The 55,803-nt window shown below is 69.1% G+C and carries 52 protein-coding genes and 1 pseudogene (1 of these 53 only partly in view); 23 read left to right on the top strand and 30 right to left on the bottom strand.

Features of this window, described 5'->3' with window-relative positions:
* Positions 1–1,531: the 5' portion of an FUSC family protein gene (locus tag ACXJKQ_RS14270; protein ID WP_457106386.1), read on the bottom strand. 509 nt of this gene lie to the left of the window's left edge; only the first 1,531 of its 2,040 coding nucleotides appear in the window; it begins with the start codon at positions 1,529–1,531; its stop codon lies off the left edge, out of view.
* 131 nt (positions 1,532–1,662) lie between these two features.
* Positions 1,663–1,959 carry a hypothetical protein gene (locus ACXJKQ_RS14265; RefSeq protein WP_457106385.1) on the bottom strand — a complete coding sequence of 99 codons (297 nt, stop codon included), beginning with the start codon at positions 1,957–1,959 and terminating at the stop codon, positions 1,663–1,665.
* 241 nt (positions 1,960–2,200) lie between these two features.
* Between ACXJKQ_RS14265 and ACXJKQ_RS14260 the strand changes: the two genes are divergently transcribed.
* The gene (locus tag ACXJKQ_RS14260; protein ID WP_457106384.1) at positions 2,201–2,836 is read left to right on the top strand and encodes a glutathione S-transferase N-terminal domain-containing protein; all 636 of its coding nucleotides are present in this window, start codon (positions 2,201–2,203) and stop codon (positions 2,834–2,836) included.
* A 7-nt stretch (positions 2,837–2,843) separates the two neighbouring features.
* Here ACXJKQ_RS14260 and ACXJKQ_RS14255 read toward each other — a convergent pair whose 3' ends face one another.
* The gene (locus ACXJKQ_RS14255; protein ID WP_457106383.1) at positions 2,844–3,308 is read right to left on the bottom strand and encodes a DUF2147 domain-containing protein; all 465 of its coding nucleotides are present in this window, start codon (positions 3,306–3,308) and stop codon (positions 2,844–2,846) included.
* A 268-nt stretch (positions 3,309–3,576) separates the two neighbouring features.
* Here ACXJKQ_RS14255 and ndk point away from each other — a divergent pair, with 268 nt between their 5' ends.
* Both ndk and ACXJKQ_RS14245 read left to right on the top strand, forming a co-directional pair.
* Complete coding sequence (gene ndk, locus ACXJKQ_RS14250) at positions 3,577–3,999, top strand: nucleoside-diphosphate kinase (protein WP_457106382.1); 423 nt, start codon at positions 3,577–3,579, stop codon at positions 3,997–3,999.
* A gap of 168 nt (positions 4,000–4,167) precedes the next feature.
* On the top strand, positions 4,168–4,533 hold the full coding sequence (locus ACXJKQ_RS14245) for a hypothetical protein (protein WP_457106381.1): 366 nt from the start codon (positions 4,168–4,170) through the stop codon (positions 4,531–4,533).
* A 139-nt stretch (positions 4,534–4,672) separates the two neighbouring features.
* Here ACXJKQ_RS14245 and purN read toward each other — a convergent pair whose 3' ends face one another.
* The gene (gene purN / locus ACXJKQ_RS14240) at positions 4,673–5,323 is read right to left on the bottom strand and encodes a phosphoribosylglycinamide formyltransferase (RefSeq protein WP_457106380.1); all 651 of its coding nucleotides are present in this window, start codon (positions 5,321–5,323) and stop codon (positions 4,673–4,675) included.
* Complete coding sequence (gene purM / locus ACXJKQ_RS14235; RefSeq protein ID WP_457106379.1) at positions 5,323–6,402, bottom strand: phosphoribosylformylglycinamidine cyclo-ligase; 1,080 nt, start codon at positions 6,400–6,402, stop codon at positions 5,323–5,325. The genes purN and purM overlap by 1 nt, the downstream gene beginning before the upstream one ends.
* A gap of 141 nt (positions 6,403–6,543) precedes the next feature.
* Between purM and ACXJKQ_RS14230 the strand changes: the two genes are divergently transcribed.
* From ACXJKQ_RS14230 to ACXJKQ_RS14210, 5 genes are all read left to right on the top strand, one after another.
* Positions 6,544–7,668, top strand: a complete 1,125-nt coding sequence (locus ACXJKQ_RS14230) for an AI-2E family transporter (protein WP_457106378.1) — start codon at positions 6,544–6,546, stop codon at positions 7,666–7,668.
* Positions 7,669–7,681: 13 nt separating this feature from the next.
* Positions 7,682–8,392 (top strand): hypothetical protein, encoded by a 711-nt coding sequence (locus ACXJKQ_RS14225; RefSeq protein ID WP_457106377.1) that lies wholly within the window; start codon positions 7,682–7,684, stop codon positions 8,390–8,392.
* Between the two features lie 105 nt (positions 8,393–8,497).
* A complete protein-coding gene (locus tag ACXJKQ_RS14220) occupies positions 8,498–10,882 on the top strand; it encodes an RNA degradosome polyphosphate kinase (RefSeq protein ID WP_457106376.1) in 2,385 nt (794 codons plus the stop codon).
* Positions 10,883–10,964: 82 nt separating this feature from the next.
* Positions 10,965–12,518 carry an exopolyphosphatase gene (ppx, locus tag ACXJKQ_RS14215; protein ID WP_457106375.1) on the top strand — a complete coding sequence of 518 codons (1,554 nt, stop codon included), beginning with the start codon at positions 10,965–10,967 and terminating at the stop codon, positions 12,516–12,518.
* Positions 12,519–12,932: 414 nt separating this feature from the next.
* Entirely contained in the window at positions 12,933–15,449 is a 2,517-nt protein-coding gene (locus tag ACXJKQ_RS14210) for a methyl-accepting chemotaxis protein (RefSeq protein WP_457106374.1), read from the top strand.
* 30 nt (positions 15,450–15,479) lie between these two features.
* On the opposite strand, the pseudogene ACXJKQ_RS14205 reads toward ACXJKQ_RS14210, so the two are convergent.
* Together ACXJKQ_RS14205 and ACXJKQ_RS14200 are read right to left on the bottom strand one after the other, a co-directional pair.
* A pseudogene (locus tag ACXJKQ_RS14205) lies at positions 15,480–16,925 on the bottom strand (acetamidase/formamidase family protein).
* An 83-nt stretch (positions 16,926–17,008) separates the two neighbouring features.
* The gene (locus ACXJKQ_RS14200) at positions 17,009–19,339 is read right to left on the bottom strand and encodes an NADP-dependent malic enzyme (protein ID WP_457106373.1); all 2,331 of its coding nucleotides are present in this window, start codon (positions 19,337–19,339) and stop codon (positions 17,009–17,011) included.
* Between the two features lie 78 nt (positions 19,340–19,417).
* On the opposite strand from ACXJKQ_RS14200, the gene ACXJKQ_RS14195 reads away from it, so the two are divergent.
* Together ACXJKQ_RS14195 and ACXJKQ_RS14190 are read left to right on the top strand one after the other, a co-directional pair.
* Entirely contained in the window at positions 19,418–20,035 is a 618-nt protein-coding gene (locus tag ACXJKQ_RS14195; protein WP_457106411.1) for a CatB-related O-acetyltransferase, read from the top strand.
* A gap of 45 nt (positions 20,036–20,080) precedes the next feature.
* Entirely contained in the window at positions 20,081–20,335 is a 255-nt protein-coding gene (locus tag ACXJKQ_RS14190) for a DUF3297 family protein (protein ID WP_457106372.1), read from the top strand.
* Between the two features lie 13 nt (positions 20,336–20,348).
* Here the strand turns inward: ACXJKQ_RS14190 and ACXJKQ_RS14185 are convergent, their stop codons facing one another.
* The 6 genes from ACXJKQ_RS14185 to aspS all read right to left on the bottom strand — a co-directional run bounded on the left by ACXJKQ_RS14185 (position 20,349) and on the right by aspS (position 26,280).
* The gene (locus ACXJKQ_RS14185; protein WP_457106371.1) at positions 20,349–21,032 is read right to left on the bottom strand and encodes a hypothetical protein; all 684 of its coding nucleotides are present in this window, start codon (positions 21,030–21,032) and stop codon (positions 20,349–20,351) included.
* A complete protein-coding gene (locus ACXJKQ_RS14180; RefSeq protein WP_457106370.1) occupies positions 21,029–22,075 on the bottom strand; it encodes a hypothetical protein in 1,047 nt (348 codons plus the stop codon). The genes ACXJKQ_RS14185 and ACXJKQ_RS14180 overlap by 4 nt, the downstream gene beginning before the upstream one ends.
* 62 nt (positions 22,076–22,137) lie before the next feature.
* A complete protein-coding gene (locus tag ACXJKQ_RS14175; RefSeq protein ID WP_457106369.1) occupies positions 22,138–22,470 on the bottom strand; it encodes a hypothetical protein in 333 nt (110 codons plus the stop codon).
* Positions 22,467–23,543, bottom strand: a complete 1,077-nt coding sequence (locus ACXJKQ_RS14170; protein ID WP_457106368.1) for an acyltransferase family protein — start codon at positions 23,541–23,543, stop codon at positions 22,467–22,469. Before ACXJKQ_RS14170 ends, ACXJKQ_RS14175 begins: the two co-directional genes overlap by 4 nt.
* Entirely contained in the window at positions 23,540–24,412 is an 873-nt protein-coding gene (locus ACXJKQ_RS14165) for a glycosyltransferase family 2 protein (protein ID WP_457106367.1), read from the bottom strand. Before ACXJKQ_RS14165 ends, ACXJKQ_RS14170 begins: the two co-directional genes overlap by 4 nt.
* Before the next feature lie 23 nt (positions 24,413–24,435).
* The gene (gene aspS / locus ACXJKQ_RS14160; protein ID WP_457106366.1) at positions 24,436–26,280 is read right to left on the bottom strand and encodes an aspartate--tRNA ligase; all 1,845 of its coding nucleotides are present in this window, start codon (positions 26,278–26,280) and stop codon (positions 24,436–24,438) included.
* A gap of 222 nt (positions 26,281–26,502) precedes the next feature.
* Between aspS and ACXJKQ_RS14155 the strand changes: the two genes are divergently transcribed.
* From ACXJKQ_RS14155 to xoxJ, 6 genes are all read left to right on the top strand, one after another.
* Positions 26,503–26,823, top strand: a complete 321-nt coding sequence (locus tag ACXJKQ_RS14155; RefSeq protein WP_457106365.1) for a hypothetical protein — start codon at positions 26,503–26,505, stop codon at positions 26,821–26,823.
* Between the two features lie 95 nt (positions 26,824–26,918).
* Positions 26,919–28,106 carry a ribonuclease D gene (rnd, locus tag ACXJKQ_RS14150; RefSeq protein ID WP_457106364.1) on the top strand — a complete coding sequence of 396 codons (1,188 nt, stop codon included), beginning with the start codon at positions 26,919–26,921 and terminating at the stop codon, positions 28,104–28,106.
* A gap of 110 nt (positions 28,107–28,216) precedes the next feature.
* The gene (locus tag ACXJKQ_RS14145; RefSeq protein ID WP_457106363.1) at positions 28,217–28,504 is read left to right on the top strand and encodes a hypothetical protein; all 288 of its coding nucleotides are present in this window, start codon (positions 28,217–28,219) and stop codon (positions 28,502–28,504) included.
* 718 nt (positions 28,505–29,222) lie between these two features.
* A complete protein-coding gene (gene xoxF1 / locus ACXJKQ_RS14140) occupies positions 29,223–31,028 on the top strand; it encodes a lanthanide-dependent methanol dehydrogenase XoxF1 (protein ID WP_457106362.1) in 1,806 nt (601 codons plus the stop codon).
* 133 nt (positions 31,029–31,161) lie between these two features.
* Complete coding sequence (locus tag ACXJKQ_RS14135; RefSeq protein ID WP_457106361.1) at positions 31,162–31,776, top strand: c-type cytochrome, methanol metabolism-related; 615 nt, start codon at positions 31,162–31,164, stop codon at positions 31,774–31,776.
* Positions 31,761–32,621, top strand: coding sequence for a rare earth element methanol dehydrogenase accessory protein XoxJ (xoxJ, locus tag ACXJKQ_RS14130; protein ID WP_457106360.1), 861 nt, complete (start codon positions 31,761–31,763; stop codon positions 32,619–32,621). The genes ACXJKQ_RS14135 and xoxJ overlap by 16 nt, the downstream gene beginning before the upstream one ends.
* 179 nt (positions 32,622–32,800) lie before the next feature.
* Here xoxJ and folK read toward each other — a convergent pair whose 3' ends face one another.
* The 16 genes from folK to ACXJKQ_RS14050 form a co-directional block, all read right to left on the bottom strand.
* Positions 32,801–33,271, bottom strand: a complete 471-nt coding sequence (gene folK / locus ACXJKQ_RS14125) for a 2-amino-4-hydroxy-6-hydroxymethyldihydropteridine diphosphokinase (protein WP_457106359.1) — start codon at positions 33,269–33,271, stop codon at positions 32,801–32,803.
* Complete coding sequence (folB, locus tag ACXJKQ_RS14120; RefSeq protein ID WP_457106358.1) at positions 33,268–33,645, bottom strand: dihydroneopterin aldolase; 378 nt, start codon at positions 33,643–33,645, stop codon at positions 33,268–33,270. The genes folK and folB overlap by 4 nt, the downstream gene beginning before the upstream one ends.
* A gap of 3 nt (positions 33,646–33,648) precedes the next feature.
* Positions 33,649–34,485: a dihydropteroate synthase gene (gene folP / locus ACXJKQ_RS14115; protein ID WP_457106357.1), complete on the bottom strand. Its 837-nt coding sequence runs from the start codon at positions 34,483–34,485 to the stop codon at positions 33,649–33,651.
* Between the two features lie 85 nt (positions 34,486–34,570).
* On the bottom strand, positions 34,571–34,933 hold the full coding sequence (locus ACXJKQ_RS14110; protein ID WP_457106356.1) for a hypothetical protein: 363 nt from the start codon (positions 34,931–34,933) through the stop codon (positions 34,571–34,573).
* The gene (locus ACXJKQ_RS14105; RefSeq protein ID WP_457106355.1) at positions 34,914–35,624 is read right to left on the bottom strand and encodes a hypothetical protein; all 711 of its coding nucleotides are present in this window, start codon (positions 35,622–35,624) and stop codon (positions 34,914–34,916) included. The genes ACXJKQ_RS14110 and ACXJKQ_RS14105 overlap by 20 nt, the downstream gene beginning before the upstream one ends.
* Complete coding sequence (gene pqqE, locus ACXJKQ_RS14100; protein ID WP_457106354.1) at positions 35,621–36,766, bottom strand: pyrroloquinoline quinone biosynthesis protein PqqE; 1,146 nt, start codon at positions 36,764–36,766, stop codon at positions 35,621–35,623. Before pqqE ends, ACXJKQ_RS14105 begins: the two co-directional genes overlap by 4 nt.
* The gene (pqqC, locus tag ACXJKQ_RS14095; protein ID WP_457106353.1) at positions 36,763–37,848 is read right to left on the bottom strand and encodes a pyrroloquinoline-quinone synthase PqqC; all 1,086 of its coding nucleotides are present in this window, start codon (positions 37,846–37,848) and stop codon (positions 36,763–36,765) included. The genes pqqE and pqqC overlap by 4 nt, the downstream gene beginning before the upstream one ends.
* A 280-nt stretch (positions 37,849–38,128) precedes the next feature.
* Positions 38,129–39,028 (bottom strand): pyrroloquinoline quinone biosynthesis protein PqqB, encoded by a 900-nt coding sequence (gene pqqB / locus ACXJKQ_RS14090; protein WP_457106352.1) that lies wholly within the window; start codon positions 39,026–39,028, stop codon positions 38,129–38,131.
* Between the two features lie 33 nt (positions 39,029–39,061).
* Positions 39,062–39,151: a pyrroloquinoline quinone precursor peptide PqqA gene (gene pqqA, locus ACXJKQ_RS14085; RefSeq protein WP_012317526.1), complete on the bottom strand. Its 90-nt coding sequence runs from the start codon at positions 39,149–39,151 to the stop codon at positions 39,062–39,064.
* A 225-nt stretch (positions 39,152–39,376) separates the two neighbouring features.
* Complete coding sequence (locus ACXJKQ_RS14080; RefSeq protein WP_457106351.1) at positions 39,377–40,081, bottom strand: response regulator transcription factor; 705 nt, start codon at positions 40,079–40,081, stop codon at positions 39,377–39,379.
* Positions 40,078–41,712, bottom strand: a complete 1,635-nt coding sequence (locus tag ACXJKQ_RS14075; RefSeq protein ID WP_457106350.1) for an ATP-binding protein — start codon at positions 41,710–41,712, stop codon at positions 40,078–40,080. The genes ACXJKQ_RS14080 and ACXJKQ_RS14075 overlap by 4 nt, the downstream gene beginning before the upstream one ends.
* A gap of 66 nt (positions 41,713–41,778) precedes the next feature.
* Positions 41,779–41,985 carry a hypothetical protein gene (locus ACXJKQ_RS14070; RefSeq protein ID WP_457106349.1) on the bottom strand — a complete coding sequence of 69 codons (207 nt, stop codon included), beginning with the start codon at positions 41,983–41,985 and terminating at the stop codon, positions 41,779–41,781.
* 84 nt (positions 41,986–42,069) lie between these two features.
* Positions 42,070–42,864: a formylmethanofuran dehydrogenase subunit C gene (locus ACXJKQ_RS14065; protein ID WP_457106348.1), complete on the bottom strand. Its 795-nt coding sequence runs from the start codon at positions 42,862–42,864 to the stop codon at positions 42,070–42,072.
* Between the two features lie 3 nt (positions 42,865–42,867).
* Positions 42,868–43,815: a formylmethanofuran--tetrahydromethanopterin N-formyltransferase gene (fhcD, locus tag ACXJKQ_RS14060; protein ID WP_457106347.1), complete on the bottom strand. Its 948-nt coding sequence runs from the start codon at positions 43,813–43,815 to the stop codon at positions 42,868–42,870.
* Positions 43,816–43,842: 27 nt separating this feature from the next.
* Positions 43,843–45,489 carry a formylmethanofuran dehydrogenase subunit A gene (locus tag ACXJKQ_RS14055; RefSeq protein WP_457106346.1) on the bottom strand — a complete coding sequence of 549 codons (1,647 nt, stop codon included), beginning with the start codon at positions 45,487–45,489 and terminating at the stop codon, positions 43,843–43,845.
* Entirely contained in the window at positions 45,483–46,553 is a 1,071-nt protein-coding gene (locus tag ACXJKQ_RS14050) for a formyltransferase (RefSeq protein WP_457106345.1), read from the bottom strand. The genes ACXJKQ_RS14055 and ACXJKQ_RS14050 overlap by 7 nt, the downstream gene beginning before the upstream one ends.
* A gap of 299 nt (positions 46,554–46,852) precedes the next feature.
* Between ACXJKQ_RS14050 and ACXJKQ_RS14045 the strand changes: the two genes are divergently transcribed.
* From ACXJKQ_RS14045 to fae, 7 genes are all read left to right on the top strand, one after another.
* The gene (locus ACXJKQ_RS14045; RefSeq protein WP_457106344.1) at positions 46,853–47,830 is read left to right on the top strand and encodes a beta-ribofuranosylaminobenzene 5'-phosphate synthase family protein; all 978 of its coding nucleotides are present in this window, start codon (positions 46,853–46,855) and stop codon (positions 47,828–47,830) included.
* A gap of 85 nt (positions 47,831–47,915) precedes the next feature.
* A complete protein-coding gene (locus tag ACXJKQ_RS14040) occupies positions 47,916–48,809 on the top strand; it encodes an NAD(P)-dependent methylenetetrahydromethanopterin dehydrogenase (protein WP_457106343.1) in 894 nt (297 codons plus the stop codon).
* A 21-nt stretch (positions 48,810–48,830) separates the two neighbouring features.
* The gene (locus ACXJKQ_RS14035) at positions 48,831–49,979 is read left to right on the top strand and encodes an ATP-grasp domain-containing protein (RefSeq protein WP_457106342.1); all 1,149 of its coding nucleotides are present in this window, start codon (positions 48,831–48,833) and stop codon (positions 49,977–49,979) included.
* Positions 49,979–50,953 carry a methenyltetrahydromethanopterin cyclohydrolase gene (gene mch / locus ACXJKQ_RS14030; RefSeq protein WP_457106341.1) on the top strand — a complete coding sequence of 325 codons (975 nt, stop codon included), beginning with the start codon at positions 49,979–49,981 and terminating at the stop codon, positions 50,951–50,953. Before ACXJKQ_RS14035 ends, mch begins: the two co-directional genes overlap by 1 nt.
* 242 nt (positions 50,954–51,195) lie before the next feature.
* Entirely contained in the window at positions 51,196–52,104 is a 909-nt protein-coding gene (locus ACXJKQ_RS14025) for an ATP-grasp domain-containing protein (RefSeq protein ID WP_457106410.1), read from the top strand.
* Positions 52,101–52,934: a triphosphoribosyl-dephospho-CoA synthase gene (locus ACXJKQ_RS14020; protein ID WP_457106340.1), complete on the top strand. Its 834-nt coding sequence runs from the start codon at positions 52,101–52,103 to the stop codon at positions 52,932–52,934. Before ACXJKQ_RS14025 ends, ACXJKQ_RS14020 begins: the two co-directional genes overlap by 4 nt.
* A 237-nt stretch (positions 52,935–53,171) precedes the next feature.
* Positions 53,172–53,684 (top strand): 5,6,7,8-tetrahydromethanopterin hydro-lyase, encoded by a 513-nt coding sequence (gene fae, locus ACXJKQ_RS14015; RefSeq protein WP_091713492.1) that lies wholly within the window; start codon positions 53,172–53,174, stop codon positions 53,682–53,684.
* Between the two features lie 910 nt (positions 53,685–54,594).
* On the opposite strand, the gene groL is transcribed toward fae, so the two are convergent.
* A partial coding sequence (gene groL, locus ACXJKQ_RS14010; protein WP_457106339.1) for a chaperonin GroEL occupies positions 54,595–55,803 on the bottom strand: 1,209 nt, incomplete at its 5' end.

The following is a 55,803-nucleotide window of genomic DNA, read 5'->3' as shown; positions in this document are numbered from 1 at the left end:
CGGCGGCCACGACCACCAGGAAGGCGTTCAGCAGGAAGGTGAGGGCATCGTAGCTCTGCGGGTTGGACGGCCCGAGCAGCACCGGAAAGAACACGATCACGATGAAGCCGATGCCGAAGGTCTTAGGGTTGAGCGACAGGAAGCAGCCGAAGGCGATCACCGGCGCCATTACGATCGCCAGCATCGGGAATCCCTGAACGCCGTTGAGGAACACGAACCGGGCGATGCCCGCGAAGGTCGCCGCGAGGATCATCCCGATCACCACGCCGTTCGCGAATTTCCGCGGATCCGGCGTCGAAGATGACAGGGCCGCGGTTGACGCCACTTGGACCAGCGCGAAGGACGCCTGCGGCAGGCCGAGGGCGACGAAGGCGGCCGCCGTGACGGCGAAGCCGATGGCCACCCGCAGGGCGCCGCGCAGGGCGACCGGGAAGTCGCGGTGCGTCGGAAGCGCGGCATCGCGCAGGGGGCGATGTCCGTCCGCCACCGCACGGATCCCATCCTGCGCGAAGGTCGCGGCGCAGACGAAATCCAGGGCGCGCTGGAGGACCACAACCTCGTCGAGGGGGCGATCCCCGGCACGGACCGCGGCGTCGACGAGGTCGCGCAGCCGTTCGTCGTCGCGGTCGAGGGCCTCGGGATCGGGCGCGTCGGCCACCCGCCGGCAGATCGCCATGGCCTCTGCGACGGCCGGGCTCGGATTGCGCAGGCAGGCAGCCGCGGCCGCCACGCTGCGGATCGACGCGGCCATCCCGTAGAGTGCGGCGATGCAGCTCCGCGCACCGGCGGCGCGGAAGCGACCGTCGTCGAGTTCCCCCGCGATCGCGCTGGCATCGGCGCGCATCGGCGCGATGGTGCGGATCAGCGCGGCGGTTTGGGTGGCGCCGAGATCCCCCGCCGCCAGCGTCTCGCGGGCATAGCTCCGCGTTTCGTCCCAGGCCGTGCGGAGCTGCGGCAGCAGTGCCCGCCACGTGCTCGGCGACGCCAGGGCATCGTTGATGAAGGTGATCACGACGATGCCGAGGACGATCACGGCGACGCGGGACACCGCGGCGTCGAAGGCGCCCTGCGGGTCGTCGATCTGGCCCAGGGCGATGATCGCCACGGTGTAGCCGGAGAGCATCGCTCCGTAGGCCCTCGTATCCTGCAGGTACTGCGCGACGAAGACGCAGAGGCCGAGCCACACCGTGAATCCGAGGAGAAGCAGCACCCGGTCCTGTCCGAACAGGCCTACGAGGGCGAGGGACACCACCGCTCCGATCAGGGTGCCGAGGAGGCGATAGACCGCCTTCGAGATCGCCTGCCCGCGCTTGGGCTGCGCGAGGATCGCCACGCAGGTGGCGGCGGACGAGGCGCTGTCGAGCTGAAGCCAGAAGGCGGCGGCCAGGGCCAGCATCATGGCGATCCAGATCCGCAGCGCGAACGCCCAGGCGGCCGGCTTGGGCACCCAGGCATCGAGGAACGCCACCGCACGGTCGAAGACCGATGCGGCACGCGCCCCCCCGGCGGGGGTGACCGCGGCCTCAGCCACGCCGGTCCCGGCGCAGCGTGCCGTCCGCCTTCACCTGGAACGGAACCTCGTCCGTCATGGCTTCGCGCCTCCCGACGTCGCCCATGGGCGGATGTCTGAACACACGAGAAGCTCTGCGGTTCGCGAGCGCCTCAGGCCTTGTCGCCGCCTTTGAGGCGCTTGTTGCACTTGCTCCAGTACTGCGGCCATTTCGGCCCCTGCGCCGCCTTCTGCACGTCGGTCAGCGCACGCCACTCGGCGCCGCAGGTCTTCTGACGGTCGCGGGCGGCGGCCTGGCCGGAACTGGGCTGCTTGGCGGTCGCCCCGCCCGGTGCCGCCGGCGCCTCGGAGGCCGGAGGGGCCTTGGCGGGCGCCTCCTTGGAAAGGCCCGGCTGAGCAGCCAGCAGCGGCGCGGACAGGATCGCGATCCTGACGAGTCGATCGATCATTCGTTTAGTCCCCCTCGGACGTCGTGCCGACGCCCGAGACGCAGTCTCGCCGCGCGCGCGCCGGGCCGGCAAGCCCGGCACCGCATCTGCCAACAGCTTCGGCGACGACGGCCCGAATCGTCAGCCGAGATTCCGCCTCGCCCTTGAGCGCGGCCGGGAAATCGTCTTCACTGTTGGTGTTGTCCGAAAACGGCGGAGGACCACCGCGCCGCCGATGATTCGGTCGAGGAGCAGGCAGAGCATGGCAGCGGTGTCCGGGCGGCCGATCGACGTCCATACGTGGAGTACGCCGAACGGCTGGAAGATCCCGATCATGCTCGAAGAGTGCGGACTGCCCTATCGGATCGTCCCGGTGGACATCGCCAAGAACGAGCAGTTCGGCCCGGACTTCCTCGCGATCTCGCCCAACAACAAGATCCCGGCGATCGTCGATCCGGACGGGCCGGGTGGACAGCCGATCTCCGTTTTCGAATCCGGCGCGATTCTGCAATATCTCGGCCGGAAGACCGGGCAGTTTTACCCTTCGGACGAGCGAGCCCGCGTCGCGGTCGATGAATGGCTATTCTGGCAGGTGGCGGGGTTCGGGCCGATGCTCGGGCAGACCCACCACTTCAAGATCTACGCGCCCGAGAAGGTCCCGTACGCGATCGAGCGGTTCACCGCCGAGGCGAAACGCCTGTACGGAGTCCTGGAGCGGCGCCTCGAAGGCCGGGCGTATCTCGCCGACGCCTATTCAATCGCCGACATCGCGACGTTCACCTGGGCGAAGCTCAATTTCAAACAGGGCGTCGATATCAACGCCCTGCCGAACGTGGCCCGCTGGTTGGACAGCATCCTGGCGAGGCCGGCAGTGCAGCGCGGCCTCGCGTCGATCTGACAAACGGTCAGTTCTTGTTGGCGGCCTGCTGGTTCACGTCCGGGACGCGGGTCCAGGTCTGTGAGCCGCACAGCACCTTGAGCATGCAGCCGGACACGCTGAGTTCGGCCTCGCTCTCGCGCTCCAGGCTGACCGTGTAGATCTTGCCTTCCTCGATATTGTAGAGTTCCCCAGTGTACTTCTCCTCATCGGGCTTGAGGCCTTCGATGAGCTGGAGACCGATCACAGGACGGGCGCGCTTCTTCGGATCGGGATTCTTGAGGTCGGTGCGCGGCGCGCCGCTGTCGGTGGTGGGCATCTTCAGCCAGACGACCTTGCCGCAGACGAGCTTCTGCCCCGGGCCGCAGCGGTCGATCCGGATCTTGGCGCGGCCATCCCCGGTGAGCCAGGTGCCGGACGGATCCTTGGCGGTGTCGGCGGCAGCGGCGGAGAGGCCGGCGAGCAGCAGGCCGGCGCTGAGAGCGAGTCGCATGGTTCGTCTCCGGTATTGGGGCATCGCGGACGCCCGAGGGGTGGACGAAGTCGGTTGGTGCGTGAGAGAGCCGCCGCAATCCGGCGATTTTTCGGCGGTGTTGCGGCAGAGCCACGGCCGTGCTTGATCCAGGCCGTCCCGGCGCGCAGCTTGAGGCCTCGGGGAGCGCCCGCTATAAGCCCGGCACCGAAGCGAAATTCTCGCTTTCGAGGCGCTGCCGGACGCCCGGCGCGCCGCACGATTTATCCACAGACAGACCGGACGCACCATGGCCACCGAGCGCACCTTCTCGATCCTGAAGCCCGACGCGACGCGGCGGAACCTGACCGGCGCGGTCAACGCGGTTATCGAGGAGGCGGGCCTGCGCATCGTCGGCCAGCGACGCATCCGCATGACCAAGGCGCAGGCCGAGAAGTTCTACGAGGTGCACAAGGAGCGTCCGTTCTTCGGGGAACTCGTGACGTTCATGACCTCCGGCCCGGTTGTGGTTCAGGTTCTCGAGGGCGAGAACGCGGTTGCCAAGTACCGTGAGGTGATGGGCGCCACGAACCCGGCCCAGGCGGCCGAGGGCACGATCCGCAAGAAGTTCGCCGAGTCCGTCGGCGAGAACACGGTCCACGGTTCGGACAGCACCGAGAACGCCAAGCTCGAGATCGCGCAGTTCTTCCAGGATTCCGATATCGCCGCGTGAGGCGACGCGCGGTGGCGGTCCGGGCACACCGGGCCGCCATCGTCCCATGCCGCACCCGGCCGCGCGGTGAATGCCGCCGGGTGTGTCCGGGCCGCCATTGACGGCATACGGGCCTGAAGCGTCCAACGGCTGAGCTTAACCAACCTCAGCCCCTGGACCGCCACGACCATGACGATGCGCCGCCTGCCCCTGATGATCGCGACCGGCCTGTTCGCCCTCGGTGCGACCGCCGCCCTCGCCGGCGGATCCTCGGCCCCGTTCCAGCAATACGAGCCGGATCCGGCGCTCAAGACCGCCACCAAGGCCAGTCTGGAGGGCCGCGTGCGGCACGCCTGCACGGTCGTCCAGGCCCGCATGACCAGCGCCACCGAGGCCGCCCTGGAGCGTCCCTGCGGCTGCTATGCCCGCCAGACCCTGCGCAGCCTGGACCAGTCCGAGATCGAGGCCTACCGCACCACCGGCTACTTCAACGATTCCGCCCGCGCAAAGGCGCTCTCGGCCCTCGACAGCTGCAAGCTGCAGCGTCCGGTCTGAGGCATCCCGACAGCTTGCCGGTCTGCGCGCCGCCGTCGCGGGCGCAGCGGAGCGGCCCAGGCGCGCGGACCATCGATGAGCGTGGCGCTGCGAACCGGCTTCGCCGCGCTCGGAACGGTCAGGTCGCCGCAGCAGGCCGCTAGAGACTGAACAGCGCGCCCTCGGGCGCCTCTTCGGCAATGACGACGCGTTCGCCTTCAAGGCGTGCGCGTCCGCCCGCCACCAGGGCCAGCACCGCTGGGTAGAGCCGGCGCTCCTGCACGATCACGCGATCCGCGAGGCTGTCGGGATCGTCGTCCTGGCGGACCGGGATCGCCGCTTGCGCCACGATCGGACCGGCATCCAGTTCCGGTACCACGAAGTGGACGGTGCAGCCGTGCAAGCGCACGCCGGCGTCGAGGGCCTGCCGGTGGGTGTGGGTCCCCTTGAACAGGGGCAGGAGCGACGGATGGATGTTGAGCATCCGTCCCGCCCAGGACGCCACGAAGTCTGGCGTCAGGATCCGCATGAAGCCCGCCAGACACACGAGGTCGATATCGGCCGCCCGCAGGGCCGCGTCGAGCACGGCATCGAAACCGGCCCGGTCCGGGAAGGCTCTGTGATCGATCGCCTGCGTCGGGATGCCGGCCTCGGCCGCCCGCGCGAGGCCGGCCGCGTCCGGACGGTTCGATACCACCAGTACGATCTCCGCCGGATAGGCGGGATCCCGGGCCGCCTCCAACAAGGCGACCATGTTGGAGCCGCGCCCCGAGATCAGGATGGCGACGCGGGTCTTGCGGGCGGGTGCCATCAGAGGGCGAGGCGTCCGCTGAAGGTCACGGGTTCGGATCCGCGCGCCGTGATCCGTCCCAGACGCACCGGCGTCTCGCCGGCCCGGGTGAGGGCCTCGTCGACGTCGTCCACGGCCTCGGCGGCGGCGATCACCACCATGCCGATCCCGCAATTGAAGGTGCGCAGCATCTCGGCCTCGGCGACGCCGCCCTCTCGGGCGAGCCATCCGAACACGGCCGGCGGCGTGACCGCATCGAGATCGATGGCGATGCCGACATCGTCGGGAAGAACGCGGGGCAGGTTGTCGGGGAAGCCGCCGCCCGTGATGTGGGCAAGCGCCCGGATGCCGTCCGTCGCGCCCAGGGCGGCTAGAAGCGGCTTCACGTAGATCCGGGTGGGCTCCAGCAGCGCATCGCCGAGACTGCGCTCGGGGGCGAAGGGTGCCGGCGCATCCCAGCCGAGGCCGGTTTGAGCAACTATCCGGCGGACCAGGGAAAACCCGTTTGAGTGCACGCCGGACGACGGCAGGCCGAGCACGACGTCACCGGCACGGATGCCCGGGCGGGGCAGCAGGCTGCCGCGCTCGGCGGCCCCCACGGAGAATCCCGCGAGGTCGTAGTCGGACCCGTCATAGAGGCCCGGCATCTCGGCGGTCTCGCCGCCGATCAGCGCGCAACCGGCCTGACGGCACCCCTCGGCGATGCCGCGCACGATGTCGGCGCCGACACCCGGGACCAGCTTGCCGGTGGCATAATAGTCGAGGAAGAACAGGGGCTCTGCGCCCTGGACGATGATGTCGTTGACGCACATGGCCACGAGGTCGATGCCGATCGTGTCGTGGCGCCCGGTCTCGATGGCGATCTTGACCTTGGTTCCGACGCCGTCATTGGCCGCGACCAGGATCGGGTCGCGGAAGCCCGCGGCCTTCAGGTCGAACAGGCCGCCGAACCCGCCGATCTCGGCATCGGCGCCCGGGCGCCGGGTGGAGCGCACCAGCGGCTTGATCGTCTCGACCATGGCGTTGCCGGCATCGATGTCGACGCCCGCCTCCGCGTAGGTCAGCCCCGTATTCGGCTCCTTGCCGTCCCTGGCCGTCATGCCCGCGCCACCTCGTTCAATACTGGCTCCGCTCTAAAGGCTTACCGCGCGCGGCGCGAGTCGGCGCAGCGGCGCCTTGATCGGCGCACACCGCATACCCACTCTGCCGACGGGCGCGGCGTGCTGCGGGGGAGCGTCATCGTGCGTGCACGGGCTGTGATCGGGCTGGCCGCTGTCGTCGCCCTGGGACTCGTCGTCTACCTGCTCCGGGAGGTGATGCTGCCCTTCGTAGCCGGCATCACCCTGGCCTACCTGCTCGATCCTCTGGCCGATCGACTGGAGCGCCTCGGCCTCGGGCGGCTGGCGGCCAGCCTGCTGATCCTCGCCCTGTTCGTTGTCGTCCTCGTGGTGACGCTGCTGATCCTGATCCCGCTGACGGCCAATCAGGTCGTGGCGCTCGTGAACGCCCTGCCGGGCATGGTGTCCCGTCTCCAGGCCATCATCGCCGAGCGATCCGGGACCCTGCTCGAACGGGTCGGCGGTGCGAATGTCCTCACGGAGCTGCAATCCTCGGTGGGGACGCTGGCCACCCAGGCGGGCGCGTGGCTCCTGGCCTTCCTGAAATCCCTCTGGTCGGGCAGCCAGGCGCTGATCTCGATCGCCTCGCTGCTCGTCGTGACTCCGGTGGTCGCGTTCTACATCCTCGTCGACTGGGACCGGATGGTCGCGGCGATCGATGGCTGGGTGCCGCCGCGGCACCGGGCGACGGTGCGCGAGCTCGCGCGCCAGATCGACGGGGCGGTGACCGGCTACGTCCGGGGCCAGACCCTGGTCTGCCTCATCCTGGGAAGCTTCTACGCGGTGGGCCTCTGGCTGATCGGCCTCAACTTCGGGGTCCTGATCGGATTGATTGCGGGATTCCTGACCTTCATCCCGTATGTCGGGACGCTGACGGGATTCCTGCTCTCCGTGGGCGTCGCCCTCGTCCAGTTCTGGCCTTCTGGAGACTGGCTGTATCTCGGCCTCACGGTGGCCGTGTTCCTCGTCGGGCAGTTCCTGGAAGGGAACGTCATCTCGCCGAAGCTGGTGGGCGATTCCACCGGGCTTCACCCGGTCTGGCTGATGTTCGCGCTCCTGGCGTTCGGGACGCTGTTCGGCTTCGTCGGGCTGCTGCTGGCGGTGCCGATCGCGGCCTCGATCGGCGTGCTCGTGCGCTTCGCCCTGGCCCGATACCTGGAGAGCCGCCTTTATCACGCGGGGCAGCCGATCCTGATCGAGCACGACGGCAAGGACGCTTCGGCCTTGACCTCGGCGCGCGCGGGATGATCCTGGACGCAGCATGCGCGAGAACGCACCTCCCCGGCAGCTCGCCTTCGACCTGCCCCTCGATCCCCGGTACGGGCGCGAGGATTTCCTCGTCGGGCCGGCCAACGAGGCCGCCTACACGCTGATCGAGGCTTGGCCGGACTGGCCCGACAGCGTCCTGATCCTCACCGGCCCCTCCGGCAGCGGCAAGAGCCATCTGGCGGCGATCTGGGCGGAGCGTGCCCATGCCTGGACCGTCCCGGCCTCCGACTTGGGGGCCGACGCGGTCCAGCATCTGGTCTCGAACGGGGCGCTGGTCATCGAGGACCTCGATCGGGCGGAGCGACTCGACGAGGCGGCGCTGTTCCACCTGTTGAACCGGGCGCGGGAGCGCGCCTGCCCGGTCCTGCTGACGAGCGCCAGCGGGATCGACGCCCTCGGCCTTGCCACGCCGGACCTGCGCTCGCGGCTGCGGCTGGCGCCCCGCATCGCCATCGAGGCGCCCGACGACGCACTCCTGCGCGCGGTTCTGGTCAAGCTGTTCGTGGACCGGCAACTGGTCGTCGACCTGGGCGTGATCGATTCGCTGGCCCTGCGGATCGACCGTTCGCTGGGACGCGCCCGCGATGTCGTGGCCGAACTGGACCGCGACGCCCTCGGGCGCGGACGCCGCATCAGCCGGCCCCTCGCTCTGGCGGTGCTGCGGCGCATGGGGCTCGACGATGAGCCCGACCCGAGCGGCTGAGCGCCGAAAGCTGCGGCCGTCACGGAACTGTCGTGAAGGCCGCCGGTCTGGGATGATACAGGCTGCGCCGCCGCGAGGGGCGAGGCGCAGAGACAGGGATCGGGGATGGAATCGACGCAGAAGCCCGTGGACCGCGACGCCGCCGACGAGGCCGTCGAGCCCCGTCGGCGCGCGGCGGCCAATCCGACGGCCCGGCGTGCCCCTGCGGCCAAGCGTGTGCCGGTCGATCCCGCCTCCGGCACGGCCGCTCCGGCCGCGGTCCCGCCCGCCGACGCCAATGATGAATGGCCGGCGGCCGCCACCCCGGCGGAGCCGCCCGTCGGCGCGGCCCGTGAGCCGGTCGTCGAGGCGGGGCGGTCCCTGCGGCACTCGCCGGAGCGGTACGTGAACCGCGAGCTGTCCTGGCTGCAGTTCAACCGGCGCGTCCTGGAGGAGGCGTCGAACCCGAACCATCCGCTGCTGGAGCGTCTGCGCTTCCTGTCCATCTCGGCGAACAATCTCGACGAGTTCTTCATGGTCCGCGTGGCGGGCCTGATCGATCAGGTCCGGGCCGGTCTCACGGTGCCGTCCCAGGACGGCCTGTCCCCCTCCGAGCAGCTGGTTCGGATCGGCACCGAGGTCTCGCGACTTGCCGCCGACCAGCAGGCCCGCTGGCGTCAGCTTCGCGAGGAGTTGCACGCGTCCGACGTCGACATCGTCGAGCCGGCCTCGCTCACGGCCGAGCAGGCGGCGTGGCTGGAGGAGTACTTCCTCAACCACGTCTTCCCGGTTCTGACGCCGCTGGCGATCGATCCGGCCCATCCGTTTCCGTTCATCCCGAATCTCGGCACCACCATCGCGCTGATGCTGGTGCGGCCGAAGGACGGCCGGCTGCTCCGCGCCCTGATCCGCCTGCCCGGCGTCATCGACCGGTTCGTGCGCCTGCCGGTGAGCGACAGTGAGACGTCGGCGCGACTGATCCCGATCGAGCAGGTGATCGGGATGTTCACCGGGCGGCTCTTCCCCGGCTACCTCGTCAAGGGCAGCGGCGCGTTCCGCGTGGTCCGCGATTCGGACCTCGAGATCGAGGAGGAGGCGGAGGACCTCGTCCTTCACTTCGAGACCGCCCTGAAGCAGCGCCGCCGCGGCGTCGTGATCCGCCTCGAGGTCGATGCCGGCATGTCCGAGGATTTGCGCAGCTTCGTGGCGGACGAGCTGGAGATCTCGCCGGACGCGATCTTCCTCGTCGAGGGCATGCTGGCGCTCAACGAGCTGTCTCAGGTCGTGGGGATCGATCGCCCGGACCTCAAGTTCAAGACCTACAATCCGCGCTTCCCCGAGCGCATCCGCGAGAGCGGCGGCGACGTCTTCGCGGCGATCCGGCAGAAGGATTTCATCGTCCACCACCCCTACGAATCGTTCGATTCGGTGGTGCAGTTCCTTGCCCAGGCCGCCCGCGACCCGAACGTCGTGGCGATCAAGCAGACGCTCTATCGCACCTCGTCGAACTCGCCGATCGTGGCGGCCCTCGCGGAGGCCGCCGAACTCGGCAAGTCCGTCACCGCCCTCGTGGAGCTGAAGGCGCGCTTCGACGAGGAGGCGAATATCCGCTGGGCGCGCAATCTGGAGAAGGCCGGCGCGCAGGTGGTCTTCGGCTTCGTGGAGCTGAAGACCCACGCCAAGCTGTCGCTGGTGGTCCGGCGGGAGGGCGACAAGCTCGTCACCTACTGCCACGTCGGCACCGGCAACTATCACCCGATCACCGCGCGCATCTATACGGACCTGTCGTTCTTCACCGCGGACCCGGCGATCGCCCGCGACGTGTCGCGGATCTTCAACTTCATCACCGGCTACGCCGAGCCGGCCGAGCTGGAGCGGATGGCGGTGTCGCCGCTGACGCTCAAGAACCGGCTCCTGGAGCACATCGAGGCGGAGGTGGTCCACGCAAAGGCCGGACGTCCGGCGGCGATCTGGATCAAGTGCAACTCGCTGGTCGACAGCCAGATCATCGACGCGCTCTACGACGCCTCGGAGGCCGGCGTTCAGATCGACTGCGTGGTGCGCGGCATCTGCTGCCTGCGTCCGGGGATCCCCGGCCTGTCGGAGACGATCCGCGTGAAGTCGATCGTCGGGCGCTTCCTCGAGCACGGGCGCATCTACGCCTTCGGCAACGGCGTCGGGCTGCCCCATCCCAAGGCCACGGTCTACATCTCCTCGGCGGACCTGATGAGCCGGAACCTCGACCGGCGGGTCGAGGCGCTCCTGCCGATCACCAATCCCACCGTGCACCAGCAGGTGCTCGATCAGATCATGCTGGCCAACCTGCTCGACAACCGCCAGAGCTGGCGCCTGCTCGCCTCCGGCGGCTGCGAACGGATCCAACCCGCCGACGGCGAGGAGCCCTTCAACGCGCACAAGTATTTCATGACGAACCCGAGTCTCTCGGGGCGCGGCAAGGCGTCGAAGAAGTCGAGCCCGCGGGCTCTGAGCCGCCGTGCGCAGCGCAGCTGAGTTTCGCCGCGCGGCGAGGCTGGGCTAAACCTCCCGCACGGCGCGCCGGCAGGTGCGTCGGGCTGATGAAGGACTCGGACGTTTGGGCAGCCCTCGTGCCAACCTCACCCTCGCGCACGCCGCGGAGACGTATCCCGGTGATCTGCGCCATCCCGTGGCGATCATCGATATCGGCTCCAACTCCGTACGGCTCGTGGCCTATGACGGCCTGAGCCGGGCTCCGACCCCCCTCTACAACGAGAAGGTGCTCTGCGGCCTGGGCCGCAACGTGCTGACCACGGGTCGCCTGAACGAGGATGCGGTGGTCCGGGCGCTCGCCGCCCTGAATCGGTTCCGGGTGCTCTGCGAGACGATGCGCGTCGGGCGCGTCTTCGTCCTCGCCACGGCGGCGGCGCGGGACGCCGAGAACGGCCCGGATTTCCTGCGCGCCGCGGAAGCGGCCTGCGGCCAGGAGATCCAGCTTCTGTCGGGACGGCGCGAAGCGGAACTCTCCGCGCTCGGCGTCGTCTCGGGCTTCCACGCACCGAACGGGGTCGTGGGCGACCTGGGCGGCGGATCCCTCGAACTGGTGGACGTCCGCGGGACGGTGGTCGGCCAGGGGGTGACCATGCCCCTCGGCGGCCTCGCCCTTCAGGATCTCTCCGGCGGCTCGGTCAAGAAGGCCGCCAAGATCGTCCGCGAGTACATGCGCAAGGCTGCGCCGCAACTCGAGACCTTGCGCGGGCGGACCTTCTACGCGGTCGGTGGAACGTGGCGGGCCATCGCGCGGCTCCATCAGGCGGCCCGCGGCTATCCCGTCCACGTGATGCACGGCTACACCGTGGAGCCCTCCGACGAGCTGAGCTTCCTCCAGGTCGTCGAACAGACCGACGTGGCGCTGCTTCAGGACGTCGATGCGATCTCGGAGGCCCGCCGCCCCCTGCTCGCCTACGGGGCCGTGGTACTGGAGGAGATCATCCGCGTCGGCCGCCCGCTGGAGGTGGCGATCTCGGCCTCGGGCGTGCGCGAGGGCCTGCTGTTCGAGCAGCTCGACCGCGACACCCGGTTGATCGATCCACTCCTGGCCTCGGCTTCGGAGTTCAATGTCCTGCGCGCGCGCTCGCCTCGCCACGGAGAGGAGCTGATCGCCTGGACGGACCAATTCGTCGCGAGCCTGGACGGTCACGAAACCGCCGACGAGCGGCGTCTCCGCCACGCCGGGTGCCTGCTCTCGGATGTGGGCTGGCGGGCGCATCCCGATTACCGCGACGAGCAGAGCATTGCGGCGATCCAGAATGCGGCCTTCGTCGGCGTCGACCACCCGGGCCGAGCCTATCTCGCCCTCTCGGTTTCGCTTCGGCACACGGGTCTCGCCCCCGAGAAGGCGAACCCGATCCTCCGGAATGTGGCCGGTCCGCGCCTGTTCGAACGGGCGCGCCTTCTGGGCGCGTTGCTCCGAGTCGCCTTCCCGATCTCGGCCGGTATGGACGGTGCGCTCGATCGGGCGCCCCTGATCGTCGAGGACGGCCGTGTGGTCCTGCGTCTGCCCAAGGCATGGGAAGCCTTGAGCGGCGATCGCCTATTGAACCGCGTGCGCGGCCTCGGGCGGGTCGTCGGCCTCGATGGGCGGGTCGAGATCCTGGGCGATCCCGTCTGATCCAGGCAGCGCCGCCGCCCGGGGCCTCGGTCCCGATGCAGGCGACACGCATCACGGCGCGCGCCTGGGCCCCGTCACCACGCATCGTGCGCCCACGAAAGCCGGTCCCTCGTCAGGAACGCTCAGGCACCGATCCGAGCGCCGACGGCTCATACACGTGGCCTCGAAATGCCTCGCCGACAGGTCGCAGCAAAGTGCGAGATTGAGAATTAAGAATTCAAATTTAACCAGCAAACATGTCGTTCAATCAAATTATGGCCACGCGTGATTGATACTATCTCACCGAGGCTGATTTTTCTCATTTTTTGATTGAAGAGAGCATTTCGGCCGCAAATCTGGACGTGCAATCCAAAGATCATTTGATATCATGCGGGCGTTGCATCGAGCGTTCGTCGACAATGGGAATTCTTTACAATGTATTGGTTTGGTAGAGCGTCAATTCGAGCAGTCATGTCTGCTGCAATATTTTCAATGGCAGCGATGTTATTGGCCTACACGGCAGATGCTCTGATCGATGCGCGCTCACAAACCCGGCAGGCGCAGGAGGCCGTCACATTGAGCCGGGCCAGCCGACAATTGCTCAAGACGATCCTGCCAGTGCGCCTGGAGCGGGGCGCGTCGCTCGTCCTCGGCGGCGAGGCGGCCGCCGATACGGACAGCCTGGCGGCCCTCGCGACCAACCGGGAGGCGATGATCGCCGGCTTCAACGCCGTTCAGGACCTGCTGAGGGGTCAGGACGTGCCCGCCGTCTCGGCCACGCTGGGTCGCCTGAATGCGGCGCAGGACGCCACGAACGCGCTGCGGCCCCGCGTGGATGCCGCCCTGCGCGTCCCGAAGGCGCAGCGGGACCCGACGCTGTTTCCCGCGGTTCTCAAGGCCTTCCAAGAGCTCCTCGACGCGCTGACCGCGACGACGGACGCCGTGGATTCCGCGATCCCGCGCGCCGACGCCGACCTGCAGCGCGACCTCGTCCTCAAGCGCTCCGCCTGGACGACCCGCGTCGCGATCGGGAACGTCGCTCTGCGCGTGCACACGTCACTGGCGGTCGGAACGGGGTGGTCGCTCCCGGAGACCGTCGCGGCGGCCGAGGAGCGGGCCAAGGTGCAGATGGCCTGGATGAGCACGAGCGAGGCCGCGGCCGGTGTCGCCGACACCACGCGCGCGGCGTTCGAGAAGGCCAAGCGCAACAATTTCGAGGGCGAGGCCGCCGCCTCGGCCAAGGCGGTCTTCGATGCCTTGAGCCAGCACACGCCGTCGCCCTACACGTTCCAGGAACTCCGGCGCCGCAACACGGTCGAACAGGCGACCATCGTCGATCTCGCCGATTCGGCACTCGACGAGATGGTGGCCCGCGCCGAGACTCTTGCCGGGGCGGCGGACCGGGTTCTCCTCCGCAACGCTGCGGCGCTGGTCGCCGCATTGCTGCTCGTCGCCTTGGGTCTCGTCGCCGTGTCGCGGGGCGTGCTCCATCCGATCCGGGTGATCGCCGCTGCGATGCGGTCCCTGACCAGCGGCGACACCTCCGTCGATATCCCGGTGCGGGCGTATCGGAACGAATTCGCGCCGATCATGGCGGCCGTCGAGGCGTTCAGGGACAATCTGATCCGCACCCGTCAACTGGAGGCTGGGGCCGAGCAGGCCCGGCTCGACGCCGACGACCAACGCCGGGACAGCTTGCGGCAGATGGCCGAACGCTTCGAGCAGGCGGTCGGCGGCATGATCGGTCAGGTCGCGGCCTCGGCCTCGGCCCTCCAGATCACGGCGCAGACCATGACCGACACCGCCGCGCGGACCGCAGGCCAGTCCATGACCGTCGCGGCGGCCGCCGAGCGGGCTTCCAGGAACGTGAACACCGTGGCTGTGGCCGCCGAGGAACTCGGCGCCTCCGTGCAGGAGATCGGGCGGCAGGTCGACGGCTCGACGGATCTCGCCCGGCTGGCCGCGTCCGAGGCCGACCGGACCGGCACGCTGGTCCAGGCGTTGAGCAGCGCCGTGGGCAAGATCGGCGATGTCGTGGGGCTGATCTCGGCGATCGCCGGGCAGACCAACCTTCTGGCGCTCAACGCGACCATCGAGGCCGCCCGCGCCGGGGAGGCCGGCCGCGGCTTCGCGGTGGTCGCCGCCGAGGTGAAGGCGCTCGCCGACCAGACGGCGAAGGCGACCGAGGAGATCGCCGGGCAGATCACGCGGGTGCAGGCCTCCACGGGCCAAGCGGTCGAGGCGATCGGGGCGATCACCGCGCGGATCCGCGAGATCAACAGCGTGGCGACCTCGATCGCGGCCGCGGTGGAGGAGCAGGGCGCGGCAACCCAGGAGATCGTCCGAAACGTCGGGCAGGCCGCGGCCGGGACCGGTGAGGTCACCGGCAACATCACGGGCGTCGCGGAAGCGGCGGAGAATACCGGATCGGCTGCCAGCGAAGTGCTCGGCGCGGCCTCCGAACTGTCCCATCAATCCGAGCATCTCACCGCCGAGGTCGGTCAGTTCCTGGCCAGCATCCGGGTCTCGTATGCGGTCTCGGCCGCCCAGGTCGCCCTGGTGCAGGGGAGCTTCGCGAAGGTGCAGCCGATCGGCGACACCGCGGCCGACCTGTTCTACGGGCGCCTGTTCGAGATCGCGCCCCAGGTCCGCGCGCTGTTCCCGGAGGACATGACCGCGCAGAAGCGGAAGCTGATGGCCATGCTGGCGCTGGCGGTGGCCAACCTGGACAAGCCCGAGGCCCTGGTCTCGACCGTGCGCGACCTCGGGCACCGGCACGTGGCGTACGGAACACTGGAGACCCACTTCGCGCCGGTGGGCGCCGCGCTGCTGTGGACCCTGGAGCAGGGTCTCGGCTCGGACTTCACGCCCGAGACCCGGGAGGCGTGGTCCGAGACCTATCGGGTGATCACCGGCCTCATGGCGATGGCCGGGATCGCGAAAGTCGCGTGAGGCCGTCCGGCCTCACGCCGCAGCCCGCTCTCAGGCGACCCGGTCAGAGAAGATCGCCTTCTTGACCACGGCGTGGACGCCCCAATTGCCGTCCACGACCTGTGTGATCCCGAAATCGACCGCCACCGACATCAGGGAGATCGCCTCGTCCTCGGTCAGCCCCTTCGCGTGCATCAGGAACTGGCGCATCTTCCGGAAGGCGTCCCGCATGGCGAGATCGATTGAGGATTTCTGGAAGATCGCGCTCTGCGCATCGGGACCGAGGTCGCGCAGGTAGTTGGGATAGCTGAAGCCGGACAGGACCCAGTCCTCCCGGGTCTCGATCATCGGGAAATCGAGGGCTTCGAGCGGCGTGCCCGGCAGGTCGGCCTTCTTGTGCAGGATGAACTGGAACGTGCCGGTGRGCGAGCACTCGATGGCCGTCCCGCACAACTCGGAATCGCCCTGGCTGGCATGGGGATCGCCCACGGAGAACAATGCCCCCGGCACCGCCACCGGATAGTAGAGGGTGGCGCCCTTGCCGATCCGCCAATTGTCGATGTTGCCGCCGGTGTAGCTCGGCGGGATGGTGTTCACGCGGTCGGCCTCGGCGGGGGCGACGCCCATCGTGCCGAAATGCGGGCGGATCGGCACCCGGATGCCCTTCAGCACCTCGTAGGTCTTCTGCGTCTTCGTATGGTCGACCGGCAGGCCGGGATAGTCGATGGTCGGATGGGCGACGCCGAACGGGTCGGTCACGCCGGGCCAGCGGAAGCTGTAGACCGCGCGCGCCCAGTCACGCTCGCCGGTGGCGTCGACCTCGTAGATGGTCACGACCTCCCGGGGCTTATCGCCGGTGATCAGGTCGTTGTAGTGGTAGCCCCACCAGGCGGCGGCGTTGCTGCCGAAGGTCAAGCCCTTGTACTTGGGATTGGCGCAGGGGCGGGGGGCGACGTCGAGGATCCGCACCTCCAGCACGTCGCCCGGTTCGGCGCCGCGGATCGCCACGGGGCCGGTGCAGATGTGCACCCCGAGGCCACCGCCCGGGCCGACCTTGGCGTCCATGGCCCCGGCCCCGCGGGGCGAGACGCCCATCCTGTCCTTCGTCCACAGATAGACGCTCTCGGCGCCAGGATCGCCCTGGATCATCCGCTCGGCGTCGTCGCTCGCCTAGTGGGTGAGCGTCTCGATGGTGACGAAGTCCCCCGAACCGATCTCGACCTGCGGCTTGAGGCTGCGGCTGAAGAAGCCCCAATGCACCGTCTCGGCGTTGGCCGGCAGGTGATGATGCGCGGTCGCGGCGATCTTGGCGCCGCTCGCCTGGGCGAGGGCGGGGCCGACCAGCGAGGGGCCGCCGGCCGCGAAGGCTGCGGCGGCGGCGCCGGTCGCCGCGAAGCCGCTTTTCAGGAACGCGCGCCGCTCCGGTTCCAGATCCCGCCGGAACCGGCGGCGGTGCTCCTCGAAGTCATGGCAGGTCGGATCGTCGCCCGCGCACATGGCGTCATCTCCCGGCGTTCTGGTATCCCCGGGAACGGGCAAGCAAATCGACGGCCACGCGCGCGGCCGCCGACCCGGCCGGTCTATGCGGAGATCATTCCGGCCCCGCTCTCGCCGGTGGCGACCGGGATGGCCTCGTCCGCCTGGGCCTCGACAACCGCCGCGGCCGTGACGTTGACGATGCCGCGGGCGGTCACCGAGGGCGTCAGGATGTGGGCTGGCTTGGCCGGACCGATCAGCAGCGGCCCCACCGGGAGCGCGTCCGCCAGCACCTTGGCGAACTGGAAGGCGATGTTGGCCGCGTCGAGGTTGGGAAAGATCAGCACGTTGGCCGCGCCCTTGAGGCGAGAGCCCGGCAGCACGCGATCGCGCACCATCTCGTTCAGGGCCGAATCGGCCTGCATCTCGCCGTCGACCATCAGGTCGGGATCGCGCCGCTGCAGGAGCGCGAGGGCGTCGCGCATCTTCATCGCGGAGGGTGAGTCCGACTGGCCGAAATCGGAGTGGCTCAGCAGCGCGATCTTCGGCGTCATCCCGAAGCGGCTGACATGGCTGGCGCAGGCCTGCGCCACGTCCGCGATCTCCTCGGCGGTGGGGTTCTGGCGAACATGGGTGTCGGCCAGGAAGTAGGCGCCGTTATGGGTCACCACGAGGCTCATGGCCGCGCATTGCTCCACGCCGGGTGCGAGCCCGATCACGTCGCGGATGATGCGCAGCCGGGTCTCGAACCGGCCCTCCAGGCCGCAGATCAGGGCGTCGGCCTCGCCGCGGCGCACCGCGATGGCCCCGATCACGGTGTTGTTGGTGCGCACCAGCGTGCGGGCCGCGTCCGGCGTAATGCCGCGCCGGCCCGCGACCTCGAGGTAGGTCTGCACGTAGGCGCGGTAGCGCGGATCGTCCTCGGGATCGATCAGCTCGAAGTCGCGGCCGTGCTCGATCGACAGGCCGAAGCGCTTCAGCCGGGTCTCCACAACCCGCGGACGGCCGACCAGGATCGGCCGCGCGACCTTGTCCTCGACGATCGCCTGGACGGCGCGGAGCACCCGCTCGTCCTCGCCCTCCGCGTAGATCACCCGCTTGGGCTCGCTCTTCGCCTTCGAGAACAGCGGCTTCATGATCAGGCCCGAGCGGTGCACGAACCGGTCGAGGCTGTCGACGTAGGCGTCGAGGTCGGCGAGGGGCCGGCCGGCCACGCCCGAATCCATGGCGGCCTTGGCCACGGCCGGGGCGATGCGCAGGATCAGCCGCGGGTCGAAGGGGCTCGGGATCAGGGATTTCGGCCCGAAAGGCCGGGCCTCGCCACCATAGGCCCGGGCGACCACGTCCGAGGTGGTCTCGTGGGCCAGACCCGCGATCGCCTTCACGGCGGCCTTCTTCATCTCCTCGTTGATCTTGTGGGCGCCGACATCCAGCGCGCCGCGGAAGATGTACGGGAAGCACAGGACGTTGTTGACCTGGTTCGGGAAATCCGACCGGCCGGTGCAGATCATCGCGTCCGGCCGCTCCTTCTCGGCCAGATCCGGCATGATCTCCGGGTAGGGGTTGGCGAGCGCCATGATCAGCGGCTTCTCGGCCATCTCCTTGAGGTATTCGGGCTTCAGGACGCCGCCGGCCGAGAGGCCGATGAACACGTCCGCGCCCGGGATGACCTCCGCGAGCGTCCGCTTGTCGGTCTCCTGGGCGTAGACGTCCTTCCAGCGGTCCATCAGCTCCGGGCGGCCCTTGTAGACCACGCCCTTGATGTCGGTGACCGTGATGTTCTCACGGGTGGCGCCGAGCGAGACGAGGAGGTTCAGGCAGGCGAGCGCCGCCGCGCCCGCTCCGGAGGTGACGATCCGGACGTCGGAGAGCGTCTTGCCGGCGAGTTCCAGGCCGTTGAGGACGGCCGCGGCCACGATGATCGCGGTGCCGTGCTGGTCGTCGTGAAAGACCGGGATGTTCATCCGAGCCCGGCACTGCTCCTCGACCTCGAAGCACTCCGGAGCCTTGATGTCCTCGAGGTTGATGCCGCCGAAGGTCGGCTCCAGGGCGCAGACCACGTCGACGAGCTTGGACACGTCCTTCTGGTCGACCTCGATGTCGAAGACGTCGATGCCGGCGAACTTCTTGAACAGGACCGCCTTGCCCTCCATCACGGGCTTGGACGCCAGCGGGCCGATATCGCCCAGGCCGAGCACGGCCGTGCCGTTGGAGAGCACCGCCACGAGGTTCTGGCGGATCGTGAGGGTCGCGGCCTCCTGCGGATCGTCGTAGATCGCCATGCAGGCCGCCGCCACGCCGGGGGAATAGGCCAGGGCGAGGTCGCGCTGGTTGCCCAGCGGCTTCGTCGCCTGGATCTCCAGCTTTCCGGGCTTGGGCAGGCGGTGGTAGACGAGCGCCCCGGCCTTGAGGTCCTCGGACATGTTATCGGCCATCGCCCACGCTCCCGCTCACCTGCTTTTCCGAGGACGACGCGGTCGCGCATCGCACCGGTCCGCGTCGTGATCGGTCTGTTGCACCGGCTGCGCAGGGGGCGCAACCCGCACAACGAGACCCGGATCCACCTCGCCAAGCTGGCGAGGACCTACGGCTTCTCCATAGGCGCTTATTCGTACGGGCGTCCAAAAGTCCGCTTCCCGGAGAGCGGCCGGCGGCTGACGATCGGCCGCTATTGTTCCATCGCCGACAAGGTCGAGATCCTGCTCGGCGGCGACCACCGGTTGGACTGGGTTTCCACCTACCCGTTCGCCGCGATGCGCGGTCTGTTCCCGGAGGCGCGGGCGCCGGAGGATTACCACGCCTCCCGGGGCGACGTGGTGATCGGGCACGATGTCTGGCTCGGGTCCGGCTGCATGATCCTCTCGGGGGTCACGATCGGGCACGGGGCCGTGGTGGCGGCCCGCGCCGTGGTCACCCGCGACGTGCCCGCCTACGCGGTGGTGGCGGGCAATCCCGCGCGGGTGGTGCGGCACCGGTTCGACGCGGCGACCGCGGAGGCCCTGGTGGCGGCGGCGTGGTGGGACCTGCCGCACGCCGACGTGACGCGGCTGGTGCCCCTGCTGCAGGGCGGCGACGCGCCGTACCTGATCGCGGCAGCGGCCGCCGTTGCAGGCGAGCAGGGGATTGCGTAATCCGCGGCCCATCTTCGCCGCTCACGCAGAACTGAGAGCCTGACCATGTCCGATCCCGCGCTGCCCGACCGCCTCTCGGTCAACCCCGACAGCCCATATTACGATGCGACCCTGCTCGAGCGTGGCGTCGGCATCCGCTTCAAGGGCGTCGAGAAGACCAACGTCGAAGAATATTGCGTGAGCGAGGGCTGGGTGCGCCTCTCGGCCGGCAAGACCCTCGACCGCGCCGGCAACCCGATGACGGTGAAGCTGAAGGGCACGGTGGAGCCGTACCTGCGCGACGCGGCGGACGCGGGCTGAGATCCACGCCGGCTCATCGCTCCAGCGGGAAGGGGGTGGGCTCCCAATAGGGCTCCAGCTCCGTTCCCCGGACGTTGGCCGCCTCCCATGCGTGCAGGATCTTGGCCAGCGCCGGGCGATCGCCGGCCATGAGCGGTTCCGCAACCGCGGCGAGCTGCACCTGCCATTGATGCGGGCGCGACCCCGGCGGGAACGACTTACCGGCGTGCCAGGGTTGTTGTTCGTGCCAGATTCTTCGAGCGGCATCGAGGTCGCCGGCCGCGATGTGGACGATCATGCGGTCTTCGTGGGGCTCGTCGCGGATTTGATGGGGCCTTGGCGGCAGCGTCGCGTAGCCTTCCGGCGTTCCATAGAATGCCAGTTTCGGAAGCGCGACGTCTTCCAGTACCGCAATGACCTCTGGTATCATCGTGGAGTCAGACCAGCGCCAGAATTTCTCTGCGGACGTAACAGGCCTTGCCAACCCTTCGAAGTATGTGCCGATGGCAATATCCCCGCGCAGTCCTGCAAGATAGAGTGCCGTTAAAACCAGCCGTGGCCAGCAACAATCTGGGTCGGAGCAACGCTCGATAAGGATGCCACGGGCGATATGATGAACAGGCGCTACAACCAAGTAACGGCCGCCTGCCTGCTTGAGATTTGAATGATTTTTCTTCAATATTTGAAATATCGGACGGACTTGGCGAGCGTTCGTCATGCCATTGGCTTTATCTGAATTAGAATATATCGAAGGATACCCGGGTAGCGCCTCTGTACGACGGTGGCAACATCGATTGCACGTGGTCCTCGGAGGTGCGCGTCTCCGGTCTTGTGATCGTATACACAGACGGTCGATGGTTGTGAATGCTCAAGCACGTCTAGCCGGATTGTTCCGCGTGCGCCATACTTACCATCTGCGCCCGACGTGGCATCGTAGGACGTCTCAGCCAATAAATTGGGATCATTTTTGGAATTTATAATGCCAGAAATGCCAGCGTGGACCTTATTGCCAAAATCCCTTCCGTCGAAGTAGTTGCCAGACGCCCTTACATCAGCAGCCACGGAATCCGCTATAGCCTGTACCTCCCGATTACGCGGACATAGTTGATCCAACTCGGATTGTCCGATGGCCCCGACCCACATGGCTCGATCGTCGTAGGCATCACCTGGAATGTACTCACTCGCTGGCGCAGTAAAAATAGCCTTGCGATTATCTGTGTTCCTTCCAGACAGAACCGAAAAGAGCGACCCCGCCGCATCAAGCGTTCTCGCGAAGCGCCGCGCCAGGTCATCGTCTGGGCGCGGCCGGCTTCGGGCCGGTTGGACGAAGGCCTCCGGTTCCGCCCCATCCTGCGTGAGTACGCTTCGCGCCAGGATCTCGCCGCTGTCGCCGTCGCGGATCGTCTGGGTGAGACCTGACGTCTCGAAGACCGTGCGCGTGCCGTCCGGTCCGGTGACCGTATGCTGCTCGTCCCATTCCGTGTGCGGTCTGGCTCGGATCCGGATCGAGAGAACCCGCGACCCATCTCCGAGGACCGCGTCTTCTGTTTGCGATTGCGCCGCGGACGCACCGTCGGCGCCGTCCGAAGTCCAGCGGCCGCCATCGGACTGCCCGGCCGGTGCGCGCGGCTGGTCGGGTCGGTACTTGCGGTTCAAGACCCGCTCTAACCGGATCAGCTTGACGCCGACCGCGAGGCCCGAGAGTTCGGCGCGGAGAATCGCAATCTCCCGAGCATGACGATCCGTGATCACGCGCGCCATCGGCCCTACCCTCCGCTCGGACAAAATGCCTAGCTTTGGCGGCCGTTTATGTCAATGTTTTCCTATTGTCCGGTCCTTCGATCTTCCTCAGCAAGGCTTGCGGTCGCGCGAGCCGCATAGTCCCGAAGGGCCGCCGCGATCATCGCCTCGATCTGGCCGGCCCGTTTCGGCACCGCCACGACGAGGCTGGTCGCGACCTCGGGATGGGTCCGTCGCTGCCGCGGGCGGCGCGCATGGTTGGACAGACGAAGGGTGGCGTCCTGGCCCGGACGCGCGAGGTAGAGGCTGTCGCCGCGCTCGTTCCGGGCGACGACCGTGAAACCTTGGGCCTCCAGCAGCCTCGCTGCCAGCGCCAAGGCGGCGGCAGGCGGGAGCGGCCTGTCGGGATCGCTCACGGTCCCGCCGGCTCAATCGTGCCCAGGCGTCGCCGCCCGAGCGCCCGCGCCTTCAGCGCCAGGGCCGGCCGCTCGACCCCGTACCAGGACAGGGCCGCCACCGGCAGCGTCACCGCGAGGGCAGGGGCGAGCAGCGCGACTCCGGAGGCCTCCGGCCACAGGGCGTGCAGGGTCTGCTGCACCGGCCAGCCATAGAGATAGGTCCCGTAGGACAGGTCGGCCGACGGATCGAACGGCCTGAGGGCCATCGGCCCGAGGGCGAGCCAGATCACGCCGTAGGCCTCGGCCAGGAACAGCAGGGCCGGGTAGGCCGGCGTCCGCGCGAGAACGACCGCGCCGAAGGCCAGGCAGGCGAGGGCGGCGGCCGAGACCCGCAGCCGGTCGCGCCACAGATAGAGCCCGGCCCCCGCCGCGAAGATCAGCGGCAGGCGCAGGGCTGTCTCGGTGCCTTTCGCGAGTTCGGATCCCCGCAGGCCGGTCACGACCGACAGGGCCAGCGCCAGCCCGGCCACGATCAGGACCGCCGACCAGCGTCGCCGGAGCAGGCCGCTCAAGGCGGCGGCGAGAACCCCGAGGTAGCACAGCACCTCATACTTCAGCGTCCAGACCGTTCCGAGCGGTGCCCGGTAGGGGTTGGCCTCGAAGACTCCGGGGAGGGCGGCGTTGCTCTTGAAGGTCGTCAGGGTTCCGCGAATGAAGGACCACACACCCGGGTCTCGCAGATAGTCGGCGACCGGCAGGCGGGTGAGCGCCGCACCTAGCCCCAGGGACACCACCAGCGTCGCGGCCACGAGCCCCGGCACGATGCGCAGGGTCCGGGCGATGACGTAGTCGCGGATCCCGCGGCGGTCGCAGCTCATGGTGACGAGGAAGCCCGACACGGCGAAGAAGCCGTTCACCGCGTGCTCGCCGAGGGTGTAGCCGGTGAAACCGGCCAGGGGCTCGTCGCCGGCCGCGCCGGTCGCGACGCTGAAGGCGTGGGACACGACGACCGCGAGGGCCAGGGCCAGCCGCAGGCCGGTGAAGCCGTTGCGCCCACGCTCGAGCGCGGCCGCGATCGTCGGCGCCGTCATTCCGTCAGGCCCTCGCGGGTCAGCGCGTCGCGGCCGCGCAGGAAGGCGAGGGCGCCCGCCGCGGAGCCGCCATAGCGCTCGAGACCCGCCCGACGCAGGACCAGGGCGGAGAGCAGGACTTTCGGCAGGTTGGTCATCAGGGCCGCGATGCTCGGATCCGGCAGGCCGTATTTGCGGCTGACATAGGCCCGTGACCACGCTTGGTGCCAGCGGGACCGGAAGACCCGCCCCGGCTCCGGCGCCGACGATCGGCCGCGCCCGTGCAGCGCCGTCGCGGCGTGGACATGGACCAGTGCCCGGCCGGCCTCGGCGACGCGGCGGCACAGGTCGTCATCCTCGTAGAACAGGAAGATGTTCTCGTCGAAGCCGCCGAGATCCAGGAACAGGGCGCGGGGCATCATCAGGCAGGCCCCGGAGAGGAACGGGGCGCAGGCATCGCCCTGCGGCAGCGCGAGCCGGCCGCCGGGATTCCCGAGATGGGGCGCCAGGAGGGAGCGCGCCTGGAAGAAGAAGCGCCCGTCGGGTTCGACGAGGCGCGGAGCCAGGATGCCGGCATCCGGCCAGGTCCGGGCCGCGTCCAGGAGGGCATCCACGGCCCCGGGGTGCAGCACAACGTCCGGATTGACGATCAGGACATGCTCGGCGGTCTCGGCCGCACGGACGCCCCGGTTGTTCGCGCGACCGTAGCCCTCGTTCCGGGCATTGCGGATCACCTGCGCGCCGGCGGCCTCCGCGACGGCCGCGGAGGCGTCCCGGCTGGCATTGTCTACCACGATCGCCGGCACGTGCTGGCCGGCGAGCGCCGCGAGGCAGGCGGGCAGGACGTCGGCGCTGTCGTGGGCGACGACGATCGCGACGAGGCTCGCCACCGCGCGGCAGGTCTATCGACGCCTCAGGCCTTCTTCTCGGGCAGGTTGAGCCGGATGTGCAGCTCGCGCAGCTGCTTGGGCGTCGCCTCGGAGGGCGCGCCCATCATCAGGTCCTCGGCGCGCTGGTTCATCGGGAACAGCACCACCTCGCGGATGTTCGGCTCGTTGCACAGGAGCATGACGATGCGGTCGACGCCCGGCGCGATGCCGCCGTGCGGCGGGGCGCCCATGCGCAGGGCATTGAGCATGCCCCCGAATTTCTGCTCCAGCACCTCGTGGCCGTAGCCCGCGATGGCGAACGCCTTCTCCATCACGTCCGGACGGTGGTTACGGATCGCCCCGGAGGACAGCTCCACGCCGTTGCAGACGATGTCGTACTGGAACGCCTTGATGCCGAGGATCCGCTTGGTGTTCGGGCCGTTCTCGTCCTCGGAAGCCAGGGCATCGAGGTCGAGCGCCAGGAACTCCTCGCGGTCGATATTGGGCATCGAGAACGGGTTGTGGGAGAAGTCGATCCGCTTCTCCTCCTCGCTCCACTCGTACATCGGGAAGTCGGTGATCCAGCAGAAGGCGTACTGGTCCTTGTCGCAGAGGCCCAGCTCGTCGCCGATGCGGATCCGCGCCTTGCCGGCGAGGCCGGCCGCCTTGCCCTCGGTGCCAGCGGAGAAGAACACCGCGTCGCCGGCCTTGGCGCCGGCCCTCTCGGCGATCAGCTTCTGAACGTCGGCCGGAATGAACTTGGCGATCGGCCCCTTGCCGGAGAGCTGCCCGTTTTCCTCTTCGAACACGATGTAGCCGAGACCCGGCGCGCCCTCGGACCGCGCCCAGTCGTTGAGCTTGTCGAAGAACGAACGCGGCTGAGACGCCGCACCGGTCGCCGGGATCGCCCGGACCACGCCGCCCCCGGCAATCACGCCCTTGAACGCCTTGAAGGCCACGTCCTCGCGGGCGAAGGCGTCCGTGACGTCGGCGATGATCAACGGGTTGCGCAGGTCCGGCTTGTCGACGCCGTATTTCAGCATCGAATCGGCGTAGGTGATGCGCGGGAACGCCTGCGTGACGCGCTTGCCCTCGGCAAAGTCGTCGAAAACGCCGCGCAGGACCGGCTCCACCGCCTGGAACACGTCCTCCTGGGTGACGAAGCTCATCTCGATGTCGAGCTGGTAGAACTCGCCCGGCGAGCGGTCGGCCCGGGCGTCCTCGTCGCGGAAGCAGGGCGCGATCTGGAAATAGCGGTCGAAGCCCGCGATCATCGTGAGCTGCTTGAACTGCTGCGGCGCCTGCGGGAGCGCGTAGAACTTGCCCGGATGGACGCGCGACGGCACGAGGTAGTCGCGGGCGCCCTCGGGGGACGACGCGGTCAGAATCGGCGTCTGGAACTCGAAGAACCCACCCTCGCGCATCCGGCGGCGGAGCGAATCGATGATCGCGCCGCGCTTCATGATGTTGGCGTGCAGCTTCTCCCGCCGCAGGTCGAGGAAGCGGTACCGGAGCCGCGTCTCTTCAGGATATTCGAGGTCGCCGAACACCGGCAGCGGCAGCTCGCCCGCCGGACCCAGCACCTCCAGGTCGTCGATGTAGACCTCGACCGCGCCCGTCGGCAGCTCGGCATTCTCGGTACCGGCCGGCCGGGTGCGGACGCGGCCGTCGATCCGCACCACCCATTCCGAGCGCACCCCCTCGGCCGCCTTGAAGGCCGGCGAGTCGGAATCCACCACGCACTGCGTCAGGCCGTAATGGTCGCGCAGGTCGATGAACAGCACGCCCCCGTGGTCGCGGATGCGGTGGCACCAGCCGGAGAGGCGGACGCTCTGCCCGACGTCGGACGGGCGGATCGCCCCGCAGGTGTGGGAACGGTAACGGTGCATGTCGGGCTACTTCTCTGGGAAGGCCGGCACCATTCACGCGAGGCCCCCCAAGTCAAGCGCGGGACGCACAAGGCGGCGCCGAATGCCGATCCGGAACCGCCCGCCGGCCTACCGGTCGGGCCGTCCCATCCCCATATCATGTCCATGAACGACAACGCTTTTTCCCGCCCGTCGCGAACCGCCGGGCCGCCGCGGTCGACGTCCGTATCGGGATGGCGGACATTGCCGCTCACGGGTGACTTCGACATCGTCTACGAGGATGCGGCCGGCGCCTGGAGCAGCCGGTCCCTCGACGCGCGGGAACTCAGGCTCGGCCCGGGGCGGACGCTGCTCGGCGGTCTCGATCGACGGCGCGGAGGCTACCGGGGATTCCGGGTCGACCGGATCCGCCGCCTCGTCGACAGGGCCACCGGCGAGCGCATCGAGACGGGAATCCTCGACAGACTTCTCAAGTGTGCAGAGCTACAGCGTCGCGCCGACGCGTCGCGGATCCGTCGGCAGGCGCGCGCGCGCCGGACGGCGGCGGTTGCGGCTTTGGGGTGAGGACAACAGGTCGACGATGACAGGAAACGCGCGAAAGATGGGGACCTTCCCGGGCGCGGCTCCCCATGGGCGTCGCGGTTGCGTATAGGCGGTCCATGGACCTGATCACCACCACTGACGCGCTGCGCCAGATCTGCTCTCGCCTCGCCGAGCAACCCTTCGTGACCGTCGACACGGAGTTCATGCGCGAGACGACATACTATCCGAAGCTCTGCCTGATCCAGATGGCGGCGCCGGACGGTACGGGCGTGCTCGTCGACCCCCTGGCTCCGGGGATCGACCTCGACCCGTTCATCGCGCTGATGGCCGACGAGCGCACGGTGAAGGTGTTCCACTCCGCCCGGCAGGATCTGGAGATCATCTGGTTGATGGGCGGGATCCTCCCGCACCCGTTCTTCGACACGCAGGTCGCCGCCATGGTGTGCGGCTACGGCGATTCCGTATCGTACGAGCAGCTCGTCAACGACGTCGCCAAGGCGAAGATCGACAAGTCGTCCCGCTTCACCGACTGGTCGCGGCGCCCCCTCTCGGACGCGCAGCTGACCTACGCGCTGTCGGACGTCACCCACCTGGTGAAGGTCTACGAGGTTCTCGTCGCCGAGTTGCTGCGCACCGATCGCGGGGCCTGGCTCGACGAGGAGATGGCGGTGCTGACCTCTCCCGAGACCTACCGCGCCGATCCCGCGCAGGCGTGGCGGCGTCTCTCAGGGCGGATGCGCAAGCCCCGCGAGATCGCCGTCCTGATGGAAGTGGCGGCTTGGCGCGAGAGCGAGGCGCAGGCGCGCAACGTTCCGCGCGGGCGCGTCCTGAAGGATGAGGCGGTCATCGATATCGCCTCGGCGGCACCGCGGAATGCCGAGGCGCTCGGGCGGTTGCGCACGATCCCGGCGGGCTTCGAGCGATCCCGGACGGGCGCCGACATCGTTGCGGCGGTGGAGCGCGGGCTCGCCCGCGACACCGGTTCCGTCCAGATGCCCGAGCGCGTCCGCCGGAGCGGAGGCAACGGCGCGATCGTCGAACTTCTGAAGGTCCTGCTGAAAGCGGTCTGTGAGGCCGAGGGCGTCGCGCCCAAGATCATCGCCACCGTCGACGATCTGGAGGCGGTGGCCGACGATGACGGGGCCGCAGTGCCGGCCCTGCAGGGATGGCGCCGGACGCTGTTCGGCGAAAAGGCTCTGGCTCTGAAGCAGGGCCGGCTGGCGCTCTCGGTCGAGGCCGGGCGCATCGTGGTCCGGGCGCCCCAGGCGGAGCCGGTGGTCGCAAGCGCCGGCGCGGAAGGCTGACAACACCCCGGCGGTGGCGGAACGGTTACCAGTGCCGGGCGTGACTCGGTGGGGCAGCGGGATTAAATGGCAATAGGATTGCCGCTTATTCCCGCCCTTGCGTCCCGCGTATGTTCGAACCGAACGAGATTCTGAAGACGTTGACCGGCCGCGGTCTCGTCTCGGCGGAGGGTTGCGAACCCGTTCGCGTTCGCTACCGAATCGTCGTGGAGCGGCGTGACGATGGTGTCGTGGCTTACGGCAACTTGTACGGTAGTCACGCCGGACTGCGCCCGGTCTGGCTCGAGCCCGATGCGCAGCTCCGCCTGTCCAGCGGCCGCCGTCTGAACATTTCCATGACCGATCTGGTTGGCGATGTCGCGGAATTCGAAAGCACGGGTCCGGTTGGAGCCCTGTGAGTCGGCCTCGGACCGTCCGGGGCGCCGCGACGGGTGTCGAGCGCAGCCTGCTCCTTCTGTGAGCACGAACGCCGGACCGTCCGCCGAACCGATCGGGACGATTCGGCAATTTGACGCGCCCCCACCGCGCAGGAGCGCCCGGATCAAGGGCTAAAGAGCATGCGGCGACTGGGCGCACAGGGGGGATCCGGGAGAATTCGGCAAGGCGCTGCTGTCACGCCGCCTTGCACTGCACGCGCTCAGCCGCCCACGCTCGCTAGATCCCGGCCTCGCTCCGCCGCGCCGGCACGCAAATCGCGCATGCATGCACCAAGCAAAGGCCCGAAGACTGCAAGTCCTGCATGGACAGAGTGCGTCGCCCCGCTCCAACAGTGATCAGAACCGCAAAATCGTTTGTGCATCGCAGCATTTCTTTTCGCAGGGCGATGACATTCTTCATCCTTTTGTCACGCGAAAAGAAGCTTTCACCGTCTGCCCACAGGCCTCGAACAGCGAGTTGACGGCGCTCAAAAATCTCTTAAGGTCCGGGCAAGCCTCGGTTTCGAGGGAGCCGCCTCAGGGATGGCGGTTCCTGGCTAGGGGATCTGTAGATCTCCTCGAAGTCCACTATGCCCGCTACCGAGGCGTCCATCCCTGTCGCAAACAGTCAGGTCGGAGTCCGAGCGACGCCATTCTCTTCGCGCGCCGCAAGAACTCTCAAGACTTGTCGGAGGAACCCATGAGAGCGGTACATCTCCTTGCGCTCGGCGCAGGTGTCGCGGCCGTCGCCGCGCCGGCGCTGGCCAACGAAAGCGTCATGAAGGGCATCGCCAACCCGGCGGAACAGGTTCTTCAGACGGTCGACTACGCGAATACGCGCTACTCGAAGCTCGACCAGATCAACGCCAAGAACGTCAAGGATCTCCAGGTTGCCTGGACGTTCTCGACCGGCGTTCTGCGTGGGCACGAGGGCTCGCCGCTCGTGGTCGGCAACGTCATGTATGTGCACACGCCGTTCCCGAACATCGTGTACGCCCTTGACCTCGACCATGAGGCGAAGATCCTCTGGAAGTACGAGCCGAAGCAGGATCCGTCCGTGATCCCGGTCATGTGCTGTGACACGGTCAACCGTGGTCTGGCCTACGCCGACGGCGCCATCCTCCTGCACCAGGCTGACACCACCCTCGTGTCGCTCGACGCCAAGACCGGCAAGGTCAACTGGTCGGTCGTGAACGGCGACCCGAAGAAGGGCGAGACCAACACCGCCACGGTTCTGCCCGTGAAGGACAAGGTCATCGTCGGCATCTCGGGCGGCGAGTTCGGCGTGCAGTGCCACGTCACCGCCTACGACCTGAAGACCGGCAAGAAGGTGTGGCGCGGCTACTCCGAGGGTCCGGACGATCAGATGCTGATCGACCCGGAGAAGACCACCTCTCTCGGCAAGCCCGTCGGCAAGGACTCCTCGCTGAAGACCTGGGAAGGCGATCAGTGGAAGACCGGCGGCGGCTGCACCTGGGGCTGGTTCTCGTACGACCCCAAGCTCGACCTGATGTACTACGGCTCGGGCAACCCCTCGACCTGGAACCCCAAGCAGCGTCCGGGCGACAACAAGTGGTCGATGACCATCTGGGCGCGTAACCCGGATACCGGCGTCGCCAAGTGGGTCTACCAGATGACCCCCCACGACGAGTGGGACTACGACGGCATCAACGAGATGATCCTCACGGATCAGAAGGTTGACGGCAAGGATCAGCCGCTCCTGACCCACTTCGACCGTAACGGCTTCGGCTACACGCTGAACCGCGAGACCGGCGCCCTTCTGGTCGCCGAGAAGTACGACCCGGCCGTCAACTGGGCGTCCAAGGTCGATATGGACAAGGGCTCGAAGAACTACGGCCGTCCGCTGGTCGTGTCGAAGTACTCGACCGAGCAGAACGGTGAGGACACCAACTCCAAGGGCATCTGCCCGGCGGCCCTCGGGTCGAAGGATCAGCAGCCTGCGGCCTTCTCGCCGAAGACCAACCTGTTCTACGTGCCCACCAACCACGTCTGCATGGACTACGAGCCGTTCCGGGTGACCTACACCCCGGGCCAGCCCTACGTCGGTGCGACCCTCTCGATGTACCCGGCTCCGAACTCGCACGGCGGCATGGGCAACTTCATCGCGTGGGATGGCGTCAACGGCAAGATCAAGTGGTCCAACGCCGAGCAGTTCTCGGTGTGGTCCGGTGCTCTGGCCACCGCCGGCGACGTGGTGTTCTACGGAACGCTTGAGGGCTACCTGAAGGCGGTCGACGACAAGACCGGCAAGGAGCTCTACAAGTTCAAGACCCCGTCGGGCATCATCGGCAACGTGATGACCTACCAGCACAAGGGCAAGCAGTACGTGGGCGTCCTCTCGGGCGTCGGCGGCTGGGCCGGCATCGGCCTCGCGGCCGGCCTGACCGACCCGAATGCCGGCCTCGGCGCTGTGGGTGGCTACGCGGCTCTGACCCAGTACACCAACCTCGGCGGTCAGCTGACGGTCTTCGCCCTCCCGAACTAATCGGCCGCAGGGTTTGAAGTGAAAATCGGTGCCGGCGCGGGTTCCCGCGCCGGCATCGTTGTGATTAGACTTTCTCGCAAGAGGCTGCGGCTCGAAGGGAGACGAAAGGCCTCGCTCCAGGGAGACAGATGCGTTGCACAACCTCAGCAAGATCGTAACGCGGCCGCTCATCGCCGCCCTCGCCCTAGCGACCGTCTCGACGGTTGCCGTACATGCTGAGGATGCCAAGACCGCTGCCGACCCCAAGCTCGCCAATTCGCTGAACGCGAACGACAAGACGGCCGAGCAGGATTCCAAGCTGCTTGCGACCGACGCCGCCGTGAAGGTGGACGACGGCAAGTACACGGATGCCGAGGGTCACCCGACGTTCCACGTGACGCAGGACGGCAAGAAGCTCGATTGGTACACGTATTCCGGCTACCGCCGCTACCACGCCGAGTGCCACGTCTGCCACGGCCCGGACGGCATGGGCTCGACCTATGCGCCCGCCCTGAAGGACTCGCTGAAGCACCTCTCCTACGAGGAGTTCATCGGCATCCTCGCGGGTGGCAAGCAGGACGTGAATGCTGCCGAGCAGAAGGTCATGCCGGCCTTCGGCGACAACAAGAACGTCATGTGCTACTCGGATGACCTCTACGTCTATCTGAAGGCGCGCGCCGCCGGAGCGATCGGCCGTATCCGTCCCTCCGATCACGAGGATAAGCCCGACACCGCCAAGAAGGCGGAGAAGGAATGCATGGGCGGCTGATGTCGTCGCTCGCCCGGATCGCCGTCCTCTGCGCCTTGTCTCTGACCGGGGCGCAGGGGGCGCTCGCCCAGCACTTGCCGGATACGGTCACGACGGACGTCCTACGCGTCTGCGGTGATCCGGGCAACATGCCGTTCTCCGAACGCAAGGAGGACGGCTTCGAGAACAAGATCGCGGCGATCATCGCCGACGAACTGAAGGTCAAGCTCCGCTACTATTGGCTTACCCAGGGTCCGGGATTCGTGCGGAACACGCTCGGCACCGGCCTCTGCGACGTGATCATGGGGCAGGCCTTCGGAAGCGACTTGGTCCAGACTACCAATCCGTATTACCGGTCCGCCTATACGCTCATCACCCGCACGGGCGAGTTCGACGGCGTCATGGGCCTCGACGATCCCCGGCTGAAGGGCAAGAGCATCGGCGTCATCGCCGGGACGCCGCCGGTCAATCGGATGGGCGACCTCGGTCTGGTCTCGACCATGAAGGCCTACGCCCCGTACCAGCTCGACCCCGCGCGCAAGTACCAGACAGTGGCCGCCGAGATCATCGCGGCGCTGGCCGCCAAGGAGATCGACGCGGCCGTTCTCTGGGGTCCGGCGGCGGGCTGGCTCGCCAAGCAATCGCCGACGGCGATGAGCGTCGTGCCGTTGCTGAAGGAGCCGGAGCGGCCACCGATGGCCTATCGGATCGCCATGGGCGTCCGGATCGGCGAGAACGACTGGAAGCGTTCGCTCAACACCGTACTGCGCAAGCGCAAGGCCGACATCGACAAGGTCCTGCGGGAGTATGACGTGCCGCTCCTCGACGAGGACGACAGCAAGCTGGTCGAACCCGGCGATCGCTGACGCGCCGCGATCGCCCGTACGCCCGTCATCGTCTCGTCCTGACGCCGCCCTGGTGGGCATCGAAGCGCTCCAGACACGGCGCTCGACTCCGCAGCTGGTCATGCGGTGGGCGGCGTTCAGCATGGCTGCACGCCGCTGCGGATAAGACGCGGCCCTCCGGTCCTTTTCGAGAGAGACGTTCAGACCCGTTCGATCCCGCTCCGATCGAGCTTCTGCAACGCGTCGCTCACGCGCTCGCCGCCGATGATGAGGTCGGGCGCGATCTCGGCCAGCGGTACCAGCACGAAGGCGCGCTCGCGCACGTGGCGGTGCGGCAGGACGAGGCGCGCGTCGTCGACGGCGGCCCCCTCGTAGGCGAGGACATCGATGTCGATGACCCGCGGCCCCCAGCGCTCTTCGCGGACGCGCCCGAGGTCATGCTCGACCCGCAGGCAGGCATCGAGCAGGCCGTGCGGCGTGAGGTCCGTCTCCACCGCGACCGCTCCGTTCAGGAACCACGGCTGGTCGGTCTTGCCCCAGGGTGGCGTCCGGTAGTCGGACGAGCGCGCCAGGACCGTGATGCCGGGAATCGCCGCGAGCCCAACCACAGCGCGATCGAGCATCGCGGCCATGTCGCCGATATTACTGCCGATGCCGAGATAGGCCCTCATCGCTGGGCGCCCCGGCGGCGCGTGATCTCCACGCTCACGCTGTCCAAGATCGCCGGGACGGGAGCACTCGGCTTGTCGATCCGCACGGTGATGGCGTCCACAGGCGCGCATCGCGCCAGGATCTCCTCGGCGATCGACTCGGCCAGGGCCTCGATCAGGTTGAAGCGCCGCTCGGTGGCGACGGCCGCCGCGATCGCGGTGAGATCGGCATAGCTCACCGTCGCGCCGACGTCGTCGGAGCGGCCCGCCGCGGAGAGGTCCAGTTCGGCATCCAGGGAGATGTAGAAGCGCTGTCCGAGCACCGCTTCCTCGGCCAACACACCGTGCCGGCCGAACACGGCGATTCGGGTGACGCGGATCAGGTCGCTCGCCATGGCTCAGCGGGCCTCCGGACGCATCACCGCGTCGACGACCCGCATGGCGTCGACATGTGCCGCCACATCGTGCACGCGCACGATGTCGGCGCCGAGCGTCGCCGCAAGGGCATGGGCGGCCAGGGACCCGTAGAGCCGATCGGCCGGTCGGGTCTCGCGGTCGTGCAGGCGGCCGAGGAGCGACTTGCGGGAGACGCCGACCAAGACCGGAAATCCGAGGGCGCGGATCTCCGGAAGACGCCGCAGGACCTCGAGATGCTGCGCCCAGGTCTTCCCGAAACCGACCCCCGGATCGAGCACGATCTCGGAATCCGGGATTCCCGCCCGATGGGCGATCACGAGGGACCGCTCGAAGAAGGCCAACATGTCGGCGACGATGTCGAGATCCGCCTCGATCGTCTCGCGGTTGTGCATGATGATGACCGGCGCACCATGCGCGGCAGCCACGTTGGCGATGTCGGGCTCGCGCTGGAGGCCCCAGACGTCGTTCACGATCCGGGCGCCGGCTTCCAGCGCGACGCGGGCCGTGGACGCCTTGTAGGTGTCGATGGAGATCGGCACCGATAGCCGCGGCGCGACGGCCCGGATCACCGGCAGGACGCGCGCCTGCTCCTCCTCGGCCGGCACCGGCACGTGACCGGGGCGCGTGGATTCGCCGCCGATATCGAGGATCGCCGCCCCCTCGCCGACCAGCCGTTCGGCCTGGGCGACGGCCTCCGCCTCTCCGGCAAACAGGCCGCCGTCCGAGAAGGAGTCCGGGGTGACGTTGAGGATGCCCATGACCAGCGTACGCCCGCCCAGGGCGGGCAGCAGATCGGTCAGGCCGGGGGAGGGGGTCACGGTGCGGGTCCCGTTCACGAGAGCGGTTCGGGAGCGGGTGTGCGCGAATCGCGAGGCCGGCGCAACGCCGGCCTCGCGGCATGCCTCAGCCGTGGTAGCAGCGGATCTCGGCCTCGGCCTGGGCGCGGCGCAGATCCGCGACCTTGTCGTCGAAGATCTTGGTCGACTTGAACTCGTTCGCCCGGTTGCCGACGCCCTGTCGCATCGACAGGATCGTGCTCGCTTGGACGTACTTGTCGTAGGGCAGGATCGCGGCGAGCTGGTCGAGGGAGCACGAGCATTTCTGCAGGCTCTCGCGGGTCTGGCCGTTGGCGGCCATGCAGCCGAACACGTAATCCACCCGGGCGTCGGTGGGATAGTCGTTCTCCTCGGCGGCCCAGCCGGCTAGGCCCGACAGCGTCAGGGCGAGGGCGGCCAGGGCAGCCCGTTCAGCCAGCCTTCTGATCATAGTTCAGCTTCTCCTCAAGCAGTTCGCCGCCATCCGGGCTCTTCGAGGTCGCCTCGATCGAGACGATCTCGCCCGGGACGGACGGAGCGGTGACGAAGGTGTAGGTCATGTCGTCCATGCCGCGCATGCGCTGGGCCATCGAGTCGCCCGCGAACGGCTTGGTCACCACGCGCCAGCCGTCGACGTCCTGGCCGCCGAAACGCACCTTCGTGGGCGTGACCACCGCCTTCTCGCGCAGACCCTTGCGGATCGCGAGCTTGAGATAGCGCGGGTTCGCCTCCAGCACCTTGGCCAGGCCGCGGAGATGGTTCTCGAGGAACAGAGACACCACCGGATTGCCTGCCATGTCCTCGAACGGCCCGGCCGGCACCCGGTTCAGACCCGAGAACATCACGACGTTGATGTCGCGCGCCTCGGCGCTCTTCCCGGGCTCGACCTTCAGCGTGACCGTATCCTCCAGAGGCGCCCCGAACGGACCCTTGGAGATGCCCGAGCGGCGCAGGTAGTCGTAGGTCAGTGTCGAGCCGGGAGCGGTGTTCTTCATCTGCGGCTGGTCGAACAGAAGATCGGCCGCGGAGGGCGTGGCCGCCGCGTTGGCCTGCGTGACGGTGGCGGATTTCGGCGCGTCTTCGGCCAGAGCCGGCCCCGTAACGAGCGCCAGCGCGATGGCCGCTGAGGCAAGGTTTCTCACGAGCGGACTTCCTCCTTGAGCGGCGATCGGACGTTGCTGCCGATCGTCCGGTAGACATAATCGGGCGGGTTTTCGGCCGCCTCCTCGGTGGCCAGCGCCCGGACCTTGGCGTGCAATGGGGACAGCGAGCACGCCGGATCCGTGGCTGCGGCGTCGCCGGCAAGCGCCAGGGCCTGGCAGCGGCAGCCGCCCCAATCCTTCTCCCGACGGTCGCAGGAGCGGCAGGGCTCCTGCATCCAGTCGGTCCCGCGATAAGCCGTGAAGGCTGGCGAGTCCTGCCAGATCGCGCTGAGCGAATGGTCGTTGACGTTCCAGAACTCGAGACCCGGGATCGTCTCGGCGGCGTGGCAGGGCAGGACCTTGCCCTGGGGCGTCACGTTCATCAGCTTGCGGCCCCAGCCGCCGGCACAGGCCTTGGGATACTTCGCGTAGTAGTCCGGCACCACGAGGTCGATGACGAGCTGGCCCTTGAGCCGCTCCCGGGCCGCCTCGACGATCCGGATCGACTCGTCCACCTGCGCCTTGTCGGGCATCAGGGCGGCGCGGTTGACGTAGGCCCAGCCGTAATACTGCGTATGCGCCACCTCGAGGCGCTTGGCGCCCATCGTCACCGCGAGTTCGATGAAGCCCGCGACCTCGTGGATATTGCCGCGGTGGATCACCGAATTCAGCGTGAGCGGCAGCCCGAGATCCACCACCTTGGCGGCGAATTCGAATTTCTGCGGCTGGGCGTTCTTCAGGCCGCCGATCCGCTCGGCATTCTGGGCGTCGACGCCCTGCACCGAGAGCTGCACGTGGTCGAGGCCGACATCGTAGAGCGCCTGTAGCTTGGCGAGGGCGCCGCCGACGCCGGAGGTGATCAGATTCGAGTAGAGACCGAGATCCGCACAGGTCTTGGTGATCTCGACGATGTCGTTGCGGGCCGTCGGCTCGCCACCGGAGAGGTGCACGTGGAGGACGCCGAGCGCCGAAGCCTCCCGCAGCACGCGCTGCCACGTCTCCGTGTCGAGCTCGCCGGAGCGGCGGTCGAGCTCGAGCGGGTTCGAACAGTAGGGGCAGCGGAGCGGGCAGCGATGGGTCAGCTCTGCGAGCAGACCCACCGGGGCCGGCGCCGCGGGCCGGTTCGGCGTCAGGGCGTTCATCGCTCGAGAACCCGCTTCTCCGCGAGGCCGTCGAGCATCGCGAGGATGTCGACCTCGATGGCACGCGGATCGGCCGCGTAGGTCTTGCCCAGTTCGTCCGCGATGTCGGCGACGCTGCGCATGCCGTCCACAAGCTTGAGCACCGCGACCGCGTTGTCGTCGAGGTCGAAGGTCCGCTCGGGGGCCAGGAGGACATACTTGCCGCGCGTCTCATCGTTGCGCAGCCGCACGCCGCGCGGCAGACGCGGGCGGTCGCCGGGCGCGATCTTGCCGCCGAGACCACCCGCCCGGACCTGCGTCCCCTCCGCAACCAAGCCTTCGCCCGGCTTCCACGCGTCGGGAGGAACCATGCCGGGTGCCACGTAGGCGAAATACAGGGCGTCGAGCTGCGTCCAGAGGACGTTGCACTTGAACGTCAGAGCCGCCATCGCCTGCCGCTGAAGCTCCGGCGTCGTCGCGTGCTGCTTCACGTAATCGAGTGCGAAATCGGCATCCCGGGGCGCCTGGGTGAGACGCTTGTCGAAATAGGCCAGCGTATCCTTGGTGATGAACTCGTAGTTCTTCAGCATCCCGGCAACGCGCTCCGAGATGATCGTCGGCGAGAACATCTCGGTCAGCGACGAGGCGACGGCCTCGAGGAGCGACTTCTCCGAGACGAAGTGGACATAGGCCTGCACCGAGAACTTCGTGGCCGAGAGGATGCCGCGGGTCGACAGGACGTAGTCGCGGTCGAAGCCGACGCCCTCAGCGAGCTTGAGCCACCGCTCGATGCCGCCGTCACCCTCGTGGTCGCCGTCGTGGTCGACGATCCGCTGGCGCCAGATGCGCCGCAGCGACGCGTCGGTCATCCGGGCCAGGACCGCCGCGTCCTTCACCGGGATCATCGCCTGATAGTAGTAGCGGTTGAGCGCCCAGGCCCGGACCTGATCCTTCGACAGCTTGCCGTCGTGCAGAAGGCGATGGAACGGATGCAGGTTGTGGTAGCGGCGCCCCCCGATGTCGCGCAGCGCCGCCTCCAGCTCCTCGGGGCTCAGCAGTCGCTGGCTGTCGGCGGCATCGGGGGTCGGGAAGACTGCGTTCATGGCGTGTCCGGCTTCCGTTCTCGGCTCGCGTTTCCTGTATCCTGATCCCGCCCTCGTCCGCGGGGCGAATGTCCGGGTTCAGGGACGATATAGTGCCGACGGCGAGCGGACCCAACCGTCGATCCCTGCCAACGGGGCGGTTCGTGCCTCCGTTGCCTGCGGCACAGGGCGCATGCGGATCGCCGAATGGCGCCCTTCAAACCCCGCGGCCGCGACGGCTCGCGTTTCCGCACGAAGGCGCCGGTTCCGGGATCACCCGCAGTCCCGAGGCTTCGCGGTTTCAGACCGTCAAGCTCAGTCCGTCATGCGCCACCGTCCAGCCGGCCGCCTCGACATCCGCCCGCTCCGGCGATCCCTCGACGAGCACCGGGTTGGTATTGTTGATGTGGACGAAGACGCGGCGCCCGATCTCCACCATCGCGAGGGCATCGATCGATCCGTTGTCACCGCGCATCGGCACGTGGCCCATGCGCCACCCGGTTTTCGTGCCGACGCCCGCGCGGATCATGTCGTCGTCGTGCAGGACGGTGCCGTCGAACAGCAGCGCATCCACGCCGGCGATGCGCGCACGCAGACCCTCCGTCACGCGAGCGCAGCCCGGAACGTAGGCCAGTCGACGGCCGCCGGCCTCGATCAGTGCGCCGACCGTCGTCTCGGTCTCGGCGCCGATCTCCATCGTCTCATCCTCCAACCACAGGGGCACCTTGCCCGGCACCGGAAAGAGCGTCACGGAGAGACCGGGAAGCGGCTCGAAACGCTGCTCCATGCCGACCGCCTGACGGACGACGACGCCGTCGGCCATCACGTCGAACACGCGATTGGCGTTCACGGACTCGAGGATGCCGCGGGTGGCGTAGAGCGTGTAGGGCTGGCCCTCGCGCAGTGTCAGAAGGCCTGCGACGTGATCGACATCGCCGTTCGTCAGGAGCACGGCGCGGATCGGCGAGTGGCGCAGACCTTCGCGCGGGTGCATCTGGGGGTTGTCGAAAAGCTGTTGCCGGATATCCGGCGATGCGTTGACGAGCAGCCAGTCAGACCCGTCCGCGGAGACCGCGATGCTCGACTGGGTCCGGGGCCGCACCCGGTCCGGCTCGGACCGCGCCATGGCGCAGATGGGGCAGCGGCAATTCCACTGGGGAAGGCCGCCGCCGGCCGCGGAACCGAGGATCACGACGCGCATGGTGCGGCTCCCGAGATCCCCGGCCCGTGAAACTCAGTTGAAGGTGTCGATTTCGGCCGACTCGTAGCTCGTCACTTCCATGCCGACGCAGATCTCGGACACGATCGGGGCAGCCCACTTCATGGTGTTTCTCCTCAGGATATGTCTTCACCGAGCGTCACGCGGTTCCTAAGAGGACCCTAAGACACTGATGGCGCTCTCGTTTCCGGCGCGGGAGAGGTATCGACGATTCAGCTCCAGGCTTCAAGCACTAAGTTGCCGGATCCTCCCAAATTTTTCGTGAGACACTTTCTAAACGTCGGGAAACCATCGAGAAACGGGCGCGCCTGCGACTTAAGTACAGAGGGCTCACTGTCTAAAATCGCGGCCACGCAACTCGAGCATGAATCCTTTACCACGCACGGTCACCAGCCCGGGGCCGCCGTAACGGACGAAATCGGCCATCTTCGAGCGCAGGTAGCCGATATAGACGTCCACCACGTTGAGCGACAGCCCACCCTGGCTTGCCCAGAGACGGTCGAAGATGTCGGCTCGGGAGACCGGCTTTCCGATATTCTCCATCAGCATCGCGAGAAGCTCGGCCTCGCGGGGCGTGAGTCGGGCACTGGCGTCTCCGCAACTCGCTTGTCGCGTGTCCATGTCGAGCATCAACTTGCCCACGGTGACGCGCGAGCGCGGCGCCTCCGCCTGCTCGCGGCGCATGAGATGCGTGCGCAGGCGCGCCACCAGCTCGTCGAACTCGAACGGCTTGATGATGTAGTCGTCCGCGCCGAGCGCCAGCCCCTCGGCGCGGTCCCGGATCTCGTCTCGTGCCGAGAGGAAGAGGATCGCCCCTGGGAAGCCGCCCTCCCGCAGGGACCGGCAGACGTCGTGGCCCGACCCGTCCGGGAGGTTGATGTCGAGGAGCACGGCGCCGGGTGCCGGATCGTGCGCCGCCTTGAGCGCCTCGTCGACGCAGGCGGCGGTCCCGACCTCGAACCCCTCGGCTTCGAGCCCCCGGGCCAGGAGGCCGCGGATGTCGATGTCGTCCTCGACGATCAGGATCCGCGTCATGCGGCCGACTCCCTAACCTGCGCGTCCCCGGCGGCGCCACCGGCCGGGCCGGACTCCCATGCCGGATCGAGAGCCGGGATGTCCAGGCTGACACGGGCACCGCGGCCCTCCGGCCCGGCGCCGAGCCGAATGGTGCCGCCGTGCTGCTCGACGATCCAGCGCGCCAGGGCGAGGCCGATGCCGAACCCGGTCTCGTCGGGGCCGGCGCCCGCACCGCGCCGGAAGCGCTCGAAGAGTTCGGCCTCCGACGCGCCGAAGCCCGCGCCGTCATCCGTGACGGTAATCCGCCCGATCGGTCCAGGGCCGGCCGCAAGGGCGACCTCGACCCGGGTGAGACCGGTGGCGTGGCGCATCGCGTTGTCGACGAGGCTCTCGACGGTCTGGCGGATCCACTCGCGGTCGGCGATGCATTCTACGTCCCGCGTGCCGGGATCCAGCGTCAGGTCGACCCGGCGGCGCGCCGCTTCGGAGGCCATGTTGTCCCTCGCTTCCGACAGGACCAGCGCGAGGCCGAGGGGGCGCTTGTCGAACTCGATCTCGCCCGATTCGGAGCGGGCAACCCGCAGCAGATCCTCGACGCGCAGCTTCAGCCGCTGCGCCCGCTTCTTGATGGTGGCGAAGACCGGTCCCGGATCGGACACCCGGGACGCGCCCCGCAGCGCCAGGTCACACTCGCCCAAGATCACCGTCAAAGGCGTGCGCAGCTCGTGGCTGACATCGGCGAAGAAGCGGCGCCGTGACTGGTCGACGGCTTCCAGCCGGGCGTTGGCGGCCCGCAGGTCGGCGGTGCGCGCCGCCACGGTATCCTCCAGCGCGGCCCGATCGGCCGCAACCCGCGATTCCCGCCGGGCGAGGCGAGCGGCCATGCGGTTGACGTTGGTCATCAGCAGACCGAGTTCGTCGCGGGTCGCCACCGAGAGGCGCGTGTCGAGGGCGCCGTGGCCAATGGCGCTCGCGGCGCGCCGGACCTCCTCGATCCGTGCCAGCGTCGGTCGGGTCACGCCACGGTAGAGGATCGCCAGCAGGACCAGGGCCGCCGCCACGGCGGAGGCGGCGGCGAGGCGCAGGCGTGCGGACAGCGCCCGCGCCTGTTCGGAGCCGAGTGCCATGCTGCGCCGCTCGGCCTCGATCAGGAAGGAGAGCGGCTGACCGGTCATGGCGCCGAAGCCGTTGAGGGCGCCCTTGATCGCGTCCTGCCGCCGCTCCGAGTCGGTCTGGCGGCTGATCAGCGCCACCTGCCGGTCCAGGACGACACGGGCAGCCCGAAGCTGCGCCATCGGTCGGGTGCGCGCCGCGTACTGCATCCGGTCGGCCGGGTCGTCGCTCGGCGGGAAGCTCTTGGCGAGCGCCTCGTCCACGGTCGTCAGCGCGCGGTCGGCATTGTCGCGGGCGATCGCCATCGCCTCGGGCTGACCATCCGGATTGCCAACCGTCTCGACGGCCGCCAGCCCGAACTGCGTGAGGCGGCCGGACAATTCGGCCAGCAGTTCCAGGCGCCGCTGCGCCTCCAGGGTGCGGTCGACGGTGCGCTCCGCGGCGCCGATCGCCGCGAGGGCGGCGGCGGCGGCCAGCATCACCACGATGGCGGTGCCCCCCAGCAGCAGCGCGAAGCGGACCTTCAGCGAGCGCATCGGACCTGCCCCGCTCTCAATCCCGGGACGAGCATGGCACCGCCCGGTCCCGAAACCAAGGTGCCGTCACAGATCCTTCGGCAGGCTGCCCTTGGCCGCGCAGCGCCAGCGCTCGACATGCCATTCGGGATGCGCGGCCTGCCAGGTCGCCAGCGCGCTCTGCGAGTTGCGCAGGCACACGAACGGGCTCGATGTCTCGAACGACATCTCGATCCGGTCCTCGCGGCAGGTCGAGGGCTGGGCGACGAGGCAGATCGACAGCAGCAGCAGCATGGGCGCGTTTCCGGGCTGCCGGCCTCGAACGGGCCGGCTTGGGGCAGACCATAGAGCGCGTCCACGCCCGTTGCCCAGGCGGCGTCAGGCCGCGACCCAGATCTCACCCTTGGCGATCGTGGCGAGGTCGCCGGAATAGCGGCGCAGCGGCTTCGCCAGGAGTTCGGCGTGCTCGGCGCTGAGCCCGCGCAGCGCCGTCGCCAGCAGCCGCAGGAACACGAGGTCGTGCGCCCCGGTCTCCACGAAGGTCGGCGCCATCCGGCCATGGGCGCCGAGGAGGAGCGTCCCGCGTCGCATGCCGAGGCCGGGATGATCGCCCACCGCCAGGGCTGCCAGGGTGCCGGCGATCATGCGTGAGCCCGCGTAGGCGCCCGCGCGGCCGGCCACGATCGTCCCGCGCCGCATCCTGTCGCCGAGATGGGCGCCCGCCGTGCCGCGGATGATCAGTGTCGCCCCGTCGAGGCCCGCCTTGGCGGCGTAGACCGCGCCGCCGGCGTGGTCGCCGGCGTCACCCGCGWTGGTGATCGTGCCGCCGGTGGCACCGGAGGCCGCGTAGGGACCGGCATTGCCGGAGACCGTCACGCTGCCGCCGGCCATGCCGGCGCCGACCCGCTGGCCGACGTCGCCCGTGACCCGGATCGCGCCTTCGGACAGGCCGGCACCGACCCGGTCCAGGCGCTCGTGCCCCCCCTCGATGGTGAGGGTGTCGGACCCGTCGAGGGAGACGGAAAAGCAGTCGCCGAGGCGCACGCCGGTCCGCGTGGTCCCGACCTCCAGGCGTTCGGCATCGCCGGCCGAGAGACGGCTCAGCGCCACTGGGTTGATGGCGAGGAAATCCAGCCGCTCGGGGGGCGCTTGGCGCAGGGTGAGGGTGCTCACGGCTCAGCCCTCCGGCTTGGCGTCGTCGCGCGCGATCAGGTCGCGCAGGTGATAGTGGTGGCGGCCGAGATTGCCGCCGTAATTGCCGGCGGTGACGGCGATCAGCCCGTGCTTGCCGCCGATCTCGGTCGCGGCGTGCAGGCCCGCGCGCATCGAGTCGGACACGCCCTGAGAGGTCAGGGCGTCGATGACGATCTCCAGTACCACGCCGCAATCGGGGGGAAGCGCCGAGCCGGAGCGGCCCTTCAGGGTCGGGCAATAGGCATCGTTGGTGGAGGCCATCATGCCCTTCGTCCGTCCGCCGACCTTCGAGCCGGAGCGGACGATGCCGCCGGGGAACGGCAGGATCGCACCGGGGACCGCCTTGGCTGCCTCGACGGCGATCTCGGCAACCTTGAGCGTCTCGGCATGGGTGCGCCCGAGGAACAGCAGGTTGCCGCCGCCGACCGCGCCGTCCACGGCCCGGACCGTGTCCTCGCACAGGAACTCGCCGTCCATGACCGGGATGCGCCAGTAGCGCCGCGCCTTGCCGGAGGCGTCGGGCAGGCGCTTGGCCACCGCGAAGCCGTCGCCGAAATAGCGGATCGCGCCGCCGAGCTTGATCTTGGTCGGCCCGTCGACGCCCGCGTAGCAGGCGGTGCCCGGGCAGGTGAGGATGCACTGGCCGACGCGCTTGATCAGCTGCTCCTTGAGGCCGTTCGGCTCGAAGCCGAACAGGAGGATGCGCACGCCCGGGCGCCCATCCGGAGTCTCCTCCGGGGACAGCTCCGCGTCGATGCCGGCCTCGGCGCCGCAGCCGATCACCGAGGTGGCGAAGCCGGTCATCGTGGTCGCGGCGATCATCGCCCACTTGGCGGTGTCGTTCGTGACGATGATGGCGGTCCCGGCCACATCGAACGCCTCCGCGAAGGTGTCGACCACCGGGATGCCGTTGAGGGTGAGGTCAGACATCGTTCTTCCCGCGGCTCGCCCCGCTGTTCACACCCGGCATGGCACCGCCTCGAAGTTCTGCGTGCCCTCGCCGAAGGCCGCGTCGGGCACGGCGAAACTGTCGAGCCCCTCGCCGAACCGTTCCGTCAGGTAGGCGTCGGCCCGCTTCGCCATGGCCTTGTCGGACTCGACGGTGAGCGACAGCGTGCGGCCGGTACGCCACTCGACCACCTCGCCGTCCTCCACGATCGGCACGCCGTCCTTCAGGACGAGCTTGGCGGCGGTGAACATCGCGGTGCGGTCGGTGTCGTCCCGGTAGACCGCCACGTCGGCCCGGGCGCCCGCCCGCAGGTGGCCACGGTCGGCGAGACCGAGGAGCTTCGCCGGTCCGGAACGGGTGAGCTGCGCGATCTCCGAGAGCGTGTACTCGCGCTCCAGCCCGGGGAGGCTCGAGCGTTCGCCCACGACGCTCGGCAGCGTCGCGATCTCGCGGTCGCGCTCCGCCTTGTCCATCAGCAGGTGGATGATGCGCGGGTACTGGGTGAACGGACCGCCGTTCGGGTGGTCCGTCGTCAGGATCGTGCGCTCCGGGTCGGTGGAGAGCAGCATGATCTCCAGGCCGATCGCCCATTGCAGGGAGCTGGTCGGGCCCCGGGGCCGGTACAGGAACGGCACCACGCCGCCGCCCTCGGCGTCGCCCGCGTTCAGGACCCACTTCTTCGGCTTGGCGCCCTTCCGGCCCGCGAACTGGCGGAGGATGTCGAGGGACACCGTCACGGTCTGACCGAACACCACCTGCCCGATATCGAGGGTGGCGTTCGGGTTGTCGGTGATCGCCTGGGCAATGCGCTCGGCGGCCGAGCGGAAGCCGCCGGTTCCGGGATTGGCCGGATCGACCGCGCCGTAGGCGTAGAACTGAGCATGGGCGAAGTGGATGCGCCGGCCTTCCGCCGCATCCAGCGTCGCCATGAAGCTGTCGTCGCCCCCGGGAAGCCCCAGGTTGTTGCAGTGGACGTGGAGCGGGTGCGGGACGCCGATCTCTTCCACCGCGTCGAGGAGCGAGCCCATGATCTGCCGGGTCGAGAGACCGTAGCAGGGGATCTCGTCGTCCAGCGAGAGCCGGAGGGCGCCGTCCTTGAAGGCCGAGGCGCCGCCCGCGTTGATGCACTTGACGCCCAGCCCGCGCGACTGCGCGACCGACAGGGCGACGAGGTCGCGCACGGCATTCCCACCCTGGCGCTCGCGAAGCAGCTGGAGGAGCTGATCATCGTTGCCCATCACGGTCAGGGCGCCGCGGTCGAGCAGCGGGATGTCGGCGAGTTCGAGCTGCGTGCCGAGCGCGTGGGTCGGCGGCATCGCCGGCTCGACGGCCGTGGTGTAGCCCATCCGCGCGTAGGTCGAGCCGATCCAGGCCGCCGCCCCGCCCGCATGGGCGAAGGGATGGCCGTCGGGCGCAGCCTCGCTGACGTAGAGGTCGGGCAGGAGCAGCCGCGAGGTGATCACGTTGCCGCCGGCGATGTGCGAGTGCACCTCGACGCCGCCGGCCATGACCACGCAGCCCGCGGCGTCGATCACCGCATCGGGCTCGCGCCCCGGCGGATCGATGACGCGTCCGTCCTCGATCCAGACGTCGCCGACGGAATCGCGGGACGCGGTCGGATCGACGACGCGCCCGCCCCGGATCACGCTCAACATGCGGAGTCACTCCTCGACGCGGCCTGCCTCGTGACCAGGCGCTCCTTGAGGGCACCCAGCACCGATGCGGCCGACGGCAGATCCGACGGCGCCGAGGCCGGCCGGAAAGTCAGCGCGGCGCGCGGCTCGTTCCACAACACGCCGCCGTGGTCGCGGCCGGGCTGGCCGACCAGGATCACGACGTCGGCAGCCTGGGCCGCGCCATCCGCGACCAGCGCCACGGAAGGCACCGCGGAGAGCCAGTCCGGCCGCGCCACCGGGACGGCGCCGAGCCACAGGACGGCGTCGGCCTCGCCCGCGGCGACCTGGCGGGCGGCGTCGAACCGCCAGGGATCGTGCTCGGGAACGCGGCGGCCGAAACCGCTCCGCGGTGCCTGTCCGGTCGTCCAGGCCGAGACCGGCACGACGGCCCGGTCCTGACCCACACCGCCGACCGCGAGGGTGAAGCAGCGCGTCGTCTCGCTCAGCTCCATGGCGAGTCCCTGGAGCATCTCGACGCCGACTTCGCCGAGTTCGGCGGGATCGTAAAGGAGGACGCCGTACCGGGCGGCGGCGAGCCGGGCGGCGATCTGGCCAGGCAGCGCGTCGCCCGCGAGGTGCCCGCGGGCGTAGGCGCGCAGCTCGCCGATGGCCTCCGGCAGCCCGCCGTCGGCCGGCCACGCCAGCGCCGCCGCGGCGTTCGCGCCGATAGCCAGCACCTCGCGATCCGATCCGGCGGCGCGGCCGCGCGTGGGCTTCGCGTCGATCAGACGCTTCAGGAGCGGGGACTGCCAGACCGAGGCGCCCACCGCCAGAACCACGTCGGCGCGCCCGACGGCTTCGGCGGGTGTCGAGGTCAGGGCGCCGACCCGGCTCAGCGAGCCGAGTTCGGCATAGGTCCCGGCCGATCCGGCCGTATCCACGGAGGCGCCGATGCGCCCCGCGAGATCGTAAGCCGCGCGGATCGCGGCGACGTCGGCGCTGAGGCCGGCGATCACCGGCGCGCGCGCCTTGGCGAGCAGGGATGCGGCCGCCTCGATGGCGGTGCCCGCGTCCGTCGCGCCACCCTTCACCCAGGCTGCCATGCTCCCTCTCGCAACGTTCTTGCTTAATTTCGGAGCGGGCGACGGCCGTAAGACCGGACGAAGCGGGTGTCCCTCGGACCAGAGGGTTCCCCACCGAATCGGAATGGCTCGTCCGCCCGGGAAGTCCAGGCAGGCGGCAAACTCGGCGCGCCGTCGCGGGACCTAGGTTTGCATTCATCCGCCCACCGCGGCAAGGGGGTCCCGTCGTTCAACCTCACGATCCCGTTGCCCCGGCGGCGCGCGGCGTGGGACAAGCACGCCGGTCATGCGGCCTGCCGGCGGGATTCGAGGGCATTGAGTTGGGCGAGGTCCCCGAGCGGAACGCGATGACGGCGGTCGAAAGCGTGCGAGTCGAGGCGCCGGCGCGGCTCCATTTCGGATTCCTGGACCTGCACGGAGGGCTAGGCCGCCGCTTCGGCAGCATCGGACTCGCCATCGACGCACCGTCCCTGGCCCTGAGCGCCCGCCGGGCGGCGGACCCTACGGTGGCGGGGCCGGAGGCCGACCGCGTTCGCGGTTACGTCGCCGCCGCCGCCGCGCATCTCGGACACGGCGCGGACGTGTCGATCACTGTCGAGCGGGTGATCCCGGCCCATGCCGGTTTCGGCTCCGGCACGCAGCTCGCGCTCGCCGTGGCCGCCGCAATGGCGCGCCTCGACGGCGCGCCCTTCGCGCCGGACGCGTTCGCGGCCTCCCTGGATCGGGGCAACCGGTCCGGCGTCGGCCTCTGTGCCTTCACGCAGGGCGGCCTGATCGTCGACGGCGGCCGCGGGCCGGACGGGGGACCGCCCCCCGTCATCGCGCGGCTGCCCTATCCCGAGGCGTGGCGGATCGTGCTGATCCTCGACCCGAGCACGGCCGGGGTGCACGGCGCCCGCGAGGTCGAGGCGTTCCGTGACCTGCCTCGGTTTCCCGAGGCCCACGCGGCGGAAATCTGCCGGATCGCGCTGATGCAGGTCCTGCCCGCCGTCGCCCTTGCCGAGCCGCAGGGGTTCGGGGCCGGGATCACCCGCATCCAGACCCTGATCGGGGACCATTTCGCGCCCCACCAGGGTGGCCGGTTCGCCAGCGACGCGGTCGCACAGGCGCTCGCCCAGGTCGCCGCCCAGGGCGTCGTAGGGTACGGCCAGTCGTCCTGGGGACCGACCGGATTCGCGCTGGTGCCGTCCGAGGCCGAGGCCCGCGCGCTGGTGGCCAGCCTCGACCGGGGCGGCCCGCTCCGGTTCCTCATCGCCCGGGGCCGGAACCGCGGCGCATCGGTAACCGCACTGACCTGAGCCCGAGGTCCCGGGCTTGACCCGAAGCACCGCTCCGGGTTTGGACGTTGGCAGGCGCCTCTGTCGCGCGCCGCATGAGGATTCCATGGCCCGCTCGATCCTCCACATGCTGACGCCGCTCCGGCACATGAGCCCGTTCGACGTGAACATGGCCGTGGATGCCGGCTTCGAGACGGTGGTAACCTACGCGGAGGTCAGCCTCGCCGACGTGGTCTCGCTGACCCAGGATTCGATCTTCTCCCGCTCGCCGGCAGACGGGACGCGGACGGGCATCTTCATCGGCGGCAAGAACGCCGAGGACGCCCTCGACATGGTCGACCGCGCCAAGAAGGCCTTCGTTCCGCCCTTCGTGAACCACGTCTTCGCCGACCCGGCCGGCTCGTTCACTACCGGCGCCGCCATGGTGGCGCAGGTCTCACGCGTCCTGCGTCAGAAGTTCAACACCGACCTTAAGGGCAAGCGCATCGTCATCTTTGGCGGTGCCGGCGTCGTCGCCTACGTGGCGGCCGTGATCGGTGCCCTTCAGGGCGCCAGCACCGTTCTGGTCGGCCACGACGGTGAGGAGCGGGTCTCCAAGATCGCCTTCACGATGAAGTGGCGATTCGGCATCGAGGTCGGCGCCGTCGACGGAACGACGCCGGACGATCGCCGCGCCGCGATCCGCGACGCGGATGTGATCCTCTCCGCCGGACCGGCGGGCATCCCGATCCTCACCGCGGAGGATCTGGAATCGGCGCCGAAGCTCCTCGTCGCCTCGGACGTCAACGCTGTGCCGCCGGCCGGCATCGCGGGGATCGACGTCAACGCCGTCGACGTGGCGCTGCCCACCGGAAAGGGCGTCGGCATCGGCGCGCTGGCGGTCGGCAACGTCAAGTATCAGACGCAGCGGCGCCTGTTCGACCGGATGCTCGCCTCGGATACGCCCCTCTGCCTCGATTTCCGCGACGCCTACGAGCTCGCGGTGGAGATCGCCGGCTAGGCCGTTCCGGACCGACCCCGGATGGCGGATCCGGTCCTGATCGCCGCACAGGCCGGGCGCGCCCTCGCCGAGGCGGCGCGCCGCGCCGGACTTCGCCCCTACGTGGCCGACCTGTTCGGGGACTCAGACACRCGGGCCGCGTCCGAGGCTTACCGCCCGCTGCCGGGCCGATTCGGGTCCGCACCGGCCGCGGAGGCGGTGGTGACCGCCCTCGACCACCTCGCCAGCGCCGCCGGCCGGCCGGTCGGGCTTGTTCTGGGCAGCGGATTCGAAGACGCGCCGGACCTCGTCGGGCGTCTCGCCGCCCGGCATCGTCTGATCGGGGCTTCGGCCGACATCATCGCGACCCTGAAAGATCCCCGTGCCTTCGCGGCGCTCTGCGCGCGCCTCGACGTGCCGCATCCCGCCGTCACGGTCGATCGGCCGGCGGCGCCGTCAGGCTGGCTGCTGAAGCGGGCGGGGGGCAGCGGCGGCGGCCACATCCGGCCGGCCACACACGCGTCCGCACCGCGGGGACACTACTTCCAGTCCCGCGTACCCGGTCGGCCGCACGCCCTCAACTTCCTGGCCGATGGCCGCAGCCTCCGCATCCTCGCCGTCACCGAGCAATGGTGTTCACCGTCTCCGATACGGCCCTACCGCTACGCCGGGGCGCTGGCGCGCGGATTGGGCGAAGCTCCGGCCCTCGACACGGCGCTCGTAGATGCGGTCGCCGCCGGCACCGAGCGGATCGTTGCCGCGACCGGGCTGCGGGGGCTCGCGAGCGCCGACCTGCTGGTTGATGGCGCCGAATGGTGGCTCACCGAGATCAATCCGCGCCCCGGCGCGACGCTCGACATCCTCGACCGGCGCGCGACCCCGCTGTTCGCGGCCCACATCGCGGCGTGCCTGGGCCCCATGCCGGAGACCGGCCCGCAACCGGCGGATGCGGCGGCCGCGCAGATCTGTTACGCGGACCGGGAGCTTGCGCCAGTCCCGGACCTCGCTTGGCCGGACTACGTGCGCGACCGCCCGTGCCCCGGCTCGGTGGTCCGCCGCGACGCGCCGCTCTGCACGGTGCTGGCCGAAGGCGCGGACCGGGCGGAGGTGCTCGCCCTGTTGGAAACGCGGATGGCGCGCCTGCGGGCCGTCCGCGCGGCGAAGACAACACACCCCGAGGAAGCCCTGTGATGAGTGCCAGCCAATCCTATCCCAGCATCAACGCGCTCGCGGCGCCGCTGATTGAGCGCTTCGTGGCCGACGCGGCGACGCTGCGGCTCTCCGTGTCGCAGGCGGCCGGCGGCGCCCGGATGGTCGATGCCGGTGCGCAGGCGAAGGGGTCGATCGAGGCCGGACGGCGCATCGCCGAGATCTGTCTCGGCGGGCTCGGCACCGTGACCATCGCGCCGAGCGGGCCGATCGCGTCCTGGCCGTATTCGGTGACGGTCCATTCCGCCGACCCGGTCCTGGCCTGCCTCGGCAGCCAGTATGCGGGCTGGAGCCTCGCGGACGAGACGGGCGATTCCGGCTTCTTCGCCCTGGGCTCGGGTCCGGGCCGGGCGGTGGCGGCCGTCGAGGATCTCTACCAAGAACTCGGCTTCCGTGACTCCGCCACCCGGACCGCCCTGGTGCTGGAAGCGGCCGGCGGCCCTCCCGACAGCGTGGTCGCCAAGGTCGCCGAGGCCTCCGGCCTGCGGCCCGAGGACCTGACCTTCATCTACGCGCCGACGCAGAGCCTCGCGGGGTCGACCCAGGTCGTGGCCCGCGTGCTCGAGGTGGCCCTGCACAAGGCCCATACCGTCGGCTTCGATCTGCACGCCATCGTGGACGGGATCGGCTCGGCACCGCTGTCGCCGCCCCACCCGGACTTCATCAAGGCGATGGGCCGTACCAACGACGCGATCATCTACGGCGGGCGGGTGCAGCTGTTCGTGGATGCCGACGATGCCGACGCCAAGCAGCTCGCCGAGCAGCTGCCGTCGACCACGTCGAGCGACCACGGGGCGCCGTTCGCCGACATCTTCGGGCGGGTGAACGGCGACTTCTACAAGATCGACGGCGCCCTGTTCTCGCCGGCCGAAGCGATCGTCACGTCGGTGCGCACCGGCGCCACCTATCGCGGCGGGCGCCTGGAGCCGACCCTGGTGGACGCGTCCTTCACCTGAGGCGCCACCGGGCTTCCGGACCGTGATCGCGCGCGAGAGCAGCAGAAGGGCGGCCCGGGCGTGCACGAGCGGCATCCTCTCCCGCACGGGAGAGGATGGGGGCAGGGATCGGATCGGCCCGGAACGGACGGTGCCGGCCCTTCCGTCCCGCTCAGGCTCCAGGAGCGCCCTCCGTTCCGGAGCGTGCCAGTTCCCATGGCCCACCCCGCAGGCGGGCCTTCCATATGACGATCAGGACGACCATGCGCATCGGGCTCGCGGCCGATAACGGCACTTGGCACAAGACCCGCCTACTCGCGGCCCTGCGCGCGTGCAGCGTCGAGCCGGTGCTGTTCTCCCTCGCCGACGTGGCCGTCGTAACCGGCGGCGGCGAGCCGCTGCGGGTGCCGGGCTTCCCGGATTCGCTTCCGGACGGCGTCCTGATGCGGACCATCGCGGGCGGCACCTTCGAGGCGACGACGATGCGGCTCGGCGTGCTGCACGCCCTGGTAGCGGCGGGTGTCACCGTCTGGAACGCGCCGACCGCCATCGAGCGCTCGGTGGACAAGGCGGCCACCTCGCTACTCATCGACCGGGCCGGGCTTCCGACACCCGCGACCTGGGTCTTCTCGAAGCGTGAGGCGGCCGCATCCCTCGTCGCCGCCGAGGCGCGGCCGGGCGCGCCCCTGGTGCTGAAGCCGCTGTTCGGTTCGCAGGGCGAGGGGCTCGCCCTCATCGAACGGCCGGAGGACCTCCCCGACGAGGAGGCCGTGGCGCGTGTCTATTACCTCCAGCGCTACGTCCCGCGCCGGGACGGACTGTGGCGGGACTACCGGGTGTTCGTCTGCGACGGACGGGCGATCGCCGGCATGATCCGCGAGGGCGACGGCTGGATCACCAACGTCCATCGCGGCGGCCGGCCGATTCCCTGGGCCATGCCGCGGGCCGCCGCCGAGCTGGCCGAGGCGGCGGCCGCCGCGGTCGGCGTCGACTATTCCGGCGTCGACCTGATCGAGGACGGGGAGGGCGGGTTCTCGGTCCTCGAGGTCAATTCCATGCCGGCGTGGTCGGGCCTCCAGACCGTATGCGAGACCGACATCGCCGCCGCGGTCGTGCGCGGCTTCCTCGCCGCCGTCCGCGGTGCCAGCCGTCCCCGGCTCGTGGTGGCATGACCGGGCTCGACCCCGCATCGATCGGCACGCTCTACCGGGCGGCCTGCCTCGCGGAACTCGACGCCCTCAAGCCCGGCAACGTCCACGCCTATGCGCCGGGGCACCGCATGGTGCTGGACGATTTCGTGACCAGCGCCGACGTCTCGGCGCCGGCCCTGGCCGAGGCGGGCGCCGGGGTCGGGACGCGGATCCGCGGCGGCGTCGCCGCCACGATGGCGGCGGTGGGCCAGAACACCAATCTCGGCATCCTTCTCCTCTGCGCGCCCCTGGCGGCGGCGGCCGAGCGGGGCGCATCCGTCGCGACCGTGGTGGACACGCTCGACGGCGCGGATGCGGAGGCCGTCTTCGCGGCGATCCGCCTGGCCAATCCGGGCGGTCTCGGCCGCGCCGGCCGCCACGACGTCGCCGCCGCAGCGCCCGCGTCCCTGCGCGACGCGATGGCGGAAGCCGCGGACCGCGATCGGATCGCCCGCGCCTACGTGACCGGTTTCGCCGATGTGCCGGCGATCGGCCTGAAGGCCCTGACGGAAGCCCGCGCCCGCGGGCTCGATCCGACTTGGTGCACGACCGCGATCCACCTTGCCTACCTGCGGACGGTTCCCGACAGCCACATCGCCCGCAAGCACGGCCGGGACGCGGCCGAACGCATCCGCCAGGAAGCCGAGGCCGTCCTCGCCGGGGTCGATCTCGCCGGGAGGCCCGTCGAGGCGCTCCTCGTCCTCGACGCCTCCCTGAAGGCGCGGGGCATCAACCCGGGGACGAGCGCGGATTTCACGGTCGCGACACTGTTCTGGGACGCCCTCGCCACCGCCGGCGCAGGGCTGGCCTGACCCGCACGCACGTTCCGGCGTCCCTGCGCCGGACAGATGGAAATTCCTTCGCGTCAGGGCCTTGCGCGGGTTGTGAGCCGCAGGACCCCGCTGTAGGGTCCGCCGCGCTGTCCGGCCCAACCGGCTCGGCCCATCCGGCTCGGCCGGCATGGTCGGGCGCCGATAACAAGGATGGCTTCCCGGCCGCGGCACCGCCCGGCGCGCGGCTTTATTTCGGAATCCAGGGAGAGACACCGAATGGCGAAGATCACCAAGGTTCAGGTCGGCGAAGCGCTCGTCGGCGACGGCAACGAGGTTGCCCACATCGACCTCATCATCGGACCGCGCGGCTCGCCGGCCGAGACGGCTTTCTGCAACGGCCTCGTGAACAACAAGCACGGCTTCACCAGCCTGCTCGCGGTCATCGCGCCGAACCTGCCGTGCAAGCCGAACACCCTGATGTTCAACAAGGTCACCATCAACGACGCCCGTCAGGCCGTCCAGATGTTCGGCCCGGCCCAGCACGGCGTTGCCAAGGCCGTGCAGGACGCGGTGGCCGAGGGCATCATCCCGGCCGATGAGGCCGACGACCTGTTCATCCTGGTCGGCGTGTTCATCCACTGGGAGGCGGCCGACGACGCCAAGATCCAGAAGTACAACTACGAGGCGACCAAGCTGTCGATCCAGCGCGCCGTCAACGGTGAGCCGAAGGCTTCGACGGTCACCGAGCAGCGCAACTCGGCGCAGCACCCCTTCGCCGCCAACGCTTAGATCGGGGACGGTCCTGGGCAGAGTGAGCCTCCGCCCGCACCGCGGGGCCTGCTCCAGCGACTGGCTTCGATCTTCCTTGGCCGATAGATAGGCCCCTGAACGGGACGGCGTGAGCCGTCCCGTTTTTCATTTGTCGTCCACGCTTCTGGCCGTCAGCAGTGAAGGATGCGTCCCACTGCTCGGACGACCATCGATGCGAGGGCAGCGAGGCGTTCCGGATTCGGAGTAGACCCGCCGCGTGCGCCTGCGCCAACCCGGGGTCGCTACTCTGCGCTCACGATGACGGTTTGAGCCGGGGGCGAAGATCTGCTGCTCGGGGAAACACGGTCATCGAGCCCGATGCCCGAGCGCGCACACGCTGTAGGAGTCGCGGCATCGACCCCGTCAGACTGCCGGCAACGCGATACGGATAAGTGCGATTGACGAGGCGACGCAGCTTCGCACGCCCGCGCTGCGCGTTCACCGTCCTGACGCAGATCCTGAGGCGCCGCCTGCGCCCCGGCGTGCGCTGGCCGCCGCCGGCAAGCCTAACTCAGGATGAACGCTGGCCCTCCGCTTTCCGCTAAAAACGCGGCAGTCCCACGCGAAGACTGAATACCCAGCCGCCGATCACGATCCGTCGGATCACCAGGCATTCCATGACTGGATCGTGGCCTTCATCGAGACGGGTGCAGACGCTCCCAAGCACGACACCGTCGGGCGCCTGACCTTGGCCAAAACTTGGACCGTCCGTTCGGGGTGAGGGAGCGCATCGGGCATACCTCCGCTGCTGCCCCATCCAGGCGCGCCGAAGCGCCGTCGCCAGCCGTTCCTCCGTCCGAGCCGCGCGGGGAAGCGCCGCTTCGAGAAAAGAAAAGGGGCCGCCCTTCGGCGACCCCCTTCCTCTTCCGACAGGTGGTTGGCGTGGACCTTAGAAGTCCATGCCGCCCATGCCGCCACCGCCCGGCATCGGGGGAGCGCCGCTGTCCTTCTTCGGCGCGTCGGCCACCATCGCCTCGGTGGTCACCAGCAGGCCGGCGACCGAGGCCGCGTCCTGGAGGGCGGTACGCACGACCTTGGCCGGGTCGACGATGCCGGCCTGGATCATGTCGACATACTCTTCGGTCTGGGCGTTGAAGCCGTAGGTCTCCGAGGAGGTGTTGTCGGTGATCTTGCCGACCACGATCGAGCCTTCCACGCCCGCGTTCTGGGCGATCTGGCGCAGCGGGGCCTCGAGGGCCTTGAGGACGATCTTGATGCCGGCCTGGACGTCCGGAATGTCGGACTTCAGCTCGGCGACCGCCTTCTTGGCGCGCAGCAGCGCGGTGCCGCCGCCCGGGACGATGCCTTCCTCGACCGCCGCGCGGGTGGCGTTGAGGGCGTCATCGACGCGGTCCTTCTTCTCCTTGACCTCGACCTCGGTCGCGCCGCCGACGCGGATCACCGCGACGCCGCCCGCGAGCTTGGCCAGACGCTCCTGCAGCTTCTCACGGTCGTAGTCCGAGGTGGTCTCCTCGATCTGCGCCTTGATCTGCGAGATGCGGCCCTCGATGTCGGACTTCTCGCCGRCGCCGTCGATGATCGTGGTGTTCTCCTTCTCGATCCGCACGCGCTTGGCRCGGCCGAGCATCGGGAGCGTCACGTTCTCCAGCTTGATCCCGAGATCCTCGGCGATCATCTGGCCCTTGGTCAGGATCGCGATGTCCTCGAGCATCGCCTTGCGGCGATCACCGAAGCCCGGCGCCTTCACGGCCGCGACCTTCAGGCCGCCGCGCAGCTTGTTCACCACCAGGGTCGCCAGGGCCTCGCCCTCGATGTCCTCGGCGATGATCAGGAGCGGCTTGCCGGTCTGGACCACGGCCTCGAGCACCGGCAGCATCGCCTGGAGCGAGGACAGCTTCTTCTCGTGGATGAGGATGTAGGGGTCCTCAAGCTCGGCGACCATCTTCTCCGCGTTCGTGATGAAGTACGGGGACAGGTAGCCGCGGTCGAACTGCATGCCCTCGACGACGTCGAGTTCGGTCTCGGCCGTCTTGGCCTCCTCGACCGTGATCACGCCCTCGTTGCCCACCTTCTGCATGGCGTGGGCGATCATCTCGCCGATCTCCTTGTCGCCATTGGCGGAGATCGTGCCGACCTG

The sequence above is a fragment of the Methylobacterium sp. P5_C11 genome (assembly GCF_054049775.1).
Note: the sequence above shows the minus strand (reverse complement) of the source record. Positions and strands in the feature narration are given on the sequence as shown.

What these genes read in the sequence shown, in the direction of transcription:
- pqqB (WP_457106352.1), bottom strand. Translation starts at nt 39,028, where the DNA reads ATGCGCGTCGTGATCCTCGGTTCCGCGGCCGGCGGCGGCCTTCCCCAG.
- ACXJKQ_RS14180 (WP_457106370.1), bottom strand. Translation starts at nt 22,075, where the DNA reads ATGGCGCGCGTGATCACGGATCGTCATGCTCGGGAGATTGCGATTCTC.
- ACXJKQ_RS14040 (WP_457106343.1), top strand. Translation starts at nt 47,916, where the DNA reads ATGGCCCGCTCGATCCTCCACATGCTGACGCCGCTCCGGCACATGAGC.
- ACXJKQ_RS14050 (WP_457106345.1), bottom strand. Translation starts at nt 46,553, where the DNA reads ATGGCAGCCTGGGTGAAGGGTGGCGCGACGGACGCGGGCACCGCCATC.
- ACXJKQ_RS14055 (WP_457106346.1), bottom strand. Translation starts at nt 45,489, where the DNA reads ATGTTGAGCGTGATCCGGGGCGGGCGCGTCGTCGATCCGACCGCGTCC.
- ACXJKQ_RS14075 (WP_457106350.1), bottom strand. Translation starts at nt 41,712, where the DNA reads ATGCGCTCGCTGAAGGTCCGCTTCGCGCTGCTGCTGGGGGGCACCGCC.
- ACXJKQ_RS14025 (WP_457106410.1), top strand. Translation starts at nt 51,196, where the DNA reads ATGCGCATCGGGCTCGCGGCCGATAACGGCACTTGGCACAAGACCCGC.
- pqqA (WP_012317526.1), bottom strand. Translation starts at nt 39,151, where the DNA reads ATGAAGTGGGCTGCCCCGATCGTGTCCGAGATCTGCGTCGGCATGGAA.
- ACXJKQ_RS14200 (WP_457106373.1), bottom strand. Translation starts at nt 19,339, where the DNA reads ATGGCCGATAACATGTCCGAGGACCTCAAGGCCGGGGCGCTCGTCTAC.
- ACXJKQ_RS14080 (WP_457106351.1), bottom strand. Translation starts at nt 40,081, where the DNA reads ATGACGCGGATCCTGATCGTCGAGGACGACATCGACATCCGCGGCCTC.
- ACXJKQ_RS14145 (WP_457106363.1), top strand. Translation starts at nt 28,217, where the DNA reads ATGTTCGAACCGAACGAGATTCTGAAGACGTTGACCGGCCGCGGTCTC.
- xoxF1 (WP_457106362.1), top strand. Translation starts at nt 29,223, where the DNA reads ATGAGAGCGGTACATCTCCTTGCGCTCGGCGCAGGTGTCGCGGCCGTC.
- ACXJKQ_RS14245 (WP_457106381.1), top strand. Translation starts at nt 4,168, where the DNA reads ATGACGATGCGCCGCCTGCCCCTGATGATCGCGACCGGCCTGTTCGCC.
- ACXJKQ_RS14020 (WP_457106340.1), top strand. Translation starts at nt 52,101, where the DNA reads ATGACCGGGCTCGACCCCGCATCGATCGGCACGCTCTACCGGGCGGCC.
- purN (WP_457106380.1), bottom strand. Translation starts at nt 5,323, where the DNA reads ATGGCACCCGCCCGCAAGACCCGCGTCGCCATCCTGATCTCGGGGCGC.
- folB (WP_457106358.1), bottom strand. Translation starts at nt 33,645, where the DNA reads ATGGCGAGCGACCTGATCCGCGTCACCCGAATCGCCGTGTTCGGCCGG.
- ACXJKQ_RS14255 (WP_457106383.1), bottom strand. Translation starts at nt 3,308, where the DNA reads ATGCGACTCGCTCTCAGCGCCGGCCTGCTGCTCGCCGGCCTCTCCGCC.
- rnd (WP_457106364.1), top strand. Translation starts at nt 26,919, where the DNA reads ATGGACCTGATCACCACCACTGACGCGCTGCGCCAGATCTGCTCTCGC.
- ACXJKQ_RS14210 (WP_457106374.1), top strand. Translation starts at nt 12,933, where the DNA reads ATGTATTGGTTTGGTAGAGCGTCAATTCGAGCAGTCATGTCTGCTGCA.
- aspS (WP_457106366.1), bottom strand. Translation starts at nt 26,280, where the DNA reads ATGCACCGTTACCGTTCCCACACCTGCGGGGCGATCCGCCCGTCCGAC.
- ACXJKQ_RS14190 (WP_457106372.1), top strand. Translation starts at nt 20,081, where the DNA reads ATGTCCGATCCCGCGCTGCCCGACCGCCTCTCGGTCAACCCCGACAGC.
- ACXJKQ_RS14265 (WP_457106385.1), bottom strand. Translation starts at nt 1,959, where the DNA reads ATGATCGATCGACTCGTCAGGATCGCGATCCTGTCCGCGCCGCTGCTG.
- xoxJ (WP_457106360.1), top strand. Translation starts at nt 31,761, where the DNA reads ATGCATGGGCGGCTGATGTCGTCGCTCGCCCGGATCGCCGTCCTCTGC.
- folK (WP_457106359.1), bottom strand. Translation starts at nt 33,271, where the DNA reads ATGAGGGCCTATCTCGGCATCGGCAGTAATATCGGCGACATGGCCGCG.
- fae (WP_091713492.1), top strand. Translation starts at nt 53,172, where the DNA reads ATGGCGAAGATCACCAAGGTTCAGGTCGGCGAAGCGCTCGTCGGCGAC.
- ACXJKQ_RS14225 (WP_457106377.1), top strand. Translation starts at nt 7,682, where the DNA reads ATGCGCGAGAACGCACCTCCCCGGCAGCTCGCCTTCGACCTGCCCCTC.
- ACXJKQ_RS14110 (WP_457106356.1), bottom strand. Translation starts at nt 34,933, where the DNA reads ATGATCAGAAGGCTGGCTGAACGGGCTGCCCTGGCCGCCCTCGCCCTG.
- ndk (WP_457106382.1), top strand. Translation starts at nt 3,577, where the DNA reads ATGGCCACCGAGCGCACCTTCTCGATCCTGAAGCCCGACGCGACGCGG.
- ACXJKQ_RS14170 (WP_457106368.1), bottom strand. Translation starts at nt 23,543, where the DNA reads ATGACGGCGCCGACGATCGCGGCCGCGCTCGAGCGTGGGCGCAACGGC.
- pqqC (WP_457106353.1), bottom strand. Translation starts at nt 37,848, where the DNA reads ATGAACGCAGTCTTCCCGACCCCCGATGCCGCCGACAGCCAGCGACTG.
- fhcD (WP_457106347.1), bottom strand. Translation starts at nt 43,815, where the DNA reads ATGTCTGACCTCACCCTCAACGGCATCCCGGTGGTCGACACCTTCGCG.
- ACXJKQ_RS14220 (WP_457106376.1), top strand. Translation starts at nt 8,498, where the DNA reads ATGGAATCGACGCAGAAGCCCGTGGACCGCGACGCCGCCGACGAGGCC.
- purM (WP_457106379.1), bottom strand. Translation starts at nt 6,402, where the DNA reads ATGACGGCCAGGGACGGCAAGGAGCCGAATACGGGGCTGACCTACGCG.
- mch (WP_457106341.1), top strand. Translation starts at nt 49,979, where the DNA reads ATGAGTGCCAGCCAATCCTATCCCAGCATCAACGCGCTCGCGGCGCCG.
- ACXJKQ_RS14070 (WP_457106349.1), bottom strand. Translation starts at nt 41,985, where the DNA reads ATGCTGCTGCTGCTGTCGATCTGCCTCGTCGCCCAGCCCTCGACCTGC.
- ACXJKQ_RS14260 (WP_457106384.1), top strand. Translation starts at nt 2,201, where the DNA reads ATGGCAGCGGTGTCCGGGCGGCCGATCGACGTCCATACGTGGAGTACG.
- ACXJKQ_RS14185 (WP_457106371.1), bottom strand. Translation starts at nt 21,032, where the DNA reads ATGACGAACGCTCGCCAAGTCCGTCCGATATTTCAAATATTGAAGAAA.
- pqqE (WP_457106354.1), bottom strand. Translation starts at nt 36,766, where the DNA reads ATGAACGCCCTGACGCCGAACCGGCCCGCGGCGCCGGCCCCGGTGGGT.